The organism is Halomonas faecis (genome assembly GCF_010993975.1).
Taxonomy (GTDB): domain Bacteria; phylum Pseudomonadota; class Gammaproteobacteria; order Pseudomonadales; family Halomonadaceae; genus Halomonas; species Halomonas faecis.
On record NZ_JAACZO010000056.1, the window covers coordinates 111,858 to 167,502 of the forward strand.

At 64.6% G+C, this 55,645-nt stretch carries 55 protein-coding genes and 1 tRNA gene (1 of these 56 running past the window's edge); 16 read left to right on the top strand and 40 right to left on the bottom strand.

Going from position 1 to position 55,645, the window contains the following annotated elements; all coding sequences use genetic code 11:
* Positions 1–164, top strand: partial view of a phosphonate ABC transporter, permease protein PhnE gene (gene phnE / locus GFD32_RS16360; protein WP_163577667.1) — the 3' portion only. It extends 646 nt beyond the left edge of the window; 164 of the gene's 810 nt are visible here — the last part of the coding sequence; its start codon lies off the left edge, out of view; the stop codon is at positions 162–164.
* Positions 161–994 (top strand): phosphonate ABC transporter, permease protein PhnE, encoded by an 834-nt coding sequence (gene phnE, locus GFD32_RS16365; protein ID WP_163577668.1) that lies wholly within the window; start codon positions 161–163, stop codon positions 992–994. Before phnE (GFD32_RS16360) ends, phnE (GFD32_RS16365) begins: the two co-directional genes overlap by 4 nt.
* Here the strand turns inward: phnE (GFD32_RS16365) and GFD32_RS16370 are convergent.
* Positions 987–2,717 carry a bifunctional diguanylate cyclase/phosphodiesterase gene (locus GFD32_RS16370; RefSeq protein WP_240455687.1) on the bottom strand — a complete coding sequence of 577 codons (1,731 nt, stop codon included), beginning with the start codon at positions 2,715–2,717 and terminating at the stop codon, positions 987–989. The two genes, phnE (GFD32_RS16365) and GFD32_RS16370, sit on opposite strands and share 8 nt — an antisense overlap.
* 213 nt (positions 2,718–2,930) lie before the next feature.
* Between GFD32_RS16370 and GFD32_RS16375 the strand changes: the two genes are divergently transcribed.
* The 3 genes from GFD32_RS16375 to GFD32_RS16385 all read left to right on the top strand — a co-directional run bounded on the left by GFD32_RS16375 (position 2,931) and on the right by GFD32_RS16385 (position 4,844).
* Positions 2,931–3,710: a pseudouridine synthase gene (locus GFD32_RS16375; protein ID WP_205599156.1), complete on the top strand. Its 780-nt coding sequence runs from the start codon at positions 2,931–2,933 to the stop codon at positions 3,708–3,710.
* Positions 3,707–4,549 carry a tRNA cyclic N6-threonylcarbamoyladenosine(37) synthase TcdA gene (tcdA, locus tag GFD32_RS16380; RefSeq protein WP_163577670.1) on the top strand — a complete coding sequence of 281 codons (843 nt, stop codon included), beginning with the start codon at positions 3,707–3,709 and terminating at the stop codon, positions 4,547–4,549. The genes GFD32_RS16375 and tcdA overlap by 4 nt, the downstream gene beginning before the upstream one ends.
* Before the next feature lie 70 nt (positions 4,550–4,619).
* Positions 4,620–4,844, top strand: coding sequence for a DUF1653 domain-containing protein (locus GFD32_RS16385; protein WP_163577671.1), 225 nt, complete (start codon positions 4,620–4,622; stop codon positions 4,842–4,844).
* Here GFD32_RS16385 and GFD32_RS16390 read toward each other — a convergent pair.
* The 10 genes from GFD32_RS16390 to lptF all read right to left on the bottom strand — a co-directional run bounded on the left by GFD32_RS16390 (position 4,799) and on the right by lptF (position 13,993).
* Positions 4,799–5,374, bottom strand: a complete 576-nt coding sequence (locus GFD32_RS16390; RefSeq protein ID WP_163577672.1) for a histidine phosphatase family protein — start codon at positions 5,372–5,374, stop codon at positions 4,799–4,801. The genes GFD32_RS16385 and GFD32_RS16390 overlap by 46 nt on opposite strands.
* A complete protein-coding gene (locus GFD32_RS16395) occupies positions 5,361–6,404 on the bottom strand; it encodes an MBL fold metallo-hydrolase (RefSeq protein ID WP_163577673.1) in 1,044 nt (347 codons plus the stop codon). The genes GFD32_RS16390 and GFD32_RS16395 overlap by 14 nt, the downstream gene beginning before the upstream one ends.
* On the bottom strand, positions 6,401–7,447 hold the full coding sequence (locus GFD32_RS16400) for an ABC transporter ATP-binding protein (RefSeq protein ID WP_163577674.1): 1,047 nt from the start codon (positions 7,445–7,447) through the stop codon (positions 6,401–6,403). Before GFD32_RS16400 ends, GFD32_RS16395 begins: the two co-directional genes overlap by 4 nt.
* The gene (locus tag GFD32_RS16405) at positions 7,435–9,135 is read right to left on the bottom strand and encodes an ABC transporter permease (protein ID WP_163577675.1); all 1,701 of its coding nucleotides are present in this window, start codon (positions 9,133–9,135) and stop codon (positions 7,435–7,437) included. Before GFD32_RS16405 ends, GFD32_RS16400 begins: the two co-directional genes overlap by 13 nt.
* A 2-nt stretch (positions 9,136–9,137) precedes the next feature.
* A complete protein-coding gene (locus tag GFD32_RS16410; RefSeq protein WP_163577769.1) occupies positions 9,138–10,124 on the bottom strand; it encodes an ABC transporter substrate-binding protein in 987 nt (328 codons plus the stop codon).
* A gap of 219 nt (positions 10,125–10,343) precedes the next feature.
* Positions 10,344–10,826 carry a bacterioferritin gene (bfr, locus tag GFD32_RS16415; protein ID WP_089687578.1) on the bottom strand — a complete coding sequence of 161 codons (483 nt, stop codon included), beginning with the start codon at positions 10,824–10,826 and terminating at the stop codon, positions 10,344–10,346.
* Between the two features lie 215 nt (positions 10,827–11,041).
* Positions 11,042–11,248 (bottom strand): (2Fe-2S)-binding protein, encoded by a 207-nt coding sequence (locus tag GFD32_RS16420; protein ID WP_089687580.1) that lies wholly within the window; start codon positions 11,246–11,248, stop codon positions 11,042–11,044.
* Between the two features lie 104 nt (positions 11,249–11,352).
* The gene (locus tag GFD32_RS16425) at positions 11,353–11,832 is read right to left on the bottom strand and encodes an RDD family protein (RefSeq protein ID WP_163577676.1); all 480 of its coding nucleotides are present in this window, start codon (positions 11,830–11,832) and stop codon (positions 11,353–11,355) included.
* A 17-nt stretch (positions 11,833–11,849) separates the two neighbouring features.
* Positions 11,850–12,914: an LPS export ABC transporter permease LptG gene (gene lptG, locus GFD32_RS16430; protein WP_163577677.1), complete on the bottom strand. Its 1,065-nt coding sequence runs from the start codon at positions 12,912–12,914 to the stop codon at positions 11,850–11,852.
* Positions 12,911–13,993, bottom strand: coding sequence for an LPS export ABC transporter permease LptF (lptF, locus tag GFD32_RS16435; protein ID WP_163577678.1), 1,083 nt, complete (start codon positions 13,991–13,993; stop codon positions 12,911–12,913). The genes lptG and lptF overlap by 4 nt, the downstream gene beginning before the upstream one ends.
* A 115-nt stretch (positions 13,994–14,108) precedes the next feature.
* On the opposite strand from lptF, the gene GFD32_RS16440 reads away from it, so the two are divergent.
* The 5 genes from GFD32_RS16440 (at position 14,109) to GFD32_RS16460 (ending at position 21,520) form a co-directional block, all read left to right on the top strand.
* The gene (locus GFD32_RS16440) at positions 14,109–15,632 is read left to right on the top strand and encodes a leucyl aminopeptidase (RefSeq protein WP_163577679.1); all 1,524 of its coding nucleotides are present in this window, start codon (positions 14,109–14,111) and stop codon (positions 15,630–15,632) included.
* A 218-nt stretch (positions 15,633–15,850) separates the two neighbouring features.
* The gene (locus GFD32_RS16445) at positions 15,851–16,951 is read left to right on the top strand and encodes a branched-chain amino acid aminotransferase (protein ID WP_163577680.1); all 1,101 of its coding nucleotides are present in this window, start codon (positions 15,851–15,853) and stop codon (positions 16,949–16,951) included.
* An 83-nt stretch (positions 16,952–17,034) separates the two neighbouring features.
* Positions 17,035–17,475, top strand: coding sequence for a DNA polymerase III subunit chi (locus GFD32_RS16450; RefSeq protein ID WP_163577681.1), 441 nt, complete (start codon positions 17,035–17,037; stop codon positions 17,473–17,475).
* Positions 17,476–17,790: 315 nt separating this feature from the next.
* Positions 17,791–20,769: a valine--tRNA ligase gene (locus GFD32_RS16455; RefSeq protein ID WP_163577682.1), complete on the top strand. Its 2,979-nt coding sequence runs from the start codon at positions 17,791–17,793 to the stop codon at positions 20,767–20,769.
* 34 nt (positions 20,770–20,803) lie between these two features.
* A complete protein-coding gene (locus tag GFD32_RS16460) occupies positions 20,804–21,520 on the top strand; it encodes a phosphatase PAP2 family protein (RefSeq protein WP_240455688.1) in 717 nt (238 codons plus the stop codon).
* Here GFD32_RS16460 and GFD32_RS16465 read toward each other — a convergent pair.
* The 3 genes from GFD32_RS16465 to GFD32_RS16475 all read right to left on the bottom strand — a co-directional run bounded on the left by GFD32_RS16465 (position 21,517) and on the right by GFD32_RS16475 (position 22,992).
* Entirely contained in the window at positions 21,517–21,972 is a 456-nt protein-coding gene (locus tag GFD32_RS16465; protein ID WP_163577684.1) for an META domain-containing protein, read from the bottom strand. The genes GFD32_RS16460 and GFD32_RS16465 overlap by 4 nt on opposite strands.
* A 31-nt stretch (positions 21,973–22,003) precedes the next feature.
* The gene (locus GFD32_RS16470; RefSeq protein ID WP_163577685.1) at positions 22,004–22,444 is read right to left on the bottom strand and encodes a VOC family protein; all 441 of its coding nucleotides are present in this window, start codon (positions 22,442–22,444) and stop codon (positions 22,004–22,006) included.
* A gap of 89 nt (positions 22,445–22,533) precedes the next feature.
* The gene (locus GFD32_RS16475) at positions 22,534–22,992 is read right to left on the bottom strand and encodes a DUF411 domain-containing protein (RefSeq protein WP_163577686.1); all 459 of its coding nucleotides are present in this window, start codon (positions 22,990–22,992) and stop codon (positions 22,534–22,536) included.
* Positions 22,993–23,183: 191 nt separating this feature from the next.
* Between GFD32_RS16475 and GFD32_RS16480 the strand changes: the two genes are divergently transcribed.
* Complete coding sequence (locus GFD32_RS16480) at positions 23,184–24,251, top strand: metal-dependent hydrolase (RefSeq protein WP_163577687.1); 1,068 nt, start codon at positions 23,184–23,186, stop codon at positions 24,249–24,251.
* Between the two features lie 3 nt (positions 24,252–24,254).
* Here the strand turns inward: GFD32_RS16480 and GFD32_RS16485 are convergent, their stop codons facing one another.
* From GFD32_RS16485 to metE, 3 genes are all read right to left on the bottom strand, one after another.
* A complete protein-coding gene (locus GFD32_RS16485; protein WP_163577688.1) occupies positions 24,255–24,833 on the bottom strand; it encodes a superoxide dismutase in 579 nt (192 codons plus the stop codon).
* 60 nt (positions 24,834–24,893) lie between these two features.
* Positions 24,894–25,685: an MliC family protein gene (locus tag GFD32_RS16490; protein ID WP_163577689.1), complete on the bottom strand. Its 792-nt coding sequence runs from the start codon at positions 25,683–25,685 to the stop codon at positions 24,894–24,896.
* A 76-nt stretch (positions 25,686–25,761) separates the two neighbouring features.
* Positions 25,762–28,059 (bottom strand): 5-methyltetrahydropteroyltriglutamate--homocysteine S-methyltransferase, encoded by a 2,298-nt coding sequence (gene metE, locus GFD32_RS16495; RefSeq protein ID WP_163577690.1) that lies wholly within the window; start codon positions 28,057–28,059, stop codon positions 25,762–25,764.
* A gap of 102 nt (positions 28,060–28,161) precedes the next feature.
* Here metE and GFD32_RS16500 point away from each other — a divergent pair, with 102 nt between their 5' ends.
* Complete coding sequence (locus GFD32_RS16500) at positions 28,162–29,076, top strand: LysR family transcriptional regulator (protein WP_163577691.1); 915 nt, start codon at positions 28,162–28,164, stop codon at positions 29,074–29,076.
* On the opposite strand, the gene GFD32_RS16505 is transcribed toward GFD32_RS16500, so the two are convergent.
* From GFD32_RS16505 to rplU, 18 genes are all read right to left on the bottom strand, one after another.
* On the bottom strand, positions 29,073–30,701 hold the full coding sequence (locus tag GFD32_RS16505; protein ID WP_163577692.1) for an ATP-binding protein: 1,629 nt from the start codon (positions 30,699–30,701) through the stop codon (positions 29,073–29,075). The two genes, GFD32_RS16500 and GFD32_RS16505, sit on opposite strands and share 4 nt — an antisense overlap.
* Positions 30,701–31,417, bottom strand: a complete 717-nt coding sequence (locus tag GFD32_RS16510; protein ID WP_163577693.1) for a winged helix-turn-helix domain-containing protein — start codon at positions 31,415–31,417, stop codon at positions 30,701–30,703. Before GFD32_RS16510 ends, GFD32_RS16505 begins: the two co-directional genes overlap by 1 nt.
* Positions 31,418–31,820: 403 nt before the next feature.
* The gene (locus GFD32_RS16515; RefSeq protein WP_163577694.1) at positions 31,821–33,182 is read right to left on the bottom strand and encodes a pilus assembly PilX family protein; all 1,362 of its coding nucleotides are present in this window, start codon (positions 33,180–33,182) and stop codon (positions 31,821–31,823) included.
* A gap of 11 nt (positions 33,183–33,193) precedes the next feature.
* Complete coding sequence (locus GFD32_RS16520; protein WP_163577695.1) at positions 33,194–33,691, bottom strand: PilW family protein; 498 nt, start codon at positions 33,689–33,691, stop codon at positions 33,194–33,196.
* Positions 33,692–33,702: 11 nt separating this feature from the next.
* Entirely contained in the window at positions 33,703–34,113 is a 411-nt protein-coding gene (pilV, locus tag GFD32_RS20075) for a type IV pilus modification protein PilV (RefSeq protein WP_163577696.1), read from the bottom strand.
* Positions 34,110–34,565, bottom strand: a complete 456-nt coding sequence (locus GFD32_RS16530) for a GspH/FimT family pseudopilin (RefSeq protein WP_163577770.1) — start codon at positions 34,563–34,565, stop codon at positions 34,110–34,112. Before GFD32_RS16530 ends, pilV begins: the two co-directional genes overlap by 4 nt.
* Before the next feature lie 4 nt (positions 34,566–34,569).
* Positions 34,570–34,986, bottom strand: coding sequence for a type IV pilin protein (locus GFD32_RS16535; RefSeq protein ID WP_276208816.1), 417 nt, complete (start codon positions 34,984–34,986; stop codon positions 34,570–34,572).
* A 162-nt stretch (positions 34,987–35,148) separates the two neighbouring features.
* Positions 35,149–36,102, bottom strand: coding sequence for a 4-hydroxy-3-methylbut-2-enyl diphosphate reductase (gene ispH, locus GFD32_RS16540; RefSeq protein WP_240455689.1), 954 nt, complete (start codon positions 36,100–36,102; stop codon positions 35,149–35,151).
* 193 nt (positions 36,103–36,295) lie between these two features.
* On the bottom strand, positions 36,296–36,742 hold the full coding sequence (fkpB, locus tag GFD32_RS16545; RefSeq protein WP_163577698.1) for an FKBP-type peptidyl-prolyl cis-trans isomerase: 447 nt from the start codon (positions 36,740–36,742) through the stop codon (positions 36,296–36,298).
* A 40-nt stretch (positions 36,743–36,782) separates the two neighbouring features.
* Positions 36,783–37,316, bottom strand: coding sequence for a signal peptidase II (lspA, locus tag GFD32_RS16550; protein WP_240455690.1), 534 nt, complete (start codon positions 37,314–37,316; stop codon positions 36,783–36,785).
* A gap of 10 nt (positions 37,317–37,326) precedes the next feature.
* Positions 37,327–40,161, bottom strand: coding sequence for an isoleucine--tRNA ligase (ileS, locus tag GFD32_RS16555; RefSeq protein ID WP_163577700.1), 2,835 nt, complete (start codon positions 40,159–40,161; stop codon positions 37,327–37,329).
* A 9-nt stretch (positions 40,162–40,170) separates the two neighbouring features.
* A complete protein-coding gene (gene ribF, locus GFD32_RS16560; protein ID WP_163577701.1) occupies positions 40,171–41,208 on the bottom strand; it encodes a bifunctional riboflavin kinase/FAD synthetase in 1,038 nt (345 codons plus the stop codon).
* Positions 41,209–41,312: 104 nt separating this feature from the next.
* Positions 41,313–42,836, bottom strand: coding sequence for a murein biosynthesis integral membrane protein MurJ (gene murJ, locus GFD32_RS16565; protein ID WP_163577772.1), 1,524 nt, complete (start codon positions 42,834–42,836; stop codon positions 41,313–41,315).
* Between the two features lie 180 nt (positions 42,837–43,016).
* Positions 43,017–43,283 carry a 30S ribosomal protein S20 gene (gene rpsT / locus GFD32_RS16570; RefSeq protein WP_089688437.1) on the bottom strand — a complete coding sequence of 89 codons (267 nt, stop codon included), beginning with the start codon at positions 43,281–43,283 and terminating at the stop codon, positions 43,017–43,019.
* Between the two features lie 213 nt (positions 43,284–43,496).
* Positions 43,497–44,636: a glutamate 5-kinase gene (gene proB / locus GFD32_RS16575; RefSeq protein ID WP_163577702.1), complete on the bottom strand. Its 1,140-nt coding sequence runs from the start codon at positions 44,634–44,636 to the stop codon at positions 43,497–43,499.
* An 11-nt stretch (positions 44,637–44,647) separates the two neighbouring features.
* Positions 44,648–45,832 carry an Obg family GTPase CgtA gene (cgtA, locus tag GFD32_RS16580; protein WP_163577703.1) on the bottom strand — a complete coding sequence of 395 codons (1,185 nt, stop codon included), beginning with the start codon at positions 45,830–45,832 and terminating at the stop codon, positions 44,648–44,650.
* 86 nt (positions 45,833–45,918) lie between these two features.
* Positions 45,919–46,176 carry a 50S ribosomal protein L27 gene (gene rpmA / locus GFD32_RS16585; RefSeq protein ID WP_089688443.1) on the bottom strand — a complete coding sequence of 86 codons (258 nt, stop codon included), beginning with the start codon at positions 46,174–46,176 and terminating at the stop codon, positions 45,919–45,921.
* 36 nt (positions 46,177–46,212) lie between these two features.
* Entirely contained in the window at positions 46,213–46,524 is a 312-nt protein-coding gene (gene rplU / locus GFD32_RS16590; RefSeq protein WP_163577704.1) for a 50S ribosomal protein L21, read from the bottom strand.
* Between the two features lie 263 nt (positions 46,525–46,787).
* On the opposite strand from rplU, the gene ispB reads away from it, so the two are divergent.
* The 3 genes from ispB (at position 46,788) to GFD32_RS16605 (ending at position 50,395) form a co-directional block, all read left to right on the top strand.
* Positions 46,788–47,792 carry an octaprenyl diphosphate synthase gene (gene ispB, locus GFD32_RS16595; protein ID WP_163577705.1) on the top strand — a complete coding sequence of 335 codons (1,005 nt, stop codon included), beginning with the start codon at positions 46,788–46,790 and terminating at the stop codon, positions 47,790–47,792.
* Between the two features lie 77 nt (positions 47,793–47,869).
* Positions 47,870–47,946 (top strand) — tRNA-Pro (locus GFD32_RS16600).
* Positions 47,947–48,262: 316 nt separating this feature from the next.
* Positions 48,263–50,395: a TonB-dependent siderophore receptor gene (locus tag GFD32_RS16605; protein WP_163577706.1), complete on the top strand. Its 2,133-nt coding sequence runs from the start codon at positions 48,263–48,265 to the stop codon at positions 50,393–50,395.
* A 110-nt stretch (positions 50,396–50,505) separates the two neighbouring features.
* Here the strand turns inward: GFD32_RS16605 and GFD32_RS20010 are convergent, their stop codons facing one another.
* Positions 50,506–51,126 carry an EAL domain-containing protein gene (locus GFD32_RS20010; protein WP_240455694.1) on the bottom strand — a complete coding sequence of 207 codons (621 nt, stop codon included), beginning with the start codon at positions 51,124–51,126 and terminating at the stop codon, positions 50,506–50,508.
* 2 nt (positions 51,127–51,128) lie between these two features.
* Positions 51,129–51,569 (bottom strand): hypothetical protein, encoded by a 441-nt coding sequence (locus tag GFD32_RS20015; protein WP_163577707.1) that lies wholly within the window; start codon positions 51,567–51,569, stop codon positions 51,129–51,131.
* A 299-nt stretch (positions 51,570–51,868) separates the two neighbouring features.
* Between GFD32_RS20015 and GFD32_RS16620 the strand changes: the two genes are divergently transcribed.
* Positions 51,869–53,203 carry a sensor domain-containing diguanylate cyclase gene (locus GFD32_RS16620; RefSeq protein ID WP_240455691.1) on the top strand — a complete coding sequence of 445 codons (1,335 nt, stop codon included), beginning with the start codon at positions 51,869–51,871 and terminating at the stop codon, positions 53,201–53,203.
* A 9-nt stretch (positions 53,204–53,212) separates the two neighbouring features.
* Here the strand turns inward: GFD32_RS16620 and GFD32_RS16625 are convergent, their stop codons facing one another.
* The 3 genes from GFD32_RS16625 to GFD32_RS16635 all read right to left on the bottom strand — a co-directional run bounded on the left by GFD32_RS16625 (position 53,213) and on the right by GFD32_RS16635 (position 55,547).
* Positions 53,213–53,662, bottom strand: coding sequence for a universal stress protein (locus tag GFD32_RS16625; protein WP_163577709.1), 450 nt, complete (start codon positions 53,660–53,662; stop codon positions 53,213–53,215).
* Positions 53,663–53,753: 91 nt separating this feature from the next.
* Entirely contained in the window at positions 53,754–55,256 is a 1,503-nt protein-coding gene (locus tag GFD32_RS16630; protein WP_163577710.1) for an SLC13 family permease, read from the bottom strand.
* A 45-nt stretch (positions 55,257–55,301) separates the two neighbouring features.
* Positions 55,302–55,547, bottom strand: coding sequence for a hypothetical protein (locus tag GFD32_RS16635; RefSeq protein ID WP_163577711.1), 246 nt, complete (start codon positions 55,545–55,547; stop codon positions 55,302–55,304).
* Between the last annotated feature and the right edge of the window lie 98 nt (positions 55,548–55,645).

The following is a 55,645-nucleotide window of genomic DNA, read 5'->3' on the forward strand; positions in this document are numbered from 1 at the left end:
GCGCGGTGATCGGCATCGTCGGCGCCGGCGGCATCGGCGCCACCCTCAACACCGCCATCGACCGCTACGAGTACGACAGTGCCGGCGCCATCCTGCTGATCGTCATCGCCATCGTCATGCTGGTGGAGTACAGCTCCAGTCATCTGAGGAAATATCTGCAATGACCCGACTCGATCCGACCGCCAGCGAGCCGACCCACTACGCTCAAGTGTGGTCCATCCGCACGCCCAAGGCGCGGCTGGCGCTGTGGGCCGGCTGGCTGGCCCTGGTGGCACTCTTCGTAGGGTGCTGGCAGGTAATGAACGCCGGTACCATGTGGGTCTTCGTCGCCGACGCACCGAGTCAGGCGGCCGACATCGGCAGCCGCATGTTCCCGCCGCGGCTGGGCTACCTGCCCGAGCTGCTGGCACCGCTGTGGGACACCCTCAACATCGCCACCCTGGGCACCCTGGGCGGGGTGATCCTGGCCGTGCCGGTGGCCTTTCTGGCGGCCCGCAATACCACCCCCTCGGCACTGCTGGTACGCCCCGTGGCGCTGCTGGTGATCGTCGCCTCGCGCTCGATCAACTCGCTGATCTGGGCACTGCTGCTGGTGGCCATCATCGGGCCGGGCCTGCTTGCCGGCATCGTGGCCATCGCCCTGCGCTCCATCGGCTTCGTCGGCAAGCTGCTCTACGAGGCCATCGAGGAAACCGACGTTCGCCAGATCGAGGCCGTCACCGCCACCGGCGCCAGCCGCTCCCAAATCATCCACTACGGCATCGTGCCCCAGGTGCTACCCGCCTTCTGGGGCATCTCGGTGTTCCGCTGGGACATCAACATCCGCGAAAGCACCATCCTCGGCCTGGTGGGCGCCGGCGGCATCGGCATGAAACTGCAGTCGTCGATCGATACGCTGGCCTGGTCCCAGGTGGCGACCATTCTGATCGTGATTCTCGCCACGGTAGTGGTGAGCGAAGCGGTCTCGGCGCGGCTGCGTCACGCACTCATCTGATGCGACGATCCACGAACAGGCTGTTACCCGGCTGCTTCTTGGCCTGTTTCTTGAGGTCGGAGAGCTCCGTGGCGATATCCAGCGCCATGTCCTGCGTCCCGGCCGGTACCGGGCGGGCCGCCAGCGACACGCTGACGATGGGAAAGAAGGTCTCGACGCCCTGGCGGTTCTCGAGATGGATGCCGCCGGCGAGACGCTCGGCATCGTCGTAGAAATCCGGCGCGATCGTGGCGAAGGCCTCGAGGATGCGGCGACAGGTATCGCGCCAGCTGGCATCCTCCAGCAACAACACGAAGTCGTCGCCGCCCACGTGACCGACGAAATCGACCTCGTCCGCCTGGGCCTGCAGCAGGCTGGCCACGGCGATGATCACCCGGTCGCCGCGAGCATAGCCGTAGGCGTCGTTGAACGCCTTGAAATGATCCAGATCGCAGTAGACCGCCGTGAAGGGCTCGCCGCCCTCCAACCACCGGGCCAGGGTCTCGTTGATCAGGATATTGCCCGGCAGGCCGGTCAGCGGGTTGGCATGCCGCGCCTGCCGCACCTGTATCGCGGTGATCTCGCGCAGCAGGTCGACGATATTGCCCATGCCTCGATAGTGGCCGTCACCGTCGACGATCACGAAGTCTTCCTGCTGCCCGTCGTCGCCGGCCGTCACGCGCTGGCTGAGCTTGGCCAGTGGCGTGTCGGCGGCCGCCACCAGCATCTGCGTATCGGCCAGTTCACGTATCTGACGCTTGGCATACAGCGAATGGCTGAACGGGTTGGTGAACAGCATCAGAAAGGCGTTGCGCCGCACCACCCCCAGCGGCCGCCCTCGATCCACGACGGGCACGCAGCGCAGCGACGGATGGCGGCGAAAGCGCTCCACCAACACCGGCACGGGCATGTCTGGCGGCACGGCGGCAATGTCTCGGGTAATGGAACAGGCGCAGCGCGCGGGCTCCTGGCACGGCGTCGCATGGGCGGGTAGCAGGTGGGAGACGTTGTGCGGTGGCGCTTCGCTGGGCCGCGCGAAGAAATAGCCCTGCAGCAGCGACAGGCCACGATCGAGTTCCCATAGGCAGCGATGCTCTTGCTCGGTCTCGATGCCCTCGGCGATCAGCTGGCAATCCAGGCTGCGCGCCACGTCGAGAATCGAGCGCAGGAATTCGCGCTTGGCCGGCGCCTGGTCGATGCCCGCCACGAAGTGACGGTCGAGCTTGACGAAATCCGGCCGCAACTCCGACCAGTGCCGCAGGCTGGAATGGCCTGCGCCGAGATCGTCCAGCGCCACCTGGAAGCCCATCTCGCGGTAGTGGGCCACCGCCTGGCGCATCAAAGCGTAGTCGTGGATCGGCATGTGCTCGGTGAGCTCGATCACCACCCGGTTCGGCGCCAATCCCGCCTCGTGCAGGAACCGCAGGGTGAGACCTTCCCGGAAGTCGCGCTCGACGATGGTGGCCGGCATGACGTTGAGAAACAGCTGCCCCGGCAGACCCAACGTCACGAAGCGCTGAATCGCCAGGCGCCGGCACAATAGGTCCAGCTCCACCAGCAGGCCGGCGTGCATGGCCACGTCGAACAGGCGTACCGGCGAACGCAGGGGCGATCCCTCGGGACCGCGCGCCAGCGCCTCGTAGCCGTGGATCGTCCGACGCCCGGCATCGACGATGGGCTGGAAATGCACCACCAGCCGCTCACCCTCGATGATCGCTCTGAGTGCGTCTCCCTCCGTCGTCATGGCTCTTCCCTGCATCATGGTCGTGCGAAGAGAATGCGACACCACCGTGACATGGGTATGACAGCAACGCCATGGCGCAGACCGGCCCACGGTGGATCGCTCGGAATGGCCGCTTGTGCCTCGATACTCACGATGGCTGAACGCCCGCGCCGGATGACAAGTCATCCCCAGACGGCGACAATGAGCGCCCTTCGCGAAGGGAACGGACGACACATGATCGACGAGCTGCGGATACTCCACGACGACGCGCACCTGGTCGTCGTGCACAAGCCGGCGGGGCTGCTGGTGCACCGCACCGCCCTGGCCCGCGGCGAGCGCGAATTTCTGCTGCAGCGGCTGCGCGACCGCTTGGGCCGGCGCGTCTACCCGGTGCATCGACTCGACCGCCCCACCTCCGGCGTGATGGTGTTCGCCCTCGACCCCGAAAGTGCCTCCCGGCTCGGCGCAGCGTTCACCGAACGCCGGGTGACCAAGCGCTACCTGGCAGTGGTGCGCGGCATCGGCCCCGAGGCCGAGCGGCTAGACTATCCGCTGCGCGAGGAGGATGGTCCCCGGCCCAAGGCGGAGATGCCCGCCCAGCCGGCCATTACCGAGGTGCGCCGCCTGGATGGCGTGGAGCTGCCGGTGCAGGTCGACCGCTACCCGCATGCCCGCTACTCGTTGATGGAAGCGCGCCCCCTGACCGGCCGCCGTCACCAGATTCGCCGCCATCTGTCGCGCCGCGGCTATCCGATCATCGGCGATGCCAAGCACGGCAAGAGCATCCACAACCGGTTCTTCGCCGAGCGCCTGGAAATCCCGCGCCTGCTGCTGGCCGCCGTGGAGCTGGGTTTCGAACATCCGGCCGGTGCTGGCTGCCTCAGGGTCAGCGCCGCCCTGGATGCGCCCATGAGCCGGCTGTTCGAACGCTTCGGCTGGAGCGGCCACCTGCCGGTGAATGCCGTTCGCCACGACAGTTTTGCCGAACCCACCGTGGAATCGATCGCGCCATGACCGACCTGCCTCAGCCCCACTCGCTCGACCGGGACGACTACGCGCTTCGCTTCGGTGGCATCCGCCGCCTCTACGGCCGGCGTGCCGCCGAGCGGTTTCGCTCGGCTCACGTGGTGGTGGTCGGCGTCGGCGGCGTGGGCAGTTGGGCCGTCGAGGCATTGGCGCGCTCCGGCATCGGCCGGCTCACGCTGATCGACCTCGACGACGTCTGCATATCGAACGTCAACCGCCAGCTGCACGCCCTGGACGGCACCATCGGTCGCCCCAAGGTGGAGGCGCTCGCCGAGCGCTGCCGGGCCATCCACCCCGGCATCGAGGTCACCGCCGACACCGCCTTCGTCACCCCCACCAACCTGGCCACGCGGCTGCCGCTGGAGGCCGATCATGTGGTGGACGCCATCGACAGCGTAGTGGCCAAGGCAGCGCTGATCGCCTGGTGCCGGCGCCACAAGATGCCGATCACCGTCACCGGTGCCGCCGGCGGCCAGACCGACCCCACCCGCATCCGCACCGCCGATCTCACACGCACCGAGCACGACCCGCTGCTGGCCAAGGTGCGCGCCCGGCTACGCCGCGATTACGGCTTCTCGCGCAATCCCAAGCGGCGCTTTTCGGTCGAATGCGTCTACTCTGACGAACAGCTGGTCTATCCTGCCGCCGACGGCGAGGTGTGCTTCGAGAAGCCCGCTTCGAACGAGTCCACACGGCTCGACTGCGCCTCGGGTTTCGGTGCTGCGACCGCCGTCACCGGCAGCTTCGGCTTCGTCGCCGCCTCGCGGGTGCTAACCAGACTGGCCAAGCAGGCCGCGGCCAATGACGACGGCGAAACCGGCCCCTGACCGTCGGAACCCATTGACCGTCGTTGCCAGCATCGCCGCTCGCGCATTGGTTCTCAGCAGGGAGCTCGAGATGTCACAGCCCCACCCCGTCCCCGGGATCTACTACCACTACAAAGGCAACCGCTACGAGGTGCTCGGCGTGGCCCATCACAGCGAAACCGAAGAGCCACTCGTCGTCTATCGTGCCCTCTATGGCGATTACGGCCTGTGGGTACGCCCACTCGGGGACTTCAACGAAACCGTCGCAGTTCAGGGCGAGCCCGTGCCGCGCTTCGAGCTCGAAAAGGCGTTCTGAGGCACATAGCGATGCACCTGCCACCCCAATGGACCGGGGCGGATCAGAAACGGCAGCGCATTGGGCAGCCTCACCCCGTACGGACTCCCGAAGAGCTGGGTGCGGATCACCCGATAGACGCCGGAATGAGCCACCACCAAGGGCAGATCGTCGCTGGCCAGCACGTCGTTCAGTGCAGCCAGCACGCGTGCCTGGAAGCTCGTCCAGCTCTCTCCGCCGGGTGGCGTCGCCTCATAGGGAGGCTGTCGTACCAGTGGCGCTTCCTCCAGCTCTCCCCAGTCGCGTTCGTCGAGTCCACTCAGCCGGATGGCCGTCTGGCCGGGCACGGCCAACTCCGCGGTGCGCCAGGCACGCTGCAGCGTACTCGTCACGACCCGGCTCCAGGGCCGAGCGAGCCACACGGCTGCCTGCCTGGCCTGGGCCTCGCCCAGCGCCGTCAGCGGCACATCGGTGCGCCCGCCGATGCGCCGTTCTCGGTTTAAGGGCGTTTCACCATGACGGAGGAAGACGAATGGCCTAGCCAACAGCATCGCTGTTCTCCTCGGCGACGGCCGGAGATCCCGGTGCCGTCAACCCTGCGTTCACCTCGCGTACCTCGGTGGTGAACAACGGCATCACGCGCTCGGCTCCCAGCCGGGAAACGAGCGTGCGCAGATGGGACAAGCGCAAGTGGACGTTCCAGCGCAGCCAGTCGACCTCGCCTGCCGCCCACTGACGTTGTCGCCGGGGCGTGAGGTAGCCCGTATGCAGCAGACGGTGATCCGGCCAGTCCTGTGGATCGTCATCGCAGTCCTCCACCAGCCACAGTTCGGGGGAGTCCACGCGCGGCGCATCGAGCAGCCGGCGAATGGTCGCATCATGCTCTTCTCTACGCAGCGAACCTGGCAAGCGCAGCAACTGCTCGAGCGCCTGACGGCAGGCGGCGTCCAGGTTCCAGGCAATCCCCAGCCGCTCGGCGTGGACCTCGAGCCAGAGTGCCATTTCCAGCGCCCGCCCCGACAACGGTACCGGTAATGTCCGCGGCTCGGTCAACCGCTGGGCAATGGCTGCACGACATTGCGCCTGGGGGGTATCGTAGCGGCCGTAGGAGGCATCCAGCAGGGCAACGCGAGCTGGTGGCGGCGCATCGAAAGGAAACAGCGATGACTCGAGGCAGGCATCGCCGCTGTAGAACACCCCGCCACCGATGCCCAGATGCAGCCATACGCCACCCAGCGAGTGCCCGGCCTGGCCGGTGGTCACCGGGATTCCCTCGATGCAACACTGACCGCGCTCGGGCAGCGCTCGCCACTCGCGTCCGCCCGGCAGCGCTGCCGCCACCACGGCGGTACAATAGAGCGGCAGCTCGTCGGGCAGCGTCCCCACCCCACCGATGTGGTCGAAGTGATCGTGGCTGATCAGCACGGCATCGACGTCCAGCCCGTCGGCCCAGGCCGTCGACTGCCCCGGATGCAGGGCGCCGCCGGCGTCGAGCAGCAGACGCTTGCCTTCGGCCTCGACCAGGATGGCGGCGGGCGCCTTGTCGCCCAGCCCGCTCAGCACCTCGATGCGTGGGCTCATGCCTCGGATTCCAGGCACCAGCCCTCGCGCAAGGCCAACGCCACCGCTTGCCCCTCGGCCAGCGCCGCGTGGTGATAGGCCAACAGCGCTTCACCGCTTTCCAGGCGCAGGTGCAGCTCGTAGCGCTCGCCGCGGAAGGTCACGCCTTCCACTCGCGCGCGCAGGTCATCGAGGCAAGGGGCATCCGGCAGTACCGTTACGTGCTCCGGGCGCACCAGCACCGGCTGGGTGCGCTCGGTGACAACGGCGGCGAGCCCCCGCATCAGGGGGCTCTCCTCCAGGCGCTGGCCCGGCCGCCCCGCAGCCACCTTCAGTTGGCTGCCCTGACCGATGAAGCTCGCCACCCAGGTCGATCGCGGCCGGCGATAGAGCGTTTCCGGCGTGGCCCACTGCTCCAGCCGCCCTTCGCGCATGACCGCGATCCGGTCCGCCAGCGCCATGGCCTCGCTCTGGTCATGGGTGACATAGACCAGGGTAGCGCCGGTGCGGCGGTGGAAATCACGAAAGCTCCGCTCCATGGCGGCACGCAGATGGCGATCAAGGTTGGCCAGCGGCTCGTCGAGCAGCACGATTTCGGGGTCGGTGACCAGGCAGCGTGCCAGCGCTACGCGCTGGCGCTGGCCACCGCTGAGTTCCTGTGGCGAACTCCCGGCGTATGACTCCAGGGCCACCAGAGCCAATGCCTGGGCCACCCGGCGCCGGTAGACATCGCCCTCCAGTCGGCGCAGCTTGAGCGGGTAGCCGACGTTGTCGGCCACGCTCATGTGCGGCCACAGGGCATACGACTGGAACACCATGGCCATGTTGCGCTGCTCCGGCAGCACGTGCCGCTCCCGGCTGGCCAGAGTCCGCTCTCCCAGGCGAATCTCGCCGTCGCTGAGCGGTTCGAAGCCAGCCAGCATGCGCAGCATGGTGGTCTTGCCGCAGCCGCTGGGGCCGAGCAGAGCGACGAACTCGCCCGATTCGACATCCAGCGAGAGTGACTCTACGGCTGCATGCTCGCCGAAACGCTTGGTGACGCGATCGATCGTCAGCTCTGCCATGGCACGACTCCCTTGGGCAGGCGCGGTGCCAGCAGGCTCAGCAACAGCATCAGTGCCGCCACCATCGCCACAACCAGCACGGCCACCGCAGCGGCCAGCACGCTCTCGCCGCCCTCGTCCAGGTTGAAGATCAGCACGCCCAGGGTCTCGTTGCCCGCACTCCACAGCAGAGCGGAAACGGTCAGTTCGTTCACCGCCATCAGGAATACCAGCAGCCCACCGGCGAACAGTGCTGGCGCCACCAGCGGCAGCACGATGCCGCCCAGGCGGCGCCAGGGGCCGGCACCCGCCAGCTGCGCGGCCTCTTCCAGAGAAGGATCGAGCTGGGAAAGACCGGCAGCCACCGGCTTGAGACACACCACCAGGAAGCGCGCCAGATAGGCGATGAAGATCAGCCCCAGGGTGCCGTAGAGCGCCACGTTCACCACGGGAATGGGCCGCACGAAGAGCAGAATGCAGGCCACCGCCAACACCACGCCGGGCAGCGCATAGGGCAGTTCGATGGCGCTCAGGGTCAGGCTCTGCCAGCGCTGCGGCAAGCGCTGCAGCCGGTACGCCAGCGGCAGGCTGCACAGCATCAGCACCAGCGCAGCACCGCCCGCCAGCCACAGGCTGTTGCGCACCGCCCGCCAGGTTGCGCCCTGGCGGCCAATCACCTCGTGGTAAGCCTCCAGAGTGAGGGTTTCCCAGGTCAGCGGCACCCCCATGGCGGGCACCAGCGAGCTCACCACCAACGCCGCCAGCGGCGCGACGAGGATCGCCAGCAATACGGCCAACAGCAGGGCGGTCACCCCCGCTCGCCAACGTCCCAGCGAGAAGTCGTGGGCACGCCCACTGTGGCCCACCAGCCCGTAGCGGCTGCGTTTCATCCACGCCTGCTGCAACGCCACGCCAGTGAGCGCCAGCATGCCGATCAGCAGCGAGAGCGAAGCCATCTCGGCGAGCACGCCGGTACCGAAACTCGCCATGCGTTGATAGATGAGGGTCGGCAGCACGTAGTAACCGGCGGGAATGCCCAGCATGGCAGGAATGCCGAAATTGCCCAGGCTCGAGATGAAGGCCATGGCCGCGCCGGCAATCAGGCCGCTGCGTGTCACCGGCAGGATGATCTGTCCCCACACCTGGGCCTGGCGGGCGCCGCTGATGCGCGCCGCCTCGACCAGCTCGCGGGGAACCGACAGCAGTGTGGTCCGTAGCGCCAGGAACACCAGCGGTGCACTCTGGATGCCCAGCAGCAGACCGATGCCCTGCGCCGAATGGAGCGGCTGCGGGCTGCCCAGCGGCGGCGCCATGCCGATGCTCTTCAATAGCGGGCTGGCGGGGCCGAAGAGCTGCAACCAACTGAGCGCCGTGACCTGGGGCGGAATCATCATCGGCAGCATGAAGCAGAACACCAGCCAGGCTTTGCCGCGGATGTCGGTCAGAGTGATCACGAAGGCGAACAGACTACCCAGCACCAGCGCTATCAGCATGCCCAGTCCCGAGGTGTAGAGACTGCGCCATAGCGCCCGCCAGGTGCTTTCGGCCTGCAGCACCCGCCATAGCGGCGCCTCGCTGCCCTGGGCCAGATCGCCCAGCGCCTCCATCAGCAGACGCAGACTGGGCATCAGGCTGAGTACCACGATGACGGTCGTCAGCAGGGTGAGCAGCCAGCGATGCTGGCTGCCGTCGGTGAGGCTGGGTGTCATGATCAGCTACCGAACAGGTCGCTGAACCGCTCCTTGAGCTCGGCCTCCGTGGCCAGGGCGCTTTCGACATCGAGTGGCATCAGGTCGATGTCGTCGCGTGCCGGGAAGCCCTCCGGCGGTGCCACTGCGGGATGCGCCGGCAAATAGCCCTGATCGCTCACCAGCCGCTGCCCCTCCTGCGAGAGAACGAAATCGACGAATTTCTGCGCCGCATCGAGGTTGTCGGCCTCCTGCATGATGGCTACCGGCTCGGTCACCGCGCTCACTCCCTCCTCGGGGAACACGAAATCGACCGGCGAGCCCTTGGCCGCCTCGCGAATCGGCAAAAAGTCCACCACGATGCCGTAGGGCTTGGTACCCGCCGCCACGGCATTGAATACGCCGCCGTTACCGCCCTGGGCTTCGACGCGGTTGTCGTGCAGCGCCTCGTAATAGCTTTCGCCCAGTTCGGAATGGCCGCTGAGCGTCGCCATGTGAATCAGGGCAGCACCGGAGTAGAGCGGGCTCGGCATGGTCACTTGCCCTTCGTATTCCGGTTCGACGAGATCTTGCCAGCGCTGCGGCCGATGTTCGGCAGCAGTATTGTAGACGATGCCCGTGGTGATCAGCTTGCTGCCGTAGTAGTAGCCTGCCGGGTCGTACAGCTCGGCGTCGTAGGCCTCGCGCTCAGGACTCAGGTAGGACTGCAGGTGCCCCTCCTGCTTGAGCGACTGCATGGTCATGCTGTCGGCGATCAGCAGCACGTCGGGGTTGCTGACGCCGGCGGAAAGCTCGGAGCGCAGGCGTGTCATCAGCCGAGTGGTGCCATCGCGCACCCATTCCACCTCGACCTCAGGATGGGCGGCCTGGAAAGCGTCGACGGTTTGCTGGGCGTCGCCGTTGGGCTGACTGGTGTAGAGCACCAGCGTCTCGCTGCCGATAGCCGGAAAGGCCAAACCGGCAAGTGCTGAAGAAACGACAAGAGCGGATACCAAGGGGCGTTTCTGCATCATGAGACAACCTCCGATGAGTGAGCCCCAGCGACATTACCGTCATCGCCTTACAACACCGTGACAGTCGGTTTTCAGTGTGCGGGCGGCCTGGCTGCGCGACGGCAAGCCGTCGCGATGACCGCCGGATACAGGCGTTGGCAGCGCCCTGAAATGACAACACCCGCATCGGTGACGCCGATGCGGGTGCTGCGAATGGCAGAAGGCAGGGTATCGGCGTTACTCTTCTCCGGCTTCCTGCATCTGCTTATGCAGGTAGTTCTCGATGCCGACCTTGTCGATCAGGCCGAGCTCGGTCTCGATGTGATCGATGTGCCCCTCTTCGTCGGCCAGCAGGTCACGCAACAGATCGCGAGTCACGTAGTCCTGTACCGTTTCGCAATAGGCGATCGCCTCGATGTAGCCCTTGCGTCCCTCGTGCTCGATCTTGAGGTCGCACTCCAGCATTTCACGGACGTTCTCGCCGATGTGCAGCTTGCCGAGATCCTGCAGATTGGGAACGCCCTCGAGGAAGAGGATGCGGTCGATCAGCTTCTCCGCGTGCTGCATCTCCTCGATGGACTCGTCGTACTCCCACTTGCCCAGCTTGGTGAGGCCCCAATCCTGATACATCTTGGCATGCAGGAAATACTGATTGATGGCGACCAGCTCGGCACCCAGGGCCTTGTTGAGATGCTCGATGACCTTGGCATCACCTTTCATGGTGCGTCTCCCTCTTCATTGCGTCTTGGACCGATCCTGAAACGTCAGGCTGAAACGTAGCACCGTTCTCTGCGGCACGTCGAACACCCCCAGTATTGTCTACTGAGAGCAAAAAGTCCAAACATGACAAAGGGTTGGGAGAAACGCAACTAGAATGAGAAGAATTGGCTATCGATGCTGCAGCCCTCTCGGGTTCGCCATGAAGGCGCGCGGCATCACACCGCGTAGGCCAAGTCGTCCACGGCGGCCGACATCTCGTTGACGATGGCTTCACGCGTGATGTGTTTGGCCGTGCAGGCACACTTGCCGCACTGGGTGCCGCAACCCGTCTCGGCCTGAACCTCGCGCCAGCTGCGGGCGCCGCCCTCGACGGACTCGCGGATTCGGTGGTCGGTCACGCCCTTGCAGATACACACGTACATTGCAGCACCTCGCCAATCGTTGCGAGATCGAATGTAAATGATTCGCATGGCGTAGTGCAACCCCCAATCGATGAAAAAATGATCAGGGTCAGTCGAGCGGTATCTCAACGTCGCGCTGGCTTGGGCAACACCACGGTACGCGTGCCGGAAACGATATCGGGCCAGCTGCGTTGCTCGGTGTCGAACAGGACCCACAGGTAGCCGAGCCCGAGCGCGACGAATGACAGCCACGCCACGCCATAGCGCACCAGACTCTGCCCCAGCGAGATAGCGCGACCATCCACGGTCTGTACGCGTAGCCGCCAAGCCTGCATGCCCAGGGTCATGCCGCCGCGCCGCCAACAGAAAGCGAAGAACAGGAAGGCACTGGCGAGCAGCAGCAACTGCAGAGAGCCACGCTGCAGCCAGCCGGCCCCCACCGCTTCGGCCTCCAGCCCGAAGCCGAAGCGAACCACCGCCAGATGGGCCACCGCAACCAACAACCAGATCGCCGCTACCAGGAAACCATCGTAGAGCATGGCGCCCAGCCGCCGGCCCAGGCCAGCCGGCCAAGTGTCGTCGAGGTGCTCGAAGCGTCGCGGCATATCCTTCATCTCCCGTATTACCCGCTGCGCCGTAACAGATAGAGACCCAGCACGGCGCACAGCAGAGTCGGCCCCAGCACGGCCCAGATCGGTGAAAATCCCCAGACCGTGGAGGCCGGCGCCAGCAGGTCCTGCAAGTACTTGAAGACCAGGCCGGTCACCACGCCATAGAATACCCGCGTCCCCGCCGCCACGGTTCGCAACGGGCCGAATACGAAGGAAGCGGCCACCAGCACCAGAGACGCCAGGGTCAGCGGCATCAGCAGCTTCTGCCAGAAGTAGAGCAGCGGCTGGGTCGCCTCGAGACTCTGGCTGCGCAGGTAGCTGGCATAGGCCCACAGCTCGCTGGGCGCCTGGCTATTGACCTCTCGCAGCAGGCGGTCGAGCTGGGCGGGGGTCAGCCCCGTTTGCCAGGGCAGGCTGTCGTGACGTTCGACGTCGGTACGCTCTTCATGGAAGCGCGTGATGGCAACATCCTCGAGCCGCCAGGCGCCGTCATGCCAGATCGCCCGCTGGGCCACCATGGCATCCTGCAGGGTGTGCCCCTCGAAGCGATAGCGAGTCAGGTCGAGCACGGTATCATCGGCGCGAATGGCGCCGAAGCGGTAGATGCTGTCGCCTTCGCGCTGCCAGCCGCCCCGCTGGGTGAGCACGGCGCCTTCTCCCTGCAGTTTCTCGAGACGCCAGGCACTGGCGAACTGCTCGGTGCGTGGACTCACGTACTCGGCGACCAGCAGCAGCACGACCACCACCACCAGAACCGGTTTCATGACGCCCCACAGAATGCGCGTCAACGAACGGCCGGCAGCGCGCATCACGGTGAGTTCGTTGCTCGACGCCATGCTGCCCAGACCGATCAGCGCGCCGATCAGCACGCCAACGGGCGCATACTGGTAGAAGCGCCAGGGCAAGCGCATCAGCAGGTACTGCAATACCTGGAAGGCGCCATAGTCGCCGGCCACGTCCTCCAGGTCGTTGATGTAAGTGATGACGAGGTCGAGCCCCAGCAACACCACCTGTACCACGATGATGGCACCTAGCACGTTGCGGGCGATGTAGCGGTCGAGGCGATCGGCAATCATCCCGCCATCCCCTGGCGCTGGGCACGCACCATCAAACCGAGACCGAGAAGCAGGAAGACGACATGAATGGGCCACATGCCCAATGCCACCGGCAGCGAGCCACGCCCGATGGCATCCAGCGCCGCGAGCAGCAGGCTCAGGTAGCAGACGTGCAGGAACACCGCCGGTAACAGCTTGGCGAAGCGCCCCTGACGGGGATTGACCTTGGCGAGCGGCATCGCCAGCAGCGTCAGGATGAATACCATCACGGGCAGCGACAACCGCCACTGCAGCTGTGCCTGGGCGCGCGTATCGTCATCATCGAGCAGCGCCGCGGTGGTGGCATACTCGGGAGACCCCAACTCGGCGCCCTCACCGGCCCGCGAAAGGCGCACCGCATAGGTCGCGAATTCGAGGCGCTCGGCCTCGTGGCGTCCCGGCTCCACGCTGTAGCGCTCACCGTTCTCCAGCACCAGGAACCGGCTGCCGGTGTCATCGTCCACCGTCTGGTAGCCGCTGGCGGCACGCGTCACGGCGCTCTCCGGCGTGCCGTCACGGCGCCGCTGGCGCTCGCTGATGAAGACTTCCTGCATATGACTGCGATCGTCATCGAAGCTTTCGGTATAGGCAGTACGCCCGTCGCCGAAGTCCTGGAATCGACCCGGCGCGAGCGCCGTGAAATCCAGCCGGCTGCGCTGCTCCTCGAGCAGTTGCTCGTTGTGCAGAGCCCCGGCCGGGGTCAGCCACAGGCTACACGTTCCCACCAGCAACGCCACCAGAGCGGCCGGCACCAGGCTCACCTGCAGCAGGCGCATGGGGCTGGTTCCACAGGCCACCAGTACGGTGATCTCGCTGTTGAGGTAGAGCTGACCATAGGCGAGCAGAATGCCCAGAAAGAAGGCGAGCGGCAGGATCAGCTCGAGAAAGCCCGGCAGATGGAAGAGCATCAGAGAGCCGAGGATGCTGACCGGAATCTCGCCTTCCGCGGCATCGGAGAAATAGCGGATGAAACGGCTGCCCATGATCACCAGCAGCAGCACGCCTGCCACCGCCGACATGGTCAGCAGGATCTCGCGGGTCAGATAACGAAAGACGATCATGCAGCGCTTTTATGCATTGGAGCCATGCCTTGGGTACACTGGGGTGATTCGGCACGGGCCTATGGCCGTGCCGGCATTATCCAGAATCCCCCTTCGCTTGTCTTGTGGAGTCACCATGGAATTCCCCGTTCAGACGGCCAACCCTGCCAAGGTCGAGACGGCCTGCCTGGTATTACCGGTGTTCACTGACGGCGAGCTGCTGCCCGCTGCCGCCAAGCTCGACGACGCCAGTGAGCGACTCATCGGGCAGTTGATCGAGCGCGGCGATTTCGAGGCCAAGTTGGGTAACGTTCAGCTGATTCCCTTCGCACCCGGGCTGGGTGCCGACCGCCTGCTGCTGGTGGGCTTGGGTAGCCGCGACAAGTGCCAGGAAGGCGCCTTTCGCAAGGCGCTGGATGCCGCCTTCGGCTCGCTGGCGAAACTCGCCGTGGACGATGCCGCCGTGGCCTTCACCGATGTGCCGATCGGCGAGCGCGCCTGCGACTGGAAGGCCCGCATGGTCGCCGAGGCCGCCAACCGCGCCGTCTATCGCTTCACCGAATTCAAGTCCGAGCCAGCGGCGGCGCCGCAGCTGACGCAGGTGACCCTACTGGTCAGCGAAGGCGGCGACAGCCAGGCCGCCAAGCGGGGCGCTCGCGTGGGCGACGCCATCGGCCAGGGCGTCAGCCTGGCCCGCACTCTGGGCAACCTGCCGGGCAACGTCTGCACGCCCCGCTACCTGGCCGAGCGCGCCGAGCGGCTGGGCGAGGCATCGAACGGGGCACTCTCCGTGGAAGTGCTCGACGAAGAGGCCTTGGAGCGCCTGGGCGCCCACAGCCTGCTCGCCGTGGGACGCGGCAGCGCCGAGCCCTCACGGCTGATCGTGATGCGCTATCAGGGTGCCCAGAATGCCGACGAAGCGCCCCACGTGCTGGTCGGCAAGGGCATCACCTTCGACACCGGCGGCATCTCGCTCAAGCCCGGCGAGGCCATGGACGAGATGAAATTCGACATGTGCGGCGCCGCCAGTGTGTTCGGCACCGTTCAGAGCGTGCTGGCGCTCGCGCCCAAACTCAACCTGGTGTTCATCGTCGCCGCCGCCGAGAACATGCCCGACGGCCGCGCCACCAAGCCCGGCGACATCATCAAGACCCTCAAGGGGCTCTCCGTGGAGGTGCTCAACACCGATGCCGAAGGTCGCCTGGTGCTGTGCGATGCACTGACCTACGCCGAGCGTTTCGAGCCGGCCAGCGTGGTGGACATCGCCACCCTCACCGGCGCGGCGATCATCGCCCTGGGTCACCACGCCACCGGCCTGCTCGCCAACGACGACGACCTGGCGCTGGACCTGCTCGACGCCGGCGAGATGGCCTGGGACCGCGCCTGGCACCTGCCGTTGTGGGACGAATACCAGGAGCAACTCGACTCCAACTTCGCCGACCTGGCCAACATCGGCGGGCGCCCGGCGGGCACCATCACCGCCGGCTGCTTTCTGTCGCGCTTCGCGGACAAGTTCCCCTGGGCACACCTCGACATCGCCGGCACCGCCTGGCATTCGGGCAAGCAAAAGGGCGCCACCGGCCGCCCGGTGGGGCTGCTCACCCAGTATCTGCTGGATCGTGAGGTCGAGCTGGGCGAGACTCCGGAAAACGTCGAGTAGCACGTCAAGCCGAGCGACACTTCGCAACGCATAACTCGCGTGCTACGTTTATCCGCGAAGCATTCTCCCCATGGGCCGGACTTTCCCGGCCCATGGCGGTTATGTCATTCTCGCTGTCAACGTTCGTCACGCCGCTGCGTGACGACACTCAACCGCAACGGCCCACGGTCCGACGATTCGTCGGCTGCCGACGCAGAGTTCTGTAACGGAGACCCCCGGTGACCACTTCTGGCTTCGACATAAGGCCGACCGCTCACCCCACGGATGACGCCATCCGCGACGAGATCCTCGGCAATTCCGGCTTCGGCCGCTATTTCAGCGACCACATGGCACACATCCGCTGGACCGCGGACGACGGCTGGCACGGCCACGAAGTGCGCCCCTACGGGCCGCTGACCCTCGACCCCGCCGCCGCCGTGCTGCACTACGCCCAGGAAATCTTCGAGGGCATCAAGGCCTACCGCCACGCCGATGGCTCGGTGTGGACCTTCCGTCCCGAGAAGAACGCCGCGCGCTTTCGCGCCTCGGCGCGCCGGCTGGCCTTACCCGAGCTCAGCGACGACGATTTCATCGGCTCGCTGAAGGCGCTGGTCGGCCTGGACAACGCCTGGGTACCCACCCCGGCCAGCGCTGCCGAGGAAACCAGCCTCTACCTGCGCCCATTCATGATCGCCAGCGAGAAATTCCTCGGCGTACGCCCATCGAAGGAGGTCGACTACTACGTGATCGCCTCGCCGGCCGCTGCCTACTTCAAGGGCGGCGTCAAGCCGGTGTCGATATGGCTGTCGTCGAACTACAAGCGTGCCGCCCCCGGCGGCACCGGCTACGCCAAGTGCGGCGGCAACTACGCCGCCTCGCTGGCGGCGCAAAAGGAAGCCGAGGCGCATGGCTGCGACCAGGTCGCCTTCCTCGACGCGGTGGAGAACAAGTGGGTCGAGGAACTCGGCGGCATGAACCTGTTCTTCGTCTACCGCGACGGGCGTATCGTCACCCCCAAGCTGACCGGCACCATCCTCGAGGGGGTCACCCGGGACTCGATCATCCAGTTGGCCCGCGACGAAGGCCTGACGCCGGAAGAACGTCACATCAGCATCGACGAATGGCGTGACGGCGCCGCCTCCGGCGAGATCAGCGAAGTCTTCGCCTGTGGCACCGCGGCGGTGGTCACGCCGATCGGCGAGTTGGTCAGCGACGACGAGCGCATCCGCCTCACCGCCGACAACGGCGGCGACATCGGCAAGCGCTTGCGCACCCAACTGCTCGACCTGCAATACGGGCGTCGCGAGGATACCCATGGCTGGCTGACGCGCCTGGCGTAAGCCCTCTGAATCGAGCCCCGGGCTACGAGTCGCGAGCAGTACGCGGCCGACTCGTAGCCCGTAGCCATCACCAGGCCCTAGCCGTGACCGAAATCGATTTCTACATCCTGCCCGATACCACACTGGAAGCGCGTCTCGACTTCGCCTGCCGGCTGGCCGAGACCATCCACGGCAAGGGCTACCGGCTGCACCTGCACGCCGAGGACGAGGCCATGGCCAGCGACCTCGACGAGCGGCTATGGACCTTCCGCCCCGAGGCCTACCTGCCCCATGCCCTGCTCGGCAGCGACATGGCCGACAGCGTGACGGTGACCCTCGGCTGGGAACAGCCGCCCGAGCTCAGCGCCGAAGCGCCCATGGCGCTGCTCAACCTCGACCCGGGTATCCCCGAGTGGTTCTCGCGCTTCGAACGGGTCGCCGAGATCATCAACCAGCATCAGCAGGTGCTCACCGCCAAGCGCGCCTGCTGGCAGACCTACAAGCAGCGCGGCTATCCGGTGAAGGCGCATCAGCTGCGCGGTTGATGCCGTCAAAGCAAGGGGCGCCGGGGGCAGGCCGGAGAGGAGGTCCGATGCCAGGGATGGCATCGGTAGCGCCCAGGGATGGGTTCACAGCGCCTCCTCGAAGGGCTGCCCCCGGATCAGCCCCGATGGCGAAGCTGCCCCGACGCCTCTCTCTTCAGACATCAGTAGCCTTGTCTCCACATTCCACGCCCATGACGCCGACCGTCGCAACGGGCTATAATCGAACCCATTTTTCACACCCCGCACCGTGCCGCCGCCCATGGGCGGCGAGCGCCGTGCCTCGTTGCCACCCTTTTACTTCGACCCGGAACGCCCATGGACAAGACCTACCAACCCGAGCAGATCGAATCCCGCTGGTACGAGCGCTGGGAAGCCGACGGCCGCTTCGTCCCCTCGGGCGAGGGCACGCCCTTCTCGATCATGATCCCGCCGCCCAACGTCACCGGCAGCCTGCACATGGGGCATGCGTTCCAGGACACCATCATGGACACCCTGATCCGCTGGAAGCGCATGCAGGGCAACAACACCCTGTGGCAAGTGGGCACCGACCACGCCGGCATCGCCACCCAGATGCTGGTGGAACGCAAGGTCGCCGCCGAAGAGGGCAAGAGCCGCCACGACCTGGGCCGCGAGGCCTTCATCGACAAGGTGTGGGAGTGGAAGCACGAATCCGGCGGCCACATCACCCGCCAGCTGCGCCGCATGGGCGCCAGCGTCGACTGGTCGCGCGAGCGCTTCACCATGGACGACGGCTTCTACAAGGCGGTGCAGGAAGTCTTCGTGCGCTTGTTCAACGAGGGGCTGATCTACCGCGGCAAGCGCCTGGTCAACTGGGATCCGACCCTGCACACCGCCATCTCCGACCTCGAGGTGGAGAACCGCGACCAGCAGGGGCAGTTCTGGCACTTCCGCTACCCGCTCGCCGACGGCGTCAAGACCGATGCGGGTCTCGACCACCTGGTGGTCGCCACCACCCGCCCCGAGACGATGCTCGGCGATACCGGTGTGGCCGTGAACCCGGAAGACCCACGCTACGCCTCGCTGGTGGGCAAGTTCGTCGAGCTGCCGCTGGTCGGCCGGCGCATCCCCATCGTCGCCGACGAGCACGCCGACATGGAGAAGGGCTCCGGGTGCGTGAAGATCACCCCCGCCCACGACTTCAACGACTACGAAGTGGGCCGCCGTCAGAACCTGCCGCTGATCAACGTCTTCACCCAGGACGCGGCGATTCTGCCCCGGGCCGAGGCCTTCGACATTCAGGGTCGGCCGCTGCCCGACATCGACACCACCCTGCCCGAAGCCTACGCCGGCCTCGACCGCTTCGAAGCGCGTAAGCGCATCGTCGCCGACATGGAGGCCGTCGGGCTGCTCGAGCAGGTGGAGACGGTCAGCAACACTCTGCCCTACGGCGACCGCAGCGGCGACGTCATCGAACCGCTGCTCACCGATCAGTGGTTCGTCGCCGTGGAGAGCCTGGCGAAACCCGCCATCGAGGCCGTCGAGAACGGCGACATCGAGTTCGTGCCCAAGAACTACGAGAACATGTACTTCGCCTGGATGCGCGACCTGCAGGACTGGTGCATCTCGCGCCAGCTGTGGTGGGGCCACCGCATCCCGGCCTGGTACGACATCGACGGCAACGTCTTCGTGGCGCGCAACGAGGTCGAGGCGACCCGTCAGTACCTGCAAGAGTTGGCGGACTTCATCGAGCACGAGCAGGGCGATTTCGACACCGCCATGCGCCTGCGCTCCTTCGACCAGCTGCTCGGCGGCACCCCCGAGCTGACCGCGGATGCGCTGACCACCATGGAGAAGCTCGGCGTGCCCCGCCTCACCCAGGACGATGACGTGCTCGACACCTGGTTCAGCTCGGGGCTGTGGACCTTCGCCACCCTCGGCTGGCCCGAGCGCGGCGAGGACTTCCGCACCTTCCATCCCTCCAGCGTGCTGGTCACCGGCTTCGACATCATCTTCTTCTGGGTCGCGCGGATGATCATGCTGACGCTGAAGTTCACCGGCGAGGTGCCCTTCAAGCAGGTCTACGTGCATGGCCTGGTGCGCGACGGCCAGGGTCAGAAGATGTCCAAGTCGAAGGGCAACGTGCTCGACCCCATCGACCTGATCGACGGCATCGGCCTGGAGAACCTGGTCGAGAAGCGCACCGGCAGCCTCATGCAGCCGCACAAGGCCAAGGCCATCGCCAAGGCGACCCGCGACGAGTTCCCCGAAGGCATCGAGCCCCACGGCACCGATGCGCTGCGCTTCACCTTCCTCTCCCAGGCCACCACCGGGCGCGACATCAAGTTCGACATGGGCCGCCTGGACGGCTACCGCAACTTCTGCAACAAGCTGTGGAATGCCTCGCGCTACGTGCTGATGAACGCCGAAGGCCAGGACTGCGGCGCCAACGACGACGAACCCATGGAGCTGTCGCTGGCCGACCGCTGGATCGTCTCCGAGCTGCAGCGCACCGAGTCGCAGGTGACCCGCGCGATACAGGAGTACCGCTTCGACCAGGCCGCCCAGGCGCTCTACGACTTCCTGTGGAACGAGTACTGCGACTGGTACCTGGAGCTCTCCAAGCCGGTGCTGTGGGACGAAGCCGCCAGCACTGCCGCCAAGCGCGGCACCCGCCGCACGCTGGTGCGCGTGCTGGAAGCGATCCTGCGTCTCGCCCATCCGATGATGCCCTTCATCACCGAGGAGATCTGGCAGCGTGTGGCGCCGCTCGCCGGCACCGCCACTGGCGACGGCAGCGAGTCGATCATGGTCCAGCCCTGGCCGCAGCCCGACGACGACAAACTCGACGAGACTGCCGGCCGCGATATCGCCTGGCTCAAGGGCGTGATCGTCGCCGTGCGCAACGTGCGCGCCGAAATGAACATCGCTCCGGGCAAGCCGCTGGAAGTGCTGCTCACCAAGGGAAGCCCGAGCGACCGCGAGCGCCTCGAAGCCAACCGCCCCTTCCTCGCCAAGCTGGCCAAGCTCGAACGCGTCGAGTGGCTCGACGACCCCGAGCAGGCACCGCTTTCCGCCACGCAGCTGGTGGGCGACATGGAAGTGCTAGTGCCCATGGCCGGGCTGATCGACAAGGAGGCGGAGCTCGCCCGCCTGGCCAAGGAGATCGACAAGCAGGACAAGCTGATCGGCGCCGTCGAGAAGAAGCTAGGCAACGACAGCTTCGTCGCCAAGGCGCCGGCCGAGGTGGTGGAAAAGGAGCGCGGCAAGCTGGCCGATTTCCAGGCCGCCCGGCGGGTGCTGGCGGAACAGCGCGACAAGATCGCCGAATTATGAGGACATGCCAGAGATGATGACGGTGACCAGACCCATGTTTTCACCCGGCCGCATTGTGCTGTGCAACCTTCTGGGAATGATTCTGATCGCAAGTTGGCTGTTCCCGAACCTGACCTTCTGGAACGAACTCGACGATGCCGTTTTCTTCCTTACCAATGCCTGGCTGGAGGATGCCAACACGCTGTGGGTGACTTTCGTGGCCGTCACCAACCACCGGGCATTCGATGTGGCCAGCCTACTGGTGCTGCTGGCCATCTTCATCTGGGCAATGCGCCGCGATACGGCTTCGACCCCACGCCTGCTGCACTGGGGCGGCATCGGCATCACCATGCTGATAACCGCCGTGGTACTCACCCAGGGCGTGCGCCTGATCGTACCGTATGGCCACCCGAGCCCCACGTACGCCTATGACGACGTCAATCTGGTGTCTCAGTTGGTCGAGTTTGCCACCAAGGATGGCTCAGGCAACAGCTTCCCTGGCGACCACGGCGTCAACCTCTTTCTGTTCACCGCCTTCATGTGGCGCTTTGCCGGACGTCAGGTGGCTCTAGTCAGTCTGTTCGCCACGCTACTCCTCAGTGCACCACGCATTCTCAGCGGTGGCCATTGGTTCAGCGACGTCTATTTTGCCGCTCTGGCCATCAACCTGATCGCCGCTCCCTGGATACTGTTCACTCCGCTGGGACCAAGGATCGCCAATGCCGTGACGACGGGGCTGGTGAGCGTACGCAACCGCTGGCTGGCGAATTAATCCGCACGTCGCCAGCCGCCCAACACCCGCTGGTCGGGGCCGAAGAAAACCAGCCGGTCATGGTCGATCAGGTAACGGTAGGCGTTCTCCAACATGCGAGTAACCCGCTGGGCGTCGTCAGCCTCGGGGCAGGCGCGCCGGGTGGTGGCGAGTTCGGAAAACTCGACGCGCTTGCCTGCGCCGAACTTCACCTGGCCAGTGAGGCGGTTGCAGCCATCGCTGCCGCTCACCCGGCCATCGCCGGAGACCGTGAAGTGGGGCGTTTCGGGCATCGACAAGCGCTCGTCGGTGCCCACCAGCAGCAGATTCCAGCGCGGCCCCACCACGGGGCCGGCCACGTCGTCATCGCCAGCCGGCAGGCGGGCATCGGGAGCCGGCCCGCCCCCACAGGCACCGAGCAGCAGGGTCGTCAGCAACAGCAGGAAAAGCCCCGCCGGTCTCAGCTCGATCATCGTTCGGTTCCTTCCCTCGCTTGGCCCCGGCTTACCAGGTGCCGGTATTCTCCATGGACGCCCACGGCTCCTTCGGCGCTTGGGGCTCGCCCTTCTGCAGCAGCTCCACGGAGATGCCGTCGGGGCTTTTCACGAAGGCCATGTGGCCATCGCGGGGCGGGCGGTTGATGGTCACGCCGTTGTCCTGAAGGTGCTGACACAAGGCGTAGATGTCGTCGACACGGTAGGCCAGGTGGCCGAAATTGCGTCCGCCGGTGTACTCCTCGGGGTCCCAGTTCCAGGTCAGCTCCAGCTCCGGCGCCTTGAGCTCGGCGGAACGCGCCTCGTCCTCCGGCGCGACCAGAAAGACGAGAGTGAAACGCCCCTTCTCGTTCTCCTTGCGACGTACCTCCTCAAGGCCCAGTAGGTCGCAGTAGAATCTCAGCGAGGCATCCAGATCGCTGACGCGCACCATGGTGTGCAGGTACTGCATGGTCGACTCCTTTCTTGGGTCAGGGGGCTCGCCGTTGGCGGTATCGCTCGGGGCTGATCCGTCGACAGCGATGGTCCTTCTCGGCTTGCTTAATGAGTGTACTCGTTGAAGATTTCCGGCGTGCGCGTGTCGCGCTGCCAGCTCAGCACGGCATAGTCGTCTTGGCGCCCGGTTTCCATGCCCGGCGAGCCGTGGGGCATGCCCGGCACGGCGAGCCCGGCCACGTCGGGTCGCTCCTCGAGCAGGCGCTCGATGTCGGCTGCCGGCACGTGCCCCTCGATGACGTAGCCCTCGACGGTGGCCGTGTGGCAGGAGGCGAGTTCGGGCGTGAGGCCATGCTCGATCTTCACCGCGCGCATGTCGTCGGTGTCGTGAACCTCGACGTCAAAGCCGGCGGCTTCCAGGTGCTCGGCCCAGGCGGTGCAGCAACCGCAGTTGGGATCCTTGTGCATCTCCACCAGCGGGCCGGCCCAAACGGTGGTGGCGAACAGCCCGAGCGAAGCGGCAAGCATCGAGCGCAGCCGACGAGGCAAGGAACGATGGGTCATGACAAACCTCCAGATAAAGAATGCGGCAGCCGCCGTTGCCTGAATCCTGACAAGAGTCACAGCGCTTGCCAATAGCCGATTGCACATCATGAGGCCCTCAGCGCTGGTCGGCCACCGCCAGGAGTAAGGAACCCACGCGAAGAGCCTGGCATCATAGAGGACACTTCCTGCCAGCGAGGGACCGTTCGACCATGGATACCGTGACGCAGGCCGCGCTGGGTGCGGCCGTCGGCGGCGCCGTACTCGGCCGGCGACTGGGCCGCAAGGCAGTGCTGATTGGCGCGGCACTGGGTACGCTGCCCGATCTCGATGTGCTGATCGACTACGGCGATGCCGTGGCCAACGTGACCGAGCACCGCGGTTTCAGCCATTCGTTGTTCGTGCTCACCGGCCTGGCCACCCTGCTGGCCACGTTCACCCAGCGTTTCGCCGCTGCTCGCGACATCTCGCGGCTGCGCTGGTGGACCTTCTTCGCCCTGTGCCTGCTCACCCATCCATTGCTCGACGCCCTGACCACCTACGGCACCCAGCTGTGGTGGCCGCTGGAGGTCCGTCCCACGGCCTGGCCGGTGGTGTTCATCATCGACCCGCTGGTCACCCTGCCGTTACTGATCGGCGTCGCCACGGCCCTGGCGACCGGTAACGGCCAGCGCGCCCCCTCCTGGGGACTGGCACTGGCCTGCGCCTACCTGGTACTGGCCGTCGGTGCCAAGACCCTGGTGACGCAACGTCTCGAGCCGGTGCTCGTCGAACGGGGGCTGGAGAGCGCCCCGCGCCTGGTACAGCCCACGCCGTTCAACATCCTGCTGTGGCGTGCCACGCTGATCGATGGCGAGCGCCACCACGAGGCACTGATCGGCGTATTCGACGGCGACGAGCCGCCAGCGCTGGAGACCTTCCGTCGCGGCGCCGAACTCGAGGCGGCGGCGCTGGCCACCCGCCATGGCGAGCGCCTGGCCTGGTTCGCCGCCCCCTTCCTGCGCTACGCAGTGCAGGAACACGACGGACGGGAAACGCTGGTCGCCACCGATCTGCGCCTGGGCTTTCCCGGCTTCTACCCGTTCAGCTTCACCCTGGCCACCCGCGACGGCGACACCTGGCAGCCGGTGGCCGCCAGCGTTCAGCTTCCCTCCCCGCAGCGTGCCGACCGCGATGCCCTGTCGCGTCTGGCCGGTCGCCTGCTCGATACCGAGCCGGCCTTCTGCACCAGCCGGTTCGTCGCGCCCCAGTGGCACATTGCCACCCCCGGCCACTGCTGAACATCAATCGAAATTCAGGGCGACGAAGTCCCAGTTGAGGATCTTCCAGACGTTTTCGAGGTACTTGGGCCGCGCATTGCGGTAGTCGATGTAGTAGGCGTGCTCCCACACATCGATGGTCAGCAGCGGAATCCGGCCATGGGCGATAGGGGTGTCGGCGTTGCTGGTGTTGACGATGTCCACACCGCCGTCGCCGGTCTTGATCAACCAGGTCCAGCCGGAGCCGAAGTTGGCCATTGCCTGGGCGTTGAAGGTCTCCTTGAACGTGGCGAAGGAACCGAACCGGGCATCGATCGCCTCGGCCAGCGCGCCGCCCGGCTCGCCGCCGCCATGGGGCGACAGGCAGTGCCAATAGAAGGTGTGGTTCCACACTTGCGCCGCCTGGTTGAATAGCCCGCCAGAGGACGACTGGATGATCTCTTCCAGGGTCTTGTCGGCGTCCTCGGTGCCCTCGATCAGCTCGTTGAGCTTGTCGACGTAGGCCTGGTGATGCTTGCCGTAGTGGTAGTCGAGCGTCTCGGCAGACAGATGCGGTGCCAGCGCATTCTTCTCATAAGGCAGTGCGGGCAATTCGAATACCATGTTCATTGACTCCTTGGCGTCACGGTCGATGCAGAGCAAGGACAACCTGTGCCATCCGACTCAGTCGGCTGGCGCGATGCCCTGTCCACAGCCCCGATACGTCTCGCCGTCGAGCGACAGGGTCACCCGGGCCGGAAAGGGCTTGCCACTCATGGAGTCGAAACACGCCCGGGCTTCCAGCTCCAGGGTGAAGGGCTGATCGGCCCGGCCGCTGGCGAGCTTCACCCGCCCATCGGCATTATCCATTTCGACGACGCGATAGGGCAGGGAAAGCTCGCGCTCGCCATAGTCCAGTACCATCGACAGCTCTGGCACGTCGTGGGCCAGGCTTACCGTCCAACCGGGTTCGTTGCCGCGCCCGTGGAACATCACGCCGGGCCGCTGGTCGCGGGTCAGGGTGCTGCGCGTCATGTCGGCCGTGCAGTCCAGCCGGCCATTGGCGCTCTCCACCATGGCTTCGTCTCCCTTGGCCCAGAAGCTGAGGTCGCCCTGTTGATAGCGCGAGCCGCTGGCCACCACGGCCGGCAACAGGCGGTAGGCGCCATGGGCGGACCACAGCCGCAGCTCCTCTTCGGTCACCGCAGCAACCAGATCCTGCGCCGGCGTGCAGCGCCAGGCCTGGAACTCGTCCGCACCGCCGGCAAACAGCAGCGACGGCATCAACGGCGCCGTCGGCGACACGGTCGAGTCACCGTCGGGCATCGCGCTCCCGCGTGACTCACTGATTTCGGGCGCGGGAGCTTCGGACTCGGTGGCGTCACCCGGCGTAGTGGCACAGCCGGTCACGGTGGCCAAGGCCGTTAACAGCAGCGGCAGGCGCAACAACGGCCCGAACGGTAAGCGAAACGTCATGGCAGACTCCTTGCGGGATAGGGATTCCATCGCCGCAAGCATACCAGCCTCGGCGCCGGGCACCGACTCGGCAAGGTTAGCGGTAGCGCTGCCGCAGTTCCCGAGCCGCCTCGACCATGCGCGCCAGCGCCGCCTCCACCTCCGGCCAGTCGCGGGTCTTGAGGCCGCAGTCCGGGTTGACCCACAGGCGATCGACCGGGATGCGCTCGGCCGCTCTTTCCAGCAGCTGCACCATCCACGCCACCTCGGGCACGTTCGGCGAGTGGATGTCGTAGACTCCCGGACCGATGGCGTTGGGATAGGCGAAGTCGCGAAAGGCATCGAGCAGCTCCATGTGCGAACGCGAGGTCTCGATGGTGATGACGTCGGCATCCAGCGCCGCGATGGCAGCGATGATGTCGTTGAACTCCGAATAGCACATGTGAGTGTGGATCTGGGTGGCATCGTCGGCCACCGAAGCCGCCAGACGAAAGCACGCCACCGCCCAGTCGAGATAGCCCTGCCACTCGGCCTGACGCAGCGGCAGCCCCTCGCGCAGCGCCGGCTCGTCGATCTGGATGACCGGTAGGCCGGCGGCCTCCAGGTCGGCGACCTCGTCGCGCAGCGCCAGGGCGATCTGCCGACAGGTGGTCTCGCGCGGTTGATCGTCACGCACGAAAGCCCACTGCAGCATGGTCACCGGGCCGGTGAGCATTCCTTTCATCGGTCGCTCGGTGAGCGACTGGGCGTAGCGGCTCCACGCTACCGTCATGGGCGCGGGTCGGGTCACGTCACCATACAGGATCGGCGGCTTGACGCAGCGCGAGCCGTAGCTCTGAACCCAGCCGAAACGGGTGAAGGCATAGCCTTCGAGCTGTTCGCCGAAGTACTCCACCATGTCGTTGCGCTCTGCCTCGCCGTGCACCAGCACATCGAGCCCCAGCGCCTCCTGGCGTGCCACGGCTTCGTCAATGGCTTCACGCATGCGCGCCTCGTAAGCCTCCCACGACAGCTCGCCAATCTTGTAGGCCCGCCGGGTGGCACGGATCTCCGCCGTCTGCGGGAAGGAGCCGATGGTGGTGGTGGGGAACAGCGGCAGATCGAGGGAGCGCTGCTGGGTGCGGGCCCTCACCGGATAGGGATTGGCGCGGGAGACGTCGGCGTCGGTTAGCCGTGCCAGCCGCTCGGCGACGGCCGGCCGGTGCAGGCGCGGCGATGCGCGGCGGGTATCGAGTGCCGCCGTGGCGGCCGCCACCCGGTCGCGCTCCGCCGCACCGTCGCGGCCATCCAGCAACCGCGCGAGAGTCACCGTCTCGTCGAGTTTCTGGCGAGCGAAGGCAAGCCAGCTGGTCAGCTCGGCATCCAGTTCGGTCTCGCTCGCCAGATCCACCGGCACGTGCAGCAGCGAACAGGAAGGCGCTAGCCACAACCGCTCACCGAGACGCAGGCGAGCGTTCGCCAGGCGCTCGCGCAGCACGGCCAGATCGGCGCGCCACACGTTGCGCCCATCGATGGCCCCCACCGAGAGCACCTTGTAGGCCGGCAGGTTGTCGAGCACCGCCGTGAGCTGCTCGGGGGCGCGCACGGCGTCGATGTGCAGGCCCTCCACCGGCAGGTTCACCGCCACCTGCAGGTTGTCGCCGAGCCCGCCAAAGTAGCTCGCCACCAGCAGCTTGACCGGCGCGCTCTGCAGGGCGTTGTAGGCGGCCTCGTAGGCCTGTTTCCAGGCTGGCGGGAGATCCTGCACCAGTGCCGGTTCGTCGAGCTGGACCCACTCCACCCCCTCGTCGGCCAGCCGCGCGAGGATCTCCCCGTAGACCGGCAGCAGCTCCTCGAGCAGGGAGAGGCGATCGAATGACTCGTCGTGCGCCTTGCCCAGCCACAGCCAGGTCAGCGGCCCGGTGAGCACCGCCTTGACCGGGTGCCCGGCAGCACGTGCCTCGGCCACTTCGTCGAAGAGCCGCGAACTGGCCAGCCGGAACCTCTGCCCGGCATGCAGCTCGGGCACCAGGTAGTGATAGTTGGTATCGAAGTACTTGGTCATCTCGCAGGCCGCCGCCGGTTCACCGCTGGGCGCCCGGCCGCGCGCCATGCGAAAGGCGGTGTCCAGATCCACATCGCCACGGGCGAGCTCGTCGTCGGCGGCGAAACGTGGCGGCACGGCACCCAGCATGACCGAGACATCGAGCACCTGATCATAGAAAGCGAAATCGCCCACCGTGACCAGATCGAGCCCGGCCTCGCGCTGGGCCAGCCAGTGCCGTGCACGCAGCTCGCGGCCGGTGGCCTCGAGGGTCTCGCGGTCACTGTCACCGCGCCAGTAGGCCTCGAGGGCATGCTTGAGTTCGCGACGGGCCCCGATGCGCGGGTAGCCCAGTACATGAGCCAGTGTCATGATGAATCCTTTGCCGAATGAATGATTCGACAAAGTCTCGCTGGCCACCCTTGGTGAATCAAACTAAACTTGCTAATTCAAAACATGAAGTGAATTCACTCAATGCTCGAACTACGCCATCTCCGCACGTTGATCGCCCTGCGCGATGCCGGCTCGCTAGTGGAAGCCGCCGAGCGGGTGCACCTCACCCAGTCGGCACTCTCCCACCAGATCAAGGATCTCGAGGAGCGGCTGGGCAACCCGTTGTTCCTGCGCAAGACCCGTCCCGTCGAGTTCACGCGCGCCGGCCAGCGCCTGCTGACCCTGGCCGAGCAGGTGCTGCCTCAGGTACGCATGGCCGAGCGTGACCTGGCCAGACTGGTCGGCCAGGAAGCCGGACGACTGCACATGGCCATCGAGTGCCACAGCTGCTTCCAATGGCTGATGCCCACCATCGATCACTTCCGCAACCACTGGCCGGAAGTGGAGGTCGACATTCCCGGTGGCCATCACTTCGACCCGCTGCCGGCACTGGCCCGCGAGCAGCTCGACCTGGTGATCACCGCCGACCCGCAACCGCTTGCCGGAGTCCACTACGAGCCGCTGTTCCGCTATCAGGGCCTGCTGGCCGTGGCGCGCCAGCACCGATTGACTGGCCAGGCCTTCGTCACCCCCCAGGAGCTGGCCGACGAGACGCTGATCACCTATCCGGTGGAACATGGCCGCCTGGATGTCTTCACCCAATTTCTCAACCCTGCCAACGTACGCCCCCGCGAGGTACGCACGGCCGAACTCACCATCATGATGATGCAGCTCGTGGCCAGCGGACGCGGCGTCTGTGCGCTGCCCAACTGGGCGCTGACCGAGTATCTCGAGCGCGACTACGTCAAGGCGGTGCCCCTCGGCGAGAGCGGGGTTTGGAGCACGCTGTTCGCGGCCGTACGCGAGGAGACCCGCAGCCTGCCGTGGATGGAAGACTTCCTGCGCACAGCCCGGGAGACCTCCTTCGCCGTATTGGAGGGCATTCGCCCGGCCTAGCCGTCGTGGCTCACCGGGTAGCGACGCGGCAGCAGCAGCGTAAAGCGCGCCCCGCCCAGCGTGGGGCTGTCGTCCACCATGGCGCTGCCGCCGTGCCAGGCCATGACCTTCTGCACGATGGACAACCCCAGCCCATAGCCGCCGGAGCGGCGCGTGCGACTGTCGTCGAGGCGCGCAAAGGGCTTGAAGACCGCCTGGCGCTGGGCTTCGGGGATCCCGGGGCCGTCGTCTTCGACGTCGATGCGTATCGCACGGTGCTCGCCGTGCAAGCTGATCAACACGTCGGACTGGGCATGGCTGCAGGCATTGCTCACCAGGTTCTGCAGGGCACGCTGCAGGTAGCGCGGCTCGGCCTCGACCTCGATGTCTTCGCCGGGGGCCGTATTCAGCTCGAGGTGCGGGTGTAGCGGCGCCAGCGCCTCGACCACGCGCTGCGCCATGGCCCGACAGTCCACCGGCTCGGTCTCAAGCGCCATGTTCTGCCCCTGGTCGCCGCCCAGCCGTGCATAGGTGAGAATCTCGTCGATCAGACCATCGAGCTCCTCGATGTCGCTGTCGATGCCCCCCAGCTGGCGGCGCACGGCCTCCTCTTCGGTCATGTCCTCGACCATCTGCACGGCAAAGCGAATGCGCGCCACGGGGGTGCGCAGCTCATGGGAGACGGCACGAATCATCTCCTGCTGAGCGCGCAACAGCGACTGCACCTGGGCCGCCATGCCGTTGAAGGCCATGCCCAGACGCCCCATGAAGTCGCCGCTCTCGACTTTCATGCGCGTATCCAGGTGGCCGCTGGCAATACGCGTTGCCGCCAGCTCGAGCCGCGCCATGCGTCCCTCCACGCCACGCACGATGACGTAGATGGCCCCGGCCAGTCCCAGCAGAATGATCACCGCCAGCAGGATCGACAGCGACAGCGGCATGGGCTCGAAGGCGTTGAGCGGCCCCACCTGTACCCACTCGAACCCATCCTGCTCGGTAGGCAAACGCAGGTAGAGCGATAGCGCCCAGCGCTGAGGCAGCAGACGAATGACCACCTCGGCTTCCTGCAAACGCGCCAGCTGCGCCGGCTCGAGGTCTTCCGGCGGAGCCTGAGTGAGTACCAGCGGAATGGCCGACCCCTGAAGCCGCTGCAAACGCTCGAGACGCTCCTCGCCCTGCACGGCCGAGAGCCAATCGCCCAACATGCCGGTCAGCCCCAGCAACTGATGCTCACCCAAGCTGCTCAGCGAGGCGGTGAGCACCCGCGCTTCGCCGGGCAGCTTGCGATGCAGCCGCCATCCTCCTTCATCCCGCTCTTCGACCAGGGTGCGCCCGGCTTCCAGGCGCGCGCGCTCGAAATAGCCCAGAGGATGAGAAGGGAGTTCGTGCAACGCCATGTCGATATCGAGCTCACCGCCCTGGCGCTGCAGCCAGGCGCTACGCTCGGCCTCGGGCAGAGCCGCCAGTTGGGCGGTCAACAGCGCCATGGGAGAGGTGGCCAACTGCTCGTGGTAGTGCTCACGGCGCACCTTGTCGACCAGCAGGAAGCCACCCACTGCCAGGCCACCGGTCAATACCAGAACCAGCGCGATCAGTACGTAGACGCGCAGGAAGGTATTGTCGACCAGAGTCCGAGGAAGCGCCATCAGCCATCCTTGACGAACAGATACCCCTTGCTGCGCACCGTCTTGATGCGATGCGGATGATTGGGGTCGTCACCGATCTTGGGCCGGATGCGCGACACCCTCACGTCGATGGAGCGATCCTGACCGTCATACTTGATGCCGCGCAGCTGCGAGAATATCTCCTCACGACTCAGTACGCGCCCGGCATTGCTGGCCAGCAGCCACAACAGATCGAACTCGGCGCTGGTCAACTCGATACGCTCACCGCGAAGCCAAGCCTCGCGGGTCGCGCTGTCGATGTCGAGGTTGCCGAAGGTGAGTTGCATCTCGCCGCCCATCGACTCGGCGCTCTCGGCACGGCGCAGCAACGCTCGCATGCGCGCCAGCAGAACGCGGGGCTGCACCGGCTTGGCGACGTAATCGTCGGCGCCCATTTCCAGCCCCAGCACCTGGTCCATGTCGTCGGTGCGCGCCGTCAGCATCAGGATCGGTCCGGCGAAATCGGAACGAGCCCGACGACAGATCGAAAGACCATCCTCGCCGGGCAACATCAGGTCGAGAATCACCAGATCCGGCTGCAGCGTCACGATCCGTTCGACGCCGTTGGCTCCATCGGCCTCCAGCGTCACACGAAAGCCGTTGGCCTCGAGGTAGTCGCGGGTCAGCGTAGCGAGACGCTCATCGTCCTCGATGATCAGTACGTGTTCCCGGTCACCGGGCTCCAGGTTGTCTTCCATCCTCGTCTTTCCCTTGCTTGGGCATGGTTACCAGGCAGGTGGTTGTCTGCTGCCTCCGCACTGAGATAAGGATACCCGAAAAGCGCCCCGGCGCGTGCAAGCGTGCATGGCAATCGCCCCTCACAGGTAGCACACCGTGCTATCACAGGTTATCCACAGGCTTTGACGTGAATCAGCCACGACCGAAACAGGATTGATTCGCACACCCATCAGGCGTAGCGTAGACCGAAACATTCATCCGACAGGAGGGGCTGACCGATGAGCGACGACAAGCCACGCAGCGTCATCAAACGGGTCTACGTGCCGACCCATGTGAAGCCTGGACCGAATGGGGAGCGGGTGATCGTGCCGGGGCATTATAAGCAATAGGAACTTACAAAAACTATCTAGCTATAAATAATAGCTAGCGCCAATTGATAATGGAAAATCCATCACCACTCCCTGAAACCAGATCTAAGTCATCTGAATAATCAACCAAACCTGACCCCCTAAGATCTACTTCTTTAGCCCTTATTGAACCATACAATGCTCCACTTCCGGTTATCCTCGCATGCGAGTAAGGAGCATAAACTACTGCATGCGAATCATTTCCACCATTCAAAACAACACCGGGATTACCACCTGATTGTGTATATGAACTATATATCACTACTGCAGGCCTATTCTCCCCCCCGTCGCTTTCCCTAACAAATTCCTGCCCAGCCAGAAGATTTGCTCCGCCACCCAAGCGAGTCTTACCAGTAACATATATTTCTAAACTCGCATCATCAGAAACCCTAAGAAGGGTATTATCCCCCAAATCAAAGTCACCGTCCACTATCAGCTTCACATCACCTTCAACGTACAGTTCTTCAAGCCGCCCGCCACTGGACACGTCCTTATTAATTCCTATCACTGAACTCTCACCCTTACTACCTATAACAGTGCGTGACGCATCTTGATTATTACGCCCCCCAGAAAAAGTAAATTTATTATTATTTTCTGAGTAACAATATGAACAACCATTTTTATCAAACCACTCTGACGCAGAAATCAAGGATGCATCCGCCCAAACATCATCGAACATCTCACCTGGAGAGCCATCATCAGCCAAAACACCTAACTCATCACAATCACCAAAATCATAGTTATCATCATAACCAGAAATGGCTTCACTGTAGGTGGAATCCCCATCCCACCAGCTAGGATAATTAATATCCCCAGCTGCAGAAATGCGTGCCGGCGGAAAAACTCCTCCAGAAAGATCCACATCACCACCAGATATAACACCTCCCTGAACATCACCACTACCTGTCATCGAAACAGCTTCACAGCCAACAACAGCCTCATTAAATGGCGTACCACCTGAACCATCTATAATTTCGACAAGCAACAAGTCACTCTCAGTCGAATTTTCGCCAATCGCACCCATGGAAGCAATGTAAAATCTTCCACCATCATTTACATACCGATAATAACATTTAACACCTGACTCACAACCACCACTTACCTTACTATTAGAAAATTCATCATCATTAATGAAGCTATCCCAACCCATCCCATTTACATCATCAACGGAAACATCTTCGTAAACAGCACTTTCAACATTACTCCACCCTAAAGACGCAGCTTTCTCAGCCCCCATCTGCACCTCGGCCGCTGCCTTATAATTCCCTGCCAAGCGCTCTTCTACCAGCGACGACTGCATGCCGGAAAGGCCAAGCATCAGCGACATCGTCAGCATGGAAAGGACGACGATCAGCGCGGCACCCTGCTGCTTTTTCATAATCTGCCCCCTCAATCCGCAACTGCCTCGGTCCGGTTCATGGCATGAAAAATGATGCTTTCCTTCTCACCGACAAGGTCAAACGTAACCCTTAAATGGCCAGATGATGGTTCTTCCACACTGAATGCATCACTCCCCTGAAAGCCATCCACAACGGGCTGCGAGCTATCAGAGTCAACTTGGACATACAAAGACCACTCACCACTAGACTCAGAGAGAAAATACCGGCGCGACTCGCCATCAATATAAACGATCAGTTCATCATCATCGGCTTCAACAGGCTTTTCCGACCTCCGGATTTCACGCACCAACACGTCTGCTGCAAACGTTAAAGCAGCCTGCTTATCGCCCAGCTCCTCCACCTTTCTGAAATTCTGAAACCCTGTCAGAAACAGCTGGCCGGCACCCAAAATAATGACAAGGCCAATCAGCAAAGCTACCATCAACTCGACGAGCGAGAACCCTTCTTGCTTCGCACTACCTGTCAGCGCCAGCCTTTTCTCATCCATTACACTTACCCTCAGATATCCGGCAAGCGGTATAAATATTCAAAGCGCCCGTCCCCCGCTTCAAGGCGGTGTTCTTCCCAGTTCACCGTTACCTTGTATTCGCAGTCATCTTCTTCCGCGACCTGGCTATTTCCTGCATCCGACATGATTTTCCCGTCACCGAACCATTGTTCGACCCAGTCACTGGAAATGGTTGAAATGTCCGATCCACTAGGGCAGTCATCCACTTCGGCCAACTTTGCCCATGTTCTTTCTTGGGCATCCATGGCTGCCAGAGTGGCAACGGAGCGCTGATACCCGGCATGCGCACTCTGCAGCGACTTCAGTTGCATGGCCGCCACGCCCAACAGTCCGATGGAAAGCACCAGCAGCGCTACCAACGCTTCGATCAGCGTGAAGCCACACTGCTGCTTCGCCGTCATGAGCCACCTCGGCCGATTCTGCCAAAGCCACTGATCTGGATGTCCTTGCTATCCCCATCGTCATGGCTGACGGTCAACGTGCAGCCGACGTCACAATCCGAGGGCTCGACGATGCGCCCCAGCCGATCGAACTCGACGGTGCTGTCGTCGGATAGCGTGATCTCATCACCTGAGGCATTGCGAGTACGAATGGGGGCTTCACTGCCGTCATCCGTCACATAGACCCGGTACTCCCAGGGCGAGCCGGCCATTACCTCGAAGGAAACCTCCTCGCGCCGCTTGATGGCTTCGCTGCGGGCGAGATAGAGCCCGGAGAGGATCTCGTTGTAATCGCTGTTGAGGCGGTTGGTGGCCATCATGCTCTGAAACCCCGGAATGGCGATGGTCGCCATGATGACGATCACGGCAATGGTGACCAGCAGCTCGATTAGCGTGAAACCGCGCTGTCGCATCGCATCACCAGCATCCCGACTCGGGTGTAGTTTTACCGGTTTGGTCAACCTTCAACGTTTCACACCCCGACCTAACTTGGCCACCATCATGTGTTGCCTTTAACGTAAAGGTAGAGCCCGCATCCCCTTCAAAATTAATTTCATAGAAACCTTTCTCAGAATCTACCGGTAAGCTAACACACCCTTCATAGGAGTAACTGTTGGTGTAACAGCGCTCCAGTTGCCCGGCGATTTCCAACAACTTGGCCTGTCCATCGCTGACGCGGGCGTTCTTCACGTAGTTCTGGTAGCTCGGATAGGCGATAGCGGCGAGGATACCGATGATGGCCACGGTGATCAGCAGCTCGATCAGCGTGAAGCCGGTGCTTCGGCGTACCCGAGCTGACGGTATCTGGTGGCAGAAGCGGTGGTAGCTGGTCACGCGGTACGTCTCCCCTGCGGTGCGGCGTTCGATTTCAGTATGTGGCAACTCAGTCGCAGGTACCAGGGACGAGATCAACGAAGCCGGGCATTTGCCCGGCTTCGTTGATGAAGGATGGCAGATGAGCCTTACCAGATAGCTAGCACTCGCGTGGCCCCCATTCTAGCCGCTGGCAATGACCCGTTCGCGCAGTTCCCGCGGCATGGAGAAGGTGATGGTCTCCTCGCGGCCGGCGAGTTCTTCCGGCGCCGTGGCACCAAGGCGCTGCAGGCGTTCGATCACGCCCTTGACCAGCACCTCGGGGGCGCTAGCCCCGGCGGTAACACCCACCGAGTTCACGCCTTCCAGCCAGGCCGGGTCGATCTGCTCGGCGTTGTCGATCAGGTAGGCCGGTGTTCCGACGCGCTCGGAGAGTTCACGCAGGCGATTGGAGTTGGAGCTGTTGGGGCTGCCCACCACCAGCAGCAGGTCGCTGCCGGCAGCGAGGTCGCGTACCGCATCCTGGCGGTTCTGGGTGGCGTAGCAGATGTCGTCCTTGCGCGGTCCGTCGATGGCCGGGAACTTGGCGCGCAGGGCGTCGATCACCTTGGCGGTGTCGTCCATGGAGAGCGTCGTCTGGGTGACGAACGCGAGCCGGCTCGGATCCTCGACCTCGAGCCGGGCCACGTCGTTCTCGTCTTCCACCAGGTAGATCTGCCCGCCATGGCGCGTGTCGTAGCGACCCATGGTGCCTTCCACCTCGGGGTGACCTGCGTGACCGATCAGGATGCACTCCTGGCCACGCTTGGCGTAGCGCAACACTTCCATGTGCACCTTGGTGACCAGCGGGCAGGTGGCGTCGAATACCTTGAGGCCGCGGCGCTCGGCATCCTCCTGCACGGCGCGAGAGACGCCATGGGCGGAGAAGATGACGATGACGTCGTCAGGCACTTCATGGAGCTCCTCGACGAACACCGCCCCCCGCTCGCGCAGGCTGTCGACCACGAAGCGGTTGTGAACCACCTCGTGGCGCACGTAGATGGGCGGGCCGAAGACATCCAGCGCCCGGTTGACGATCTCGATGGCGCGGTCGACGCCGGCGCAGAAGCCGCGCGGATTGGCCAGCTTGATTTGCATGGTTGCCTTGCCTTGATGCCTCGGCATTCCGTCAGGAATTCTCTCATGGATCGGGGGCTGTTCCGGCGGCAGGGCTCTACGCGAAGGCGCTGTGAACCCATCCCTGGGCGCTACTTTTGCCATCCCTGGCAAAAGACCTTCGCTTCGACCTGCCCCCGGCGCCCCTCAACCAAGAATACGTAGATGTGCAAACTCAGTGGGTCTGTGCAGGCTTCACACCCAGCACTTCCACCTCGAAGGTCAGGGTACGCCCCGCCAGCGGATGGTTGAAGTCCACCTCCACCTGTTTTTCGTCGACGCGTTTGATCACCCCAGGCAGCTCGCCGCCGGCGGGGTCGGCGAAGGACATCACCGTGCCCACCTCGGGCTCCATGTCCTCGAAGTCATCGCGCTTGAGCAGCTGGATGTTCTGCGGGTTGTGCTGGCCGAAGGCATGCTCCGGAGTGATCTCGAAGGCGCCGCTTTCGCCCGCCCCCATGCCCTGGATGGGCTTCTCGAAGCCGGGCGGCAGGTTGCCGTCGCCGACCGCGAAGGTGGCCGGCGACTTGTCGCGGGTGGAATCCACCACGGTGCCGTCTTCCAGTTTGAGGGTGAAGTGCAGGGTCACTTCCATGCCTTCGTCGATGCGGTAATCGGTCATCGTTTCTCTCATGCGTTGCGACTCGAGACTCGCCCGAGCGTCAGTGGTTCCGCTGGCGCGCCCGGCGCCTCTCGCCGAACACCGATTCCCAGATCAGCCCGATGGCCCCCAGGGTGATGCCGATGTCCGCCACGTTGAAGGCCGGGTAGTACCAGCCGGCCAGATGGAAGGAAAGGAAATCCACCACGTAGCCGTGGACCAGACGGTCATAGAGGTTGCCCAGCGCCCCGCCGATGATCGCTGCCAGGGAGACGGCCATCAGGGTTTCGTCGGCCTTGAGCCGGCGCATCCAGATCGTCAGGCCGACACTCGCGCCCACGGCGATGGCGGCGAAGAACCAGCGCTGCCAGCCGGGGTGATCGGCCAGAAAGCTGAACGCCGCCCCGGTGTTGTGCAACAGCGTCAGGTCGAAGAAGGGTAGCACTTCCACCGGACGGGCGTACTCCAGCCAGGTCGTGGCAGCGGTCTTGGTGGCCAGGTCCAGCACCAGTACCGCCGCAGCCAGCCACAGCCAGCGCAACGGCTGCCTCATGGGCGCCACCTCAGCGCCCTGCCTGGTGTCATGTTCGGGCATGCTGCCCACCTCACGCATAGTGACGAGTCTCGCCGGGACCGTCCGGCAGGTTGCTGATACAACGACCGCACAGGTCCTCGTGACCGGCATGCTGGCCGACGTCCTCGCGGTGGTGCCAGCAGCGCTCGCACTTGCGGTATTCGCTGGCCGCGACGGCCACCTTGAGTCCCTCGAGTTCGGTCACCTCGGCATCGCCGCCATCAGCCAGCGACGCCAGGTGCACTTCGCTGGTCAGCATCACGAAGCGCAGCTCGTCGCCGAGACGGCTCAGGGTCTCGCGGAGTTCGTCATCCACGTAGAGCGTGATCTCGGCGGCCAGGTTGCCCTTGATCACCTTGGCATTGCGGGCCTCCTCCAGGCACTTGTTGACGGCCTGCTTGACATTAAGCACCCGCTCCCAGAAGTCGCGTCCCAGTTCGGCCTCGTCACTCAAGGCGCCCAAGCCATCATAGTATTCCTCGAGCAGGATGCTCTCGCCACGCGTGCCGGGGATATGCTCGTAAATCTCCTCGGCGGTGAAGCTAAGGATCGGCGCGATCCAGCGGACCAGCGCCTGGACGACATGGTACAGCGCGGTCTGAGCACTGCGACGGGCCACCGAATCCACCTGGGTGGTGTACTGGCGATCTTTGATCACGTCCAGATAGAAACCGCCCAGTTCCCGGGCACAGAAGCCATGCACCTGCTGGTAGACATCAAGGAAACGATACTCCTCGTATGCCTGCTGGATGCGCGCCTGCAATTGGGCAGCACGGTCCACCACCCACCGGTCCAGAGCCAGCATGTCATCGAAGGCCAGGGCATCGCGCCCGGGTTCGAAGCCGCTGAGGTTGGCCAGCAGGAAGCGCGACGTATTACGGATGCGTCGATAGACATCGGCGGTGCGCTTGAGGATCTGATCGGAGACTGCCATCTCGCCGGAATAATCGGTCGAAGCGACCCATAGGCGCAGGATGTCGGCGCCGTACTGGTCCATCACGTCCTGGGGGTCGACCACGTTGCCCTTCGACTTGGACTGCTTGTGCCCCTTCTCGTCCACGGTAAAGCCGTGGGTGAGCAACTGGCGATATGGGGGATGACCATCGATCGCCGAGCCGGTGAGCAGCGAGGAATGGAACCAGCCACGGTGCTGATCCGAACCTTCGAGATACAGATCGGCACGCGGCCCCTGGTCATGCCCCATCGGGTGCGAACCGCGCATCACATGGCGATGCGTGGTACCGGAATCGAACCAGACGTCCAGAGTATCGGTGACCTTCTCGTACTCGCTGGCCTCGTCGCCCAGCAGCTCGGCCGCCTCCAGGCGGAACCAGGCATCGATGCCCTCGCGCTCGACGCGCTTCGCCACCTCTTCCATCAGCTCGACGGTGCGCGGATGCAGCTCGCCGGTCTGCTGGTGGAGGAAGAAGGGAATCGGTACCCCCCAGTTGCGCTGGCGCGAGATACACCAGTCCGGGCGGTTGGCGATCATCGAGTGCAGGCGCGCCTTGCCCCAGGCGGGCGTGAAGGTCGTCGCCTCGATACCGGCTAGCGCCCGCTCGCGCAGGCTACGGCCATCGCCGCCGGTCACGTCCATGCCCACGAACCATTGGGCGGTGGCCCGATAGATCACCGGCGTCTTGTGGCGCCAACAGTGCATGTAGCTATGCGTGATCGGGTGGTGGGCCAGCAAGGCATCGACCTCGTCGAGCTTGGCGACGATCTGGAGGTTGGCCTTCCAGATCGACTGCCCGCCGAAGAAGGGCAGGTCGTCCACATAGACGCCATCGCCCTTGACGACACTGATGAAGTCGTCGAATTCGATGCCGTATCGACGGCATGACTCGAAGTCATCGACCCCGTGCACCGGTGCCGAGTGGACGATACCGGTACTGCCCTCCTCGACTTCCACGTAGTCCGCCAGGAACATCGGCGCACGGCGCTCGTAGAAGGGATGTGCGAACTCGATCAACTCCAGTCGCTGGCCGGCTGCGGTGGCGATGATACGCCCCTCGAGTCCGTAGCGCTCTAGGCAGCTCTCCACCAGCTCCTCGGCCAGCAGCAACAGCCGGTCACCCACGTCGACCAGGGCATAAGTGAACTCGGGGTGCACGTTAAGTGCCTGGTTGGCGGGGATGGTCCAGGGCGTGGTCGTCCAGATCACCACGGCGGCGGGCTTGGGCAGCTCGGTCAACCCGAAGGCAGCGGCCAGCTTGCCGTCCTCGACGCAGGGGAACGCCACGTCGATGGCATCGGACTGCTTGTCCTGGTACTCCACCTCGGCTTCGGCCAGCGCCGAGCCGCAGTCGAAACACCAGTTGACCGGCTTCAAGCCCTTGAAGACGTAACCCGCCTCGACCATGTCGGCCAGGGCACGAATCTCGCCGGCCTCGTTGGCAAAGTCCATGGTGCGATAAGGACGCTCCCAGTCGCCGATCACCCCCAGGCGAATGAAGCTCTTGCGCTGCCCCTCGATCTGCTCGGCGGCATACTCACGACACAACGCCCGAGCCTGAGCCGGCTCCAGGTGCTTGCCATGGGTCGTCTCGACCTTGTGTTCGATGGGCAGACCATGGCAGTCCCAGCCAGGCACGTAGGGTGCGTCGAAGCCGGCCAGGTTCCGGGACTTGACGATGATGTCCTTGAGGATCTTGTTGAGCGCATGACCGATGTGAATGCTGCCATTGGCATAGGGAGGGCCATCGTGCAGCACGAAGAGCTGGCGGCCGCGGCGCTCTTCGCGCAGGCGGTGGTAGAGATCCAGCGCATCCCACTGCGCCAGCCGCTCGGGCTCGCGCTTGGGCAGCATGCCGCGCATGGGGAAGTCGGTTTCGGGCAGGTTCAGCGTATGCTTGTAGTCGCTCATATTCGGGGGTCAGCCGTCGTCGTGGTCGGCGGGCAGCTCCGCCGAGGAATCGAAAGTCGCGGCCTCGCGCGCCAACGGCGCCGATGCCAGGAAAAGGGTGTGGTCGCCCATGCTGAGCGGGTGCTCGACGAAATAGCGCTGCGCCCGCCGCAGATCAGCAGCAATCTGCCGTTTGAGCGCCGCGAAGTCGTCGAACTTGATCTCGCCGCGCAACTTGGCACAGGGCGTGACCGCCAGTCGCTCGCCGTAGAGTTCGCCGTCGAAATCGAACAGGTGCACTTCGAGCACCGGCCGATGGCTGCCTACCGTGGGCCGCCAGCCGATGTTGGCCACGCCGGCGCGAGCCGTGCCGTTAGGCAACTCGGCGACCACGGCGTAGACGCCGCGCAGAGCCAGCGGCAGAGGCAGCAGCGGCAGGTTGGCGGTGGGCACGCCAATGGTGCGGCCGAGCTTCTGGTCGGCCACCACTCGGCCGGAGAGCCGGTAAGGGCGCCCCAGCATGCGTGCCGCACCGGCGAAGTTGCCGCTGGCCAACAGGGTTCGAACTCGGGTGCTGGAGACGCGTTCGTCGTCGAGGGTGAAGGTTCGCGTATGCTCGACGCCAAAGCCGCTCGATTCGCCCACCGCCGTGAGCAGGTGGAAGTCGCCGCGGCGGTCGCAGCCGAAGCGGAAGTCGTCGCCCACCACCAGGTGGCGCACCCCCAGCCCTTCGATCAGCACACGGTCGATGAAGGCCTCGGCGGTCAGGCTTCTCAGCGCCTCGTTGAACGGCAGACAGAGCACGTACTCCACGCCGCACTCACCGAGCAGGCGCACCTTTTCGCGCAGGCGGGTCAGCCGCGGCGGTGCCTGATCGCCGGCGAAGAACTCGCGCGGCTGGGGCTCGAACACCACCACGGTCACCGGCACCCCCAGGCGTGAGGCCTGCTCGCGACACTGCTCGAGAATCGCCCGATGGCCGCGATGCACCCCATCGAAATTGCCGATGGTGGCCACGCAGCCGCGATGCGTCTCGCGCAGGTTGTGCAGTCCTCGAATCACTTGCATGGCGATGCCACCCGGACGGTGTAAAGTCGTCGATTATAACGGACCGAGCCCCCCTTGACAGCCGAACCGGCTTGGTCTTTCTCTCAGCCTTTCATGTGCTCGCTTCAGCTTTTCATTCGAAAATGGCGTAGACGTACCCCGGTGGCGGCAAGCCAGGCGAAATAGAGCCCCGCACCGGCGAGTACCAATGCCCCCAGCCAGGCGGCGCGCGCCCACACCGACCAGCCGAGCCAGGCCTGCCACTCGGGCGCGAGCCACGCCAATCCCGCCACCATCACCGTGCAGCCGCCAAGCAGCTGCACGCCGTAGCGCCCCCAGCCAGGCTGGAAGACCAACACGCCCTCGCGGCGCAGCAGCCAGCCCAGCATGCCGGCGTTCATGAACGCCGAAAGCGCGGTGGCCAGCGCCAGGCCAGCATGCGCCAGCGGCCAGATGAGAATCAGGTTGAAGACCATGTTGGCCACCATGGCAACGATACCCACCTTCACCGGGGTCTTGGTGTCCTGACGGGCGAAGAAGCCTGGCGCCAGCACTTTGATCAGCATGAAGGCGACCAAACCCACGGCATAGGCACGCAGGCTCATCGCCGCCATGGTGATGTCGTGTTCGGTCATGGCGCCGTAGTGGAACAGGCTGATCAGCAGTGGCTCGGCGAGCACCACCAGCGCCAGTGCCGCCGGCAGGCCCAGCAGCAGCACGCTGCGAATCGCCCAGTCGAGCATGGCGCTGAAGTGCTCACGGGACTGCTCGGCATGGCGCTTGGAGAGCGCCGGCAAGATCACCGTGCCGATGGCGATGCCGAATACGCCCAGCGGCAGCTCGACCAGGCGGTCGGAATAATAGAGCCAGGAGACGCTCCCCGCCGCCAGCAACGAGGCGAGCACGGTATCGAGCAGCAGGTTGATCTGCGATACCGAGACGCCGAACAGCGCCGGCACCATCAGCTTGAGGATGCGTCGCACACCGGCGTGGGCGAAGTCGGGCCAGGGCCGAGGCAACAAACCCAGACGCGCCAGGAATGGCACCTGGAAGGCCAGTTGGGCGAGGCCGGCGATCAGCACGCCCCAGGCCAGTGCCATGGCCGGCTCGGCGAACAGCGGAGTGAGCGCGAGCGCCGAACCGATCAGCGCGAGGTTGAGCAGCACCGGGGTGAAGGCCGGCACTGCGAAGCGGTTCCAGGTATTGAGGGTACTGCCGGCAAAGGCGGTGAGCGAGATCAGCAGCAGGTAGGGGAAGGTAAGGCGCAGCATGTCGGCGGTGAGCGCCAGCTTCGCCGGGTCGCGACCGAAGCCGGGGGCGAAAAGCCATACCAGCCAGGGAGCGGCCAGCATGGCCAAGGCGGTGATCAAGGCGAGCACCGCCGCGAGGCTGCCGGCTACCGCATCGAGCAGCTCGCGCACCTCGCGCTTGCTGCCGCGGGTCGCCACCTCGGAGAGCACCGGCACGAAGGCCTGGTTGAAGGCGCCCTCGGCGAACAGTCGACGCAGGAAGTTGGGGATCTTGAAAGCCACGAAGAAGGCGTCCGCGCCATTGCCCGCCCCGAGCAGCGCGGCGATGACCACGTCGCGCACCAGCCCCATGACACGCGAAAGCATGGTCATGGCACTGACCACCAGGCCCGAGCGCATCAGACCCCCGCTCTTTGGGGCCACGGCGCGCTCGTCATCGGTCACGGTCGATGTCTCGGGCTCGGGCGGTGAACCGGGTGGCTGGCGATCCGTCACGATCTTCCTCGGTCGACGCGAAAGTCTTGCGGTCGGGCACAAAAAAACCGGCCGCAGCCGGTTTTTTCTGGCGCCTCACCGGCCTTACGCCGCGAGCGCCTTGATGCGCGCGTTGAGACGGCTCTTGAGGCGAGCGGCCTTCTTCTTCGACAGCACGTCCTTGTCGGCGATGCGATCGATGATCGGCTGCGCCTGCTTGAAAGCGTCCATGGCCTGGGCGTGGTCGCCGCCATTGATGGCCTTGATGACGTTCTTGACGTAGGTACGAACCATGCTGCGCTGGCTCGCCTTCAGGACACGACGGCCCTCGGCCTGACGGGCCCGCTTGCGGGCTTGCTTGCTGTTTGCCACTGACTGTCTCCTTGGAGAAAGTTGCTGCCGCCGCACCGGGCGACACGTATTTAACCGATTGATCCGACAGGAAAAGAAAAAGATCCCCGTCGGCCTGGCCATCTGGCCGACCGCTTGCTGAGAAGCGATCGCTTATGGGCCGTGTCTGAGAGGATGGCGCATCCTATCATAGCCTCGATGCGTCATGCCAGCACCCGACGCCCCCCGCGCCCATCACACGACCACGAGGTTGTCGCGGTGTATCAGCTCCGGCGCCTCCATGAAACCGAGGATCGCCTCGATCCGATGGCTGGGTTGCCCCTGAATCTGGCGGGCGTCGTCGGCACCGTAGTTGACCAGCCCCTTGGCCACGCGCTCGCCATGTTCGTCGATGCACAGCACCATGTCGCCTCGCACGAAGCTGCCGGATACCGCCTTGACGCCCACCGGCAGCAGACTCGAGCCACGATCGCGCAATACCTTCACCGCTCCGGCATCCAGGGTCAGGCTGCCACGCACCTGCAGCTGGCCAGCCAACCAGCGCTTGCGCGCCGCCATGGGCGCTTGATCGGGGCTGAGCAGCGTCCCCAGCCGCTCGCCGTCGACCAGCCGCGTGAGCACCTCAGGCTGACGGCCGCTGGCGATCGCCGTACAGGCGCCGGAACGCGCGGCCAGCCGCGCGGCACGCACCTTGGTGGCCATGCCACCTCGCCCCAGAGTGCCGCTGCCGCCGGCCATCGCCACGAAGGAGGGGTCATCGGCCCGCCCTTCATGGATCAGTCGCGCCGCGGCGTGGTGGCGCGGGTCGGCGTCGAAGAGGCCTTCCTGGTCGGTGAGGATGACCAGCGCATCGGCCTCCAGCAGGTTGGCGACCAGCGCACCCAGAGTATCGTTGTCGCCGAAGCGGATCTCGTCGGTGACCACGGTGTCGTTCTCGTTGACCACCGGCACCACCCGTAGGTCGACCAGGGTACGCAGGGCGGAACGGGCATTGAGATAGCGCTTGCGGTTGGAGAGGTCGTCGTGGGTCAGAAGCACCTGGGCGGTGAGCAGGTCGTGACGCGCGAAATGGTGCTCGTAGCACTGAGTCAGGCCGTTCTGTCCCACCGCGGCAGCCGCCTGCAGCTGGTAGACCGCCGAGGGTCGCGCCTGCCAGCCCAGCCGCACCATCCCCGCCGCCACGGCGCCGGAGGAAACCAGCACCACCTCGATGCCACGGCGGTGCAGCGCGGCAATCTGGTCCACCCAACCGCCGACGGCCGCCTCGTCGAGGCCGCGGCCATCGTTGGTCAACAACGCACTGCCGACCTTCACCACCACGCGGCGGGCATCACGCAAGGCATCACGCCCTCCTCGCTGATCTTCGAGCGTCATCTCACGCGCTCCTACTCCACATATTCGACTTCGACGTCGTAGTCGTCGTCATCGAAGTCGTCGTCGTCAGCGCTCCGCTTACGCTTGCGGCCCAGCCTCGCCTCGGCGCGGGCCACGGCTTCGGCCTCCATGCGTGCACGCATGTCACGGGCCTGGGCGGCAGCCTCTTCGTCCTCGTTCTCCAGACGCCGCTGCTCGGTCAGCCAGCGATGGGCAGCCTGAACCAGGGCATCGGTACCCTCGTTGGATAGGGCCGAGATACGGAACACCGGCCCCTGCCACCCCAGACGGGCGACGATTGCCTCGGCCTTCGCGTCACGCTCGTCTTCGGGCAGCAGGTCGAGCTTGTTGAGCACCAGCCAGCGCGGCAACTCGGCCAGGGTCGGCGAAAACGCCCCCAGCTCGTGGGCGATCGCCTCGGCGGCCGCCACGGGATCCGACTCGTCGAAGGGCGCCACGTCCACCACGTGGAACAGCAATCGCGTGCGCGTCAGGTGCTTGAGGAAGCGCAACCCCAGACCGGCACCGTCGGAGGCGCCTTCGATCAACCCCGGCACGTCGGCCATGACGAAGTGCTCGTGCATGCCCAGCTTGACGACGCCCAGGCTGGGCACCAGCGTCGTGAAGGGATAGTCGGCGACCTTGGGCTTGGCCGCGGAGACGGCGCGGATCAGCGTCGACTTGCCGGCGTTGGGCAGACCCAGCAACCCCACGTCGGCCATCACCTTCATCTCCAGGCGCAGGTTGCGCCGCTCCCCCTCCGTTCCCGGCGTGGTTCTGCGCGGCGCACGGTTGGTCGACGACTTGAAGTGGATGTTGCCCAGTCCGCGACGGCCACCCTGGGCTACCAGCACCTGCTGGCCGATCTCGGTGACGTCAGCAATCACCTCCAGGGTATCTTCGTCGATCACCGTGGTACCCACTGGCACCTTGACCGCCAGATCGCTGCCGGCGCGGCCGCTCATCTGCCGCCCCTGTCCAGGGCGGCCGTTCTCGGCGGCATAGAAACGCTGATACTTGAAATCGATCAGCGTGTTGAGCGAGTCGTCGCCCACCAGGTAGACGCTGCCGCCATGACCGCCGTCGCCACCGTCGGGCCCACCCTTGGGCACGTACTTCTCGCGACGGAAACTCAGGCAGCCGTTACCCCCCTTGCCGGCGGCCACGATGATCGAAGCCTCATCGACGAACTGCATCGTTTCACTCTCCTGACGACATCCGTCGCCATGATACAAGAAGGCCCCGCCAGGGCGGGGCCTTCTCGCTGCAAGGGCCGGCGCTCTCAGGCAGAGACGACGCTGACGAACTTGCGATTCTTCGGACCCTTGGTCTCGAACTTGATCACACCATCGTTCAGGGCGAACAGGGTGTGGTCGCGGCCCAGGCCGACACCGGTGCCGGCGTGGAACTTGGTGCCGCGCTGGCGCACGATGATGTTGCCGGCGGTCACGGTCTGACCACCGAACAGCTTGACGCCAAGGCGTTTGGACTCGCTGTCGCGACCGTTACGGGTGGAACCCGCTGCCTTCTTGTGAGCCATTGCAAATACCTCGCTGGTTCAGGGGGAAAGGACCGCTCAGGCGGAGATCCCGGTGATCTTGACTTCAGTGAACCACTGGCGGTGGCCCTGACGCTTCATGTGGTGCTTGCGGCGACGGAACTTGATGATGCGCACCTTCTCGCCGCGGCCGTGAGACACGACCTCGGCGGAAACCTTGGCACCCTCGACCAGCGGCGCGCCAACCTTGACGTCGTCCACACCGCCGACCAGCAGGACCTCGTCGAAATCGATGCTTTCGCCGGTCGGCACCTCGATCTTCTCGAGCTTGAGGGTCTGGCCTTCCTGAACGCGGTACTGCTTGCCGCCGCTCTTGATAACTGCGTACATGCTTCTCTCTCCAGGGCTCATCGGGAGTTGGCTCTTCATCGGCCTGCTTCGAGTGGCGCCCCTTACGGCAGCCATCTGACAGGGAGCGTGATGAGTGGGTCGCGAATTATAACGGCGAGCGCGGCCGGGCACAACCGTCAAGCGCCCGTGTGTCGCGCGTGGCGCTTGACGCCCCTGCAGGGGCCCCATAGCATGGCCGGCATCCCAAGGCCAGCGGCGTCCAGCGCCATGCGCCGGCCCCACCCGCTCGATGAAACCGCGCCATGCCTGCCAACGCCTCGACCACAACCGCTTCACCACCCGCTGCCTCTCCGCTGCACGCCGCGGTTGCCGATGACTTCGCGGCGGTCGACCGCACGATCATGGCGCAGCTGACCTCCCGCGTGCCGCTGGTGGAAACCATCGGGCAATACATCGTCGCCAGCGGCGGCAAACGGCTGCGTCCGCTGCTGGTGCTGCTCGCCGCCCGTGCCCTGGGCTATGACGGCAACCGACACGTGACGCTAGCCACGCTGGTCGAATTCATGCACACCTCGACCCTGCTGCACGACGACGTGGTGGACGATTCGCACCTGCGCCGCGGCAAGGCCACCGCCAACGATGCCTGGGGCAACGCCCCCTCGGTACTGGTGGGCGACTTCCTCTATTCGCGCTCCTTCCAGATGATGGTAGAAGTGGGCTCGATGCGAATCATGGAGGTACTCTCCAGCGCCACCTGCGTCATCGCCGAGGGCGAGGTGCTGCAGCTCACCAACGTCGGCAACCCCGACATCGACGAGGCCGCCTACTTCGAGACCATCCAGGGCAAGACGGCCATGCTCTTCGAGGCGGCATCGCACAGCGGCGCCATCCTCGCTGACGCCACGCCCGAACAGGAGGCCGCCCTGCAGCACTATGGGCGCTACCTGGGGCTTGCCTTCCAGCTCGTCGACGATCTGCTCGACTATCAAGGCAACGCCGAGGCCATGGGCAAGAACGTCGGCGATGATCTGGCCGAGGGCAAGCCCACTCTGCCCTTGATCCAGGCCATGGCCGTCGGCACGCCGGAGCAAGCCCAGTTGGTACGCCGCGCCATCCGTAAAGGCGGTCTCGACCACCTCGAGGCCGTGCTCGAGATCGTTCGCGACACCGGCGCCCTGGACTACACCCGGGCCCGAGCCATCGAAATGGCCGACCGCGCCCTGGCCCAGCTCGACGCCCTGCCGGCCAGCCGCTATCGTGACAGCATGGCCGACCTGGCGCGCCTGGCCGTGGATCGCCAGACCTGACCGCGGGGCTTGCACCAAGACTCGATTCAGGTATAGTACGCAACGCGTTTACGGCAACAGCCTTCACGACGCGATAACGGAGTATAGCTCAGCTTGGTAGAGCGCTGCCTTCGGGAGGCAGAGGTCGTAGGTTCGAATCCTGCTACTCCGACCAAAAACATCAGCAAAAACCGCCACTTACGGATCATTCCGGGTGGCGGTTTTTGCGTGGCCGGACCGTAATCCTCGACGGAGCCGACCATGCTGCCGATCGAGCCCCACCGTTTGGCCTGGAAACCGAGCCACTCCCCCGATGCGACGCCCCCCGGTAACGGCCACTGCAACGTCATGCCATCGATGATATATTTAATGAGAATCACTACATTTAGCATTGCTTTCTATGGCCGTTCGTACGCCCCGACTACAGCGCTCCCGCAACTGAAAGTCATAGGCGAGCGGCTAAGACTTCTACACCACAGGGGATGTCACGCATGACTGATCGTAAAATCCGGACTGGTGCCTCACGGACACGTTGGCAGCGCACCACCACCACCCTGGTGTGCTGCACACCGCTGGTCGCCTTACCCGTTAGCGGGAGCGCGCAAGAGACAGGCAGCAGCCAGGACGACGAGCAGGAGGCGTATCGCCTCACGCCCATCATCGTCAACGCCCAGGCAATCGCCGATGACAACGCGAACACGGTCGTGGCCCGGGAGCTCTGGATGGGCGGCAAGGTCGCGACCAGCATCCAGGACACCCCCGCTTCCGTCTCGGTCATCACCGAAAAAGAAATCGAGCAACGCGATGCCGATAACACCGAGGAAGTCCTGCAATATACGCCCGGCATCCTCACCGGCTACTGGGGGACCGACAACCGCAACGATTACTACAAGATTCGCGGCTTCGACGCCACGACCTACCGCGACGGGATGACACTCGGCTCGATGCGCGGCGTGCGCGAGGAACCCTACGCCTACGAACGCGTCGAGGTGCTGCGGGGCGCCAACTCCACCCTGTTCGGCCCGGCGGACCCCGGTGGCTCGATCAACTTCGTGAGCAAACGGCCAAAATTCGAACGCTTTGGCGAAGGCTACCTGGGCTATGGCTCCTTCGATCACAAGGAGGCCGGTATCGATGTGGGAGATACGCTGGATGCCGACAAGACGCTGGCCTATCGCTTCACCGGCAAAGTCCAGGACAGCGACCGCGAATACGATCACTCCAAGAACGACAAGCAGTTCTTCATGGGCGGCCTGACCTGGGAACCGACGGCGTACACCACCGCAACTGTCATCGTCGACTATCTGCAGCGTGACAACACGCCCAACAGCGGTGGCTATCCGTTTGACCGGGAATATGACCGCAGCAACTTCTTTGGCGAGCCGGATTACAACTTTCACGATGTCGATCGGTCCAGTATTACCGGGATGCTCACCCATGATTTCGCTAACGGGCTGACCCTGCGCGGCAACCTGCGCTACAGCGACCTGACCGACGACTACGGTTACGTCTATATCACTGACAATCCGGCACGAACCGGCACGCTGGTCGACCGTGGCTATATTGGAAGAGATAGAGAAGCCCAGGAGTTGATCGGCAACGCCATCCTGCAATACGACACCAGCGTTGGCCCGGTCGATAGCAGTACGCTGGGCGGGGTCGAATATCGCGATGAATCCAGCAAAACCACGTCCGTTTACGCGCCGGGAGATCCGATCGATGTCTCGAACCCCGTATATCAAGGCGCCCCGAGCAGCCTGACCCCCTATAGCGCCAATGATCAGGACAACAGGACTCGGTCGATTTTCCTGACGCAGAACCTGTCCTTCTATGACCATGTCATCGTCACCGCGGGCGTTCGCAATGACTCAATGGATCTCTCCAGCACCGACCTCGCGGGAACCACCTCGTCCGACGACGTCTCGGAGACCTCGTACCGGGGCGCACTGACCTACAAAATCACTGACGAGGTTTCCACCTATTACAGCTATGTGGAATCGATCGCGCCTCCGACCATCGGCGTCAAACCCGAGCGCGGCAAGCAGCACGAGCTTGGCGTGAAATATGCGCCCATTGGTATGAACGCGCTGTTCTCGGCTGCCGTTTATGAACTGAACAAGGACAACGTGGGCATCGCGGTGGTACAGGGTGACGGCACCATCGAACAGGAAACCGTCGGCGAATCCCGTGTGCGCGGCTTCGATCTGGAAGCCAAGGCCGAACTGACCGACAACCTGAGCCTGACCGGCGGCTATTCGTATATGGACCAGGCGGTGATTCGCGGCACGCTGAGCGATGGCACGTCAATCGAAGGGAACCAGTTCGCTACGGCACCGAAGCAAACCATGTCGCTGTGGACGCATTATACCCTGCCGGATACGGGCATGAGTCTCGGTCTGGGTGCCCGCTATGTCGATTCCTATTATTTCGATGCCGCCAACACCTCCAAAAGCGAGTCGGCAACGCTCTTCGATGCCTCCTTCGGTTACCAAGTCGTCAAGAATACCGATCTTGCCGTCAACGTCAGCAACCTGCTCGACGAGCAGTACGTGGTCAACTCCGGCACGGCGGATTTCTATAATCAGGGCCGAGAAATCAAGGCAAAACTGAGCTACCGTTGGTGAACGAACGCTTCACTCAGGACTGGCTGCCTGCAAGCCCAGCTCTCGGACGGCGGCACTGATGCCGATGCGGCCTGAACTCCGGCTGGAAGACTCGAACCCGCTACTGTGCCTCATGCCGGGTGGCGGCTTTGCATGGTCGGGCCGGGACTCTCGGCGGGGCCCATGAAACCGCTGACATTGAGCTCGTCGGCCGGCACGGGCTTGGCGAAATAGTAGCCCTGATAGGCATGGCAACGCTGCGCCGCCAGGTAGCGCCAATGCTCGCGGGTTTCGACGCCCTCGGCGATGATCTGCAGGTCGAGTGCCAAGCCCATGGCAATGATGGTTTCGACGATTACCCTATCGTCCGGATCCTCGTGCAGGTCGCGCACGAAAGACTGGTCGATCTTGATCTGATCGAGTGGCAGCCGCTTGAGGTACTGCAGCGATGAGTAGCCGGTGCCGAAATCATCCATGGCAAAACGCAGCCCCAGCTCCTTGAGGTGGTGCATGCGCTGAATGGTCTCCTCGACGTGACCGATCACGGCGCTCTCGGTCAGCTCCAGCTTGAGACGCCGAGGATCGGCGCCGGTGTGCGCCAAGATGTTGGCGACCCGCTCGACGAAATCCGGCTGCTGGAATTGCCGTGCACTGACGTTGACGGCCAGCGTCAACCCAGCGGTGAGCGGTGATCGCTGCCAGACGACCAGCTGGCGGCAAGCGGCTTCCAGCACCCAGTGACCGATCGGCACGATCAACCCCGTCTCCTCGGCGAGCGGAATGAAGTCGCCCGGCAGTTGGCCAAGTGTTCGCTCATCAACCGCCAGTTGGGTAGACCGGTGAGCGTGTCATAATAAGCTAGGCGGTGAACCTCGCGCTCGGCACAGCGCCGCCGGCACTCTGCCTCGCGCCAGCGCAGCAATGCCGAAGCCAGCCGGCTGACCGGGCCACGGGCCCTGGCGGCCAGTGCCTCTACGGACGCCAGGGCAGTCAGATCGGAAGCCGGAGCTGCCAGAGCGAGGATGGCATCGCCGATGACCATCAGTTGACGATGCCGCCGAAAGGCCATCAGGCTGGCCATCAGCAGCAGCACCGCCAGGCCCGCGCCCACCATCCAGGCCGGCAGTTGCCAGGCACCGACGCCGAACAGCGTAGCCGACACCAGCAACAGCAACATGGGCAACAACAGCAGCAAGCGAAATCGGAGGGAGTCGTTTTCGTCTTCTCAAGATCTCTTGTCTCGCAGGCGGCTACATTGCCCGGTCCCATGGTGAACCCGCCTGCTTCTGACCCCATATCTTAGGCGGCATATCATTTTTGTACAATTTATTGCCGCCATAGGTATCGGATTTGTACGATGATATTGCTAGTCCCATGTCGGGTACCCAGACACGGGCAAAGGGGGTATGCTCTGGGTCGCACCACCCTTTTACGATTCCCCTTCTCTCAAGCTACTTGCCTGACCCGACTTGCTTCAGGACAAGGAGAGTGCTCGTGACGTCCAACGGGCTCGACACCGCTCCCGGCAACGACTTCCGCCCCCCTCGGCCATTCCGCGACATCTGGGCCAATGCCGATTTCGACACTCTGCGCGAGAAGTTCTACCAGCTCTATATCGCCGTGGAGCAAAGTCCGGCGGCCACTGCCATCACCGACACCGAAGGCCGCATCGAATACGTGAACCAGCGTTTCCTCGACGTCACCGGCTTCAGCCGCGAAGAGCTGCTCGGCAAGACACCTGCCATGATCCAATCGGGCATGACACCGGAGAGCGTCTATCGCGACATGTGGCAGACCCTGCGCAGCGGCCGGGTATGGAAAGGGGAGCTACAGAACCGCAAGAAAACCGGGGAGCTCTACTGGGAGTCCGAAACCATCACCCCGGTGCGTGACGATCACGGCCAGGTGGTCAACTTCGTGGCCGTCAAGGAAGACATCACTGAGCGCAAGCGCCAGGAAGACGAACTCAAGGTCATGGCCAGCGTGTTCGAGACGGGCCAGGCGACACTGATCACCGATCCGGACATGCGCATCGAAAAGGTCAATCAGGCCTTCACCGACATCACCGGCTACCACGCCGATGAAGTGATCGGGCAGACGCCACGGCTGTTCAAGTCAGGCGTGCACGACCGCGCCTTCTACGCTCGGCTGTGGGATGCGGTGCTGGAGACCGGACACTGGCAGGGCGAAATTTGGAATCGCAACAAGTACGGCGATATCTATCCGCTATGGCAGTCCATCACCGCGGTACGCGACACAGCCGGCGAAATCCGCCACTTCATCGCCGTGTTCCACAGCATCGCCGAGCGCAAGCAAATGGAGAGCGAGCTGGAGCGACAGGCCACTCGCGATCACCTCACCGGCACCCACAACCGCCGGGCCTTCGACCAGGCCATTCGCCAGGCGATTCGCCACTCGGAACACAGCGGCGACGGCTTCTCGCTACTGCTGTTCGACATCGACCACTTCAAGGCCGTCAACGATACTTACGGGCACGACACTGGCGACGCCATTCTCAAGCGCTTGGCCAGTCGAGCTGGCGAAGGATTGCGCAGCACCGACCTGCTGGCACGCTGGGGCGGCGAGGAATTCGCCATTCTGCTGCTCGATACGCCGCTCAAAGGGGCCGCCACCTTTGCCGAGCGCCTGCGCGACCAGGTCGCCTCAACGCGTTTCGAAGGGCTGACCATTACCATCAGCCTGGGCATCACCGAGTACCTGCCCGGCGACGACCTGGACAGCATGCTCGTCCGAGCCGACGACGCGCTCTATCGCGCCAAGCGCGGCGGCCGCAATACGGCCGTGGTCGCGACCGGCCAGCACGACTGACCCAGCGCATCAGGTCACCGTGATCACCGTACAGGGAGCCGCATGCGACACCTTGTGCGAGACGCTACCGAGCAGCATGCCCTGCAGATTACTCATGCCACGACTGCCCATGACGATGGTGTCGACGCCGAGAGCCTTGGCTTCGGCGAGTATGACCTCGTTGGGCCTGCCCTCACGAACGTGCTCCTCGACGACGACCCCATCGAGGCTCACCGACCCGCGCGCCTGAGCAAGGACCTTTTCGGCGTCACGGCGCATGCGCTCGGCCAGCTGCGCTCGGCGCTCTTCCGTGAAGGGCACCCCCGGGGCACCGGCCAGTATGCCGATGTCATCGGGATATTCGCTGACATGCAGCAGGTGAAGGGTGGCCGTGGCGCTGTGCGCCAGCTGCGCAGCCACCGACAGGGCTTTCTCGGCATGTTCCGACCCATCGAGGGGAACCAATATGGCGTGTGTCATCGGCAATCCTGCCCTCCCGTGCATGATCGTTAGCATAACCCAAGGCTGCTCCTCCTCAGGTTAGACGCAACCGGGCAGACTCACCATGGCATCACGACGCGGCCCAGCCGAAGCCCAGTACCGGCATGGCCAGCACGAACACCACCAGGGTGATCAAGAGGACGCCCACCAGGCTCACCAACGCCCCGGCCCGCACCATATCGATCACGCGCAGCTTGCCGCTGGCAAACACCACGGCGTTGGGCGGAGTGGCCACCGGCAGCATGAAGGCGCAACTGGCTGCCATGGCGACCGGCACCGCGAGCAGCAAAGGGCTCGCCCCCAGGCTCACCGTCAGCGAAGCCGTCAGCGGCAGAATGGCCGCCGCCGTGGCCGTGTTGCTGGTCACGTGGCTCATCAGCATCACTACCGTCGCCACCAGAGCGACCAGGCTCCACGTCGGCCAGCGACCGAAGGTGGCGAGCCCTTCGGCCACCGCGGCGGCCAGACCGCTCGACTCGATGGCACTGCCCAGACTGAGCCCTCCGCCCACCAGTACCAGAACCCCCCAGGGCAGGTGGCGAGCACTCTCCCAGTCGAGCAGGAACTGGCGCTCGCGCCACCGGGCCGGCACCGCAAACAGCAGCACCGCAGCGATCATGGCGATGCCTGCATCGCTGAGCTCGATGCCGGGCAGCCAGGCCTGCAATAGGGGGCGAGTCACCCAGGCCATGGCCACCAGAGCGAAGATCGCGGCCACTCGCCGCTCCGGGCCGCTCATGCGCCCCAGATCGGCCGTCTGTTCCTCGATCAACGCCGCTACCCCGGTCAGCGGCTCGCGTGGCAGCGGATAGACAAGGCGAGTGAGCAGCCACCAGGCCAGAACCAGCAGCACCAGTGCAGGGGGCACGGCGAACAGCATCCATTGGGCAAAGCTGATTTCGATGGCATAGTTGTCGGCCATGAACCCCGCCAACAAGGCGTTGGGCGGCGTACCGATCAACGTACCCATGCCACCGATGTTGGCCGCCAGCGCGATTCCCAACAGCAAGGTCAACGCCATGTGCCGGCTCGCCCCGACGCCGCCCTGGCGCTCCAGCAATCCCAGCACCGAAAGGCCGATGGGTACCATCAAGGCGGCCGTGGCCGTGTTGCTCACCCACATGCTGAGGCCGGCGGTAGCCAGCATGAATCCCCCCACCAGTTGATGGGGGCGCGCCCCTGCCACGCGCAACACCAGCATGGCGATGCGCCGGTGCAGGCTCCAGCGCTGGATGGCCTCGGCCAGCAGAAAGCCACCCAGGAAGAGAAACAGCAAGGGGTTGGCATAGGGCGCGGCGACCTCACCGATGGGCGCCACGCCCATGGGCGGCAACAGCGCCACGGGCAGCAATGCGGTGACCGCGATGGGCACCGGCTCGGCCACCCACCAGATCGCCATCCAGGCGGTCAGCGCCACCACCTGCCAGGCCGCCGCCGGCACCCCTTCCGGTGCCGGCAGGCTGGCCAGCGCCAGAGCCGACAGCGGGCCGCCCAGCAACCCAACCGCCAGCCAGGCGCGCTGGCGTCGTTCTGTCCGGGCCGCCTCGGCCGGTTCCTGTCGCGGTTCGTCCATCGCCTATCTCCTGAATGCCGACATCGCTGGCGAAAAGCGCGCGACTCAAGGCGTCTCGTCATCGTCGAGGGCGGCCAGGCGACGGTCCAGCGCCTTGCGCGCTCGGTTGCGCCGATACAGGCGAACCACCGCGATGGCCAGCGCGCATAGCACCATGGCGGCCAGCGTCCAGCCCTGCCAGGGTCGAGCGGCATCGCCCATCAACGTTTCCAGGGTGATGATCAGGATGAAACCGCAGGCCTGACTGGCAATCGCCAGAGCACGCAGGGTATCGAAAGCTTGCTTGGCCATGAAAGCTCCTGCCAGGTGACACGTCCCGCCACGCACAGTAGGCTTGGCCAGACGTCGTGACGCAAGTCCGTGATTCTACCCGGTCCCGCCGCCCGCGC

What these genes read in the sequence shown, in the direction of transcription:
- GFD32_RS16385 (WP_163577671.1), top strand. Translation starts at nt 4,620, where the DNA reads ATGTCACAGCCCCACCCCGTCCCCGGGATCTACTACCACTACAAAGGC.
- GFD32_RS16410 (WP_163577769.1), bottom strand. Translation starts at nt 10,124, where the DNA reads ATGCAGAAACGCCCCTTGGTATCCGCTCTTGTCGTTTCTTCAGCACTT.
- murJ (WP_163577772.1), bottom strand. Translation starts at nt 42,836, where the DNA reads ATGCGCTCGGGCCTGGTGGTCAGTGCCATGACCATGCTTTCGCGTGTC.
- metE (WP_163577690.1), bottom strand. Translation starts at nt 28,059, where the DNA reads ATGACACTGGCTCATGTACTGGGCTACCCGCGCATCGGGGCCCGTCGC.
- ispB (WP_163577705.1), top strand. Translation starts at nt 46,788, where the DNA reads ATGCCTGCCAACGCCTCGACCACAACCGCTTCACCACCCGCTGCCTCT.
- GFD32_RS16455 (WP_163577682.1), top strand. Translation starts at nt 17,791, where the DNA reads ATGGACAAGACCTACCAACCCGAGCAGATCGAATCCCGCTGGTACGAG.
- GFD32_RS16515 (WP_163577694.1), bottom strand. Translation starts at nt 33,182, where the DNA reads ATGAAAAAGCAGCAGGGTGCCGCGCTGATCGTCGTCCTTTCCATGCTG.
- proB (WP_163577702.1), bottom strand. Translation starts at nt 44,636, where the DNA reads ATGACGCTCGAAGATCAGCGAGGAGGGCGTGATGCCTTGCGTGATGCC.
- GFD32_RS16370 (WP_240455687.1), bottom strand. Translation starts at nt 2,717, where the DNA reads ATGACGACGGAGGGAGACGCACTCAGAGCGATCATCGAGGGTGAGCGG.
- rplU (WP_163577704.1), bottom strand. Translation starts at nt 46,524, where the DNA reads ATGTACGCAGTTATCAAGAGCGGCGGCAAGCAGTACCGCGTTCAGGAA.
- GFD32_RS16530 (WP_163577770.1), bottom strand. Translation starts at nt 34,565, where the DNA reads ATGCGACAGCGCGGTTTCACGCTAATCGAGCTGCTGGTCACCATTGCC.
- cgtA (WP_163577703.1), bottom strand. Translation starts at nt 45,832, where the DNA reads ATGCAGTTCGTCGATGAGGCTTCGATCATCGTGGCCGCCGGCAAGGGG.
- ispH (WP_240455689.1), bottom strand. Translation starts at nt 36,102, where the DNA reads ATGCAAATCAAGCTGGCCAATCCGCGCGGCTTCTGCGCCGGCGTCGAC.
- GFD32_RS16420 (WP_089687580.1), bottom strand. Translation starts at nt 11,248, where the DNA reads ATGTACGTGTGTATCTGCAAGGGCGTGACCGACCACCGAATCCGCGAG.
- pilV (WP_163577696.1), bottom strand. Translation starts at nt 34,113, where the DNA reads ATGACGGCGAAGCAGCAGTGTGGCTTCACGCTGATCGAAGCGTTGGTA.
- GFD32_RS16470 (WP_163577685.1), bottom strand. Translation starts at nt 22,444, where the DNA reads ATGCAGTACCTGCACACCATGGTGCGCGTCAGCGATCTGGATGCCTCG.
- GFD32_RS16520 (WP_163577695.1), bottom strand. Translation starts at nt 33,691, where the DNA reads ATGGATGAGAAAAGGCTGGCGCTGACAGGTAGTGCGAAGCAAGAAGGG.
- GFD32_RS16485 (WP_163577688.1), bottom strand. Translation starts at nt 24,833, where the DNA reads ATGGTATTCGAATTGCCCGCACTGCCTTATGAGAAGAATGCGCTGGCA.
- GFD32_RS16460 (WP_240455688.1), top strand. Translation starts at nt 20,804, where the DNA reads ATGTTTTCACCCGGCCGCATTGTGCTGTGCAACCTTCTGGGAATGATT.
- GFD32_RS16505 (WP_163577692.1), bottom strand. Translation starts at nt 30,701, where the DNA reads ATGGCGCTTCCTCGGACTCTGGTCGACAATACCTTCCTGCGCGTCTAC.
- GFD32_RS16425 (WP_163577676.1), bottom strand. Translation starts at nt 11,832, where the DNA reads ATGCCGCGACGCTTCGAGCACCTCGACGACACTTGGCCGGCTGGCCTG.
- fkpB (WP_163577698.1), bottom strand. Translation starts at nt 36,742, where the DNA reads ATGACCGATTACCGCATCGACGAAGGCATGGAAGTGACCCTGCACTTC.
- GFD32_RS16390 (WP_163577672.1), bottom strand. Translation starts at nt 5,374, where the DNA reads ATGCTGTTGGCTAGGCCATTCGTCTTCCTCCGTCATGGTGAAACGCCC.
- GFD32_RS16490 (WP_163577689.1), bottom strand. Translation starts at nt 25,685, where the DNA reads ATGACGTTTCGCTTACCGTTCGGGCCGTTGTTGCGCCTGCCGCTGCTG.
- GFD32_RS16630 (WP_163577710.1), bottom strand. Translation starts at nt 55,256, where the DNA reads ATGGACGAACCGCGACAGGAACCGGCCGAGGCGGCCCGGACAGAACGA.
- GFD32_RS16395 (WP_163577673.1), bottom strand. Translation starts at nt 6,404, where the DNA reads ATGAGCCCACGCATCGAGGTGCTGAGCGGGCTGGGCGACAAGGCGCCC.
- GFD32_RS16510 (WP_163577693.1), bottom strand. Translation starts at nt 31,417, where the DNA reads ATGGAAGACAACCTGGAGCCCGGTGACCGGGAACACGTACTGATCATC.
- GFD32_RS16605 (WP_163577706.1), top strand. Translation starts at nt 48,263, where the DNA reads ATGACTGATCGTAAAATCCGGACTGGTGCCTCACGGACACGTTGGCAG.
- rpmA (WP_089688443.1), bottom strand. Translation starts at nt 46,176, where the DNA reads ATGGCTCACAAGAAGGCAGCGGGTTCCACCCGTAACGGTCGCGACAGC.
- GFD32_RS16440 (WP_163577679.1), top strand. Translation starts at nt 14,109, where the DNA reads ATGGAATTCCCCGTTCAGACGGCCAACCCTGCCAAGGTCGAGACGGCC.
- ribF (WP_163577701.1), bottom strand. Translation starts at nt 41,208, where the DNA reads ATGCAAGTGATTCGAGGACTGCACAACCTGCGCGAGACGCATCGCGGC.
- ileS (WP_163577700.1), bottom strand. Translation starts at nt 40,161, where the DNA reads ATGAGCGACTACAAGCATACGCTGAACCTGCCCGAAACCGACTTCCCC.
- GFD32_RS16465 (WP_163577684.1), bottom strand. Translation starts at nt 21,972, where the DNA reads ATGATCGAGCTGAGACCGGCGGGGCTTTTCCTGCTGTTGCTGACGACC.
- GFD32_RS16625 (WP_163577709.1), bottom strand. Translation starts at nt 53,662, where the DNA reads ATGACACACGCCATATTGGTTCCCCTCGATGGGTCGGAACATGCCGAG.
- lspA (WP_240455690.1), bottom strand. Translation starts at nt 37,316, where the DNA reads ATGCCCGAACATGACACCAGGCAGGGCGCTGAGGTGGCGCCCATGAGG.
- GFD32_RS16400 (WP_163577674.1), bottom strand. Translation starts at nt 7,447, where the DNA reads ATGGCAGAGCTGACGATCGATCGCGTCACCAAGCGTTTCGGCGAGCAT.
- tcdA (WP_163577670.1), top strand. Translation starts at nt 3,707, where the DNA reads ATGACCGACCTGCCTCAGCCCCACTCGCTCGACCGGGACGACTACGCG.
- GFD32_RS16375 (WP_205599156.1), top strand. Translation starts at nt 2,931, where the DNA reads ATGATCGACGAGCTGCGGATACTCCACGACGACGCGCACCTGGTCGTC.
- phnE (WP_163577668.1), top strand. Translation starts at nt 161, where the DNA reads ATGACCCGACTCGATCCGACCGCCAGCGAGCCGACCCACTACGCTCAA.
- GFD32_RS16480 (WP_163577687.1), top strand. Translation starts at nt 23,184, where the DNA reads ATGGATACCGTGACGCAGGCCGCGCTGGGTGCGGCCGTCGGCGGCGCC.
- GFD32_RS16500 (WP_163577691.1), top strand. Translation starts at nt 28,162, where the DNA reads ATGCTCGAACTACGCCATCTCCGCACGTTGATCGCCCTGCGCGATGCC.
- GFD32_RS16635 (WP_163577711.1), bottom strand. Translation starts at nt 55,547, where the DNA reads ATGGCCAAGCAAGCTTTCGATACCCTGCGTGCTCTGGCGATTGCCAGT.
- lptF (WP_163577678.1), bottom strand. Translation starts at nt 13,993, where the DNA reads ATGATCGTCTTTCGTTATCTGACCCGCGAGATCCTGCTGACCATGTCG.
- bfr (WP_089687578.1), bottom strand. Translation starts at nt 10,826, where the DNA reads ATGAAAGGTGATGCCAAGGTCATCGAGCATCTCAACAAGGCCCTGGGT.
- GFD32_RS16405 (WP_163577675.1), bottom strand. Translation starts at nt 9,135, where the DNA reads ATGACACCCAGCCTCACCGACGGCAGCCAGCATCGCTGGCTGCTCACC.
- lptG (WP_163577677.1), bottom strand. Translation starts at nt 12,914, where the DNA reads ATGATTGCCGATCGCCTCGACCGCTACATCGCCCGCAACGTGCTAGGT.
- GFD32_RS16475 (WP_163577686.1), bottom strand. Translation starts at nt 22,992, where the DNA reads ATGACCCATCGTTCCTTGCCTCGTCGGCTGCGCTCGATGCTTGCCGCT.